Genomic DNA, 50,497 nt, shown 5'->3' with positions numbered 1-50,497 from the left:
GACCCGCTGACCGTGCCGTCAGGCGCCATGCCGCGCCGACCGCGACGCTCCACGCCATGCCACGCCGTGCCGTCGGCATTCGGCCCACCGCATCCGCTCGTCGGGTCCGCCCCGACCCGGCTGAGCAGACGAACCCGCATGCCGTACTCCGCCGAGTAGTCCGCGCCGGCTCCGGCCCAGCCATCCCGACGTGGCCTGACCAGGCCGTCCGGCACACCCCGTATCAACACGGCCTGACCCGGTACTTCGGCCAGTCTGGCCCGACGCGACCTTGCGCGCTCGCCCCGTCCGGTCGCTCCGCTCTACATCAGGCAGCCTGCCGTGGGGTCCCGGCCCAGGTGGCCTCTCCCGTCCAGGTCGTCGGTCTCCGGTCCGTCCGCTTTGTGGCGGGCGGTGTTGTGCGCTGGGCGGTACGGGTGGGCGCGCCCCGGGCGATCAGGGAGCGGGAACTCGGCCGGCCATTCGCGTGCCGGGCCTCGTGTTTTGCTCATCCGGGAGTGTCCCGTGTGGGGGACGGTGGGGCGGGAGAGGCGAGCAGCGGCGAATAGGGCGACATTCGGACCGCACGTCGTATGTGCCGTCGTGCCGCCGGATGTTCGCCGGATCGCTCTGTCGGTCCCGAGAGCCGCCGTACGTGCGCTCGCCGGATCGTGTGTGCCTACCGCCCGGAGATCCCGGCACAGGGCCGCCGAGAGACTGTCCCGGCCACGGATCCATCCGCCGTTGCGTTGCGTGTTGCGACCACATGCCGAGTCGTTGTCGGATCCGCACGCCCGCGCGTTCGTCCACGGAGCCTTCGTGCGTGCCGTGGTCTGAGCGTTCCGCAGCCTTGTCCGCCCGGTGCACCGTAGCCGGATCGTGTGTGGGAGTGTCGGAGCGCACCACAGGCAGACCGGCCCGAAGGCAGGCCCGCCCGGAGATTCGGCCGTCCACCGCGCGGTTCGTGGACAGACCGATCGGCCCACCCGCCGACACAGCCGATCGGCCACCCACCCACCGCTACACCGAGACGCCCATTGCTCCGGCCGCCCGCCCGTCGCTGCGAACGTAGAACGGTCCGCCCGCAGGACCACCCGTTCGTCCGACCGTCGAGCCATCGCTCCGTCCGAACGAACGCCTGCCCATCGTTCCGCACACAGGAACACCCAGCGTCCCGCACGCCGACCGGCCCGTCGCTCGTTCGCTCCGGCCGCCTGTCCGCCTACCCGTCCACCCCACCACCCCTCCACACGTACGTACGGCCGACCACCCGTACGCCCGTAGTTCGATCCATCCGCAGAGCCATCCAGCCATAGTTCCGGCCACAGATCCACCCGTACATCCATCCGCCCAGCGCAACGCCCGCCCGCACGTCCGTCGATAGATCTGCCCACCCACTCATACACCGCTCCATGCATCCGTACATAGAGCCGTTCACCCAGCGATAGATCCATCCGCACGCCCGTTGTTCGTTCTACACAGTCATCGTTTCGTTCGCACACCCAGAGATCCGCCCACCCATCTCGACACCCGCCCAGTCATCCGAACACAGCAACACCCACACCAACACCCGTTGCTATATCCATCCACTGATCCATCCGTACGTCCACACATCCGTAAACACAGCCGCACATTCACCGATCCATACGAACAAACACAGCTCCGTAGAGCCGTCCGCAGAGAGAGCCATCCATCCATCGATCCGCCCGTAGACCCGCCCACACAGAGGTACGCCCACCCATACGCCCACCCATACGCCCGAACATCCGCCGCAACAGACAGCCGCACACCCGCCCGCACAGCCGCCGTTTTAGTGTTGCAAGTCCGCGAACTTATTACGTCGTAGTGGAACGGACATATGGTGTTCTATCTCACCGAACATGTTGCCATGCAATTGAAGCAACAGTCTCTCGCACATCTCAAGGAATATTTGCCCGTGCGGATCGGCATGCATTAGGCGCTACATGATGCCGAACATGCTGCGTTGCATGAGTTGTGAACTTGTGAAACATGCAGGTCAGAAGGTGATATCCAGTACGTGCGAACGGCTCGCTGCCCTGCGGAGCACTCGTCGGAAAGTTGACTTCAAGGTTGCGAAGTCCATGGCCATCCTCCGCCTTCTCGGCTACTGGAGCGCCGAACCAGCGAAAGTTGGATCGTGTTGTCCGTGGTGATGATCTTGGAGTCAGGCCAGATGTTCATCTTGGCAGCAGGGCCCACTGACAGGAACGTTACTTGATGCTTGCAGCCGCGCGGACTGCGGGGCACGCGCCGATGGAGTGCCATGATTTCGTGCCCGGTTCAGGCGATACGAGCGGGGCATGACGACGGCCCGGAGGCCAAAGACGCTCCTTGAGTGGAGATGCAGGAGAGCGGTTGTGGCTCCCCAGGCTTGTTCCTGGCACTGGAGTGAGGTGATCTTCGGCCCAACGCTCGCTGCCGTCATGCGTGGTGGTGCCGAGTGCCGGAGCGCATGAAGCGGTGCCGGGTTAATCAATCGTCGTCTGGTGCTCTTCCTATGTCGAGCTGGTTGCCGACGAGATGGCTTCGGGGGGGGGTGCCGTGGGTGAGAGTGGTGAAGCACGTTTGCGTGCGATGTGCGCGACCAGTTGGGCTTTGGTGGCCGCGCCTCTGGGTGGTGGCGTGCCGAGAGTGGTCCGTTCGGAGGGTTCGGGATTGCTCTGGTGGTACGTGAGCTTGGTGTTGCTGGTCTTTGGTTGTCGTGCCATCCGGGGCTGTTGTGTTGATGCCGGGCAGTTCCATTCGCGTTCCGGCCTCCGCTCCCCCACCGGAATCTGTCCGCTTGAGCGCTGTTTGATCGGTCCAGATGAGTGGCTGCTGGGTCTGAACGAGCTGGGGTGCGGTTTTGGGAAGAGTCCGTCGGGATCAGGGAATCGCTCGGGGAAGGTGCCTGCGGTCCGGGAGTCCGACTTGGCGAGTCGTTGGACGCGTCGATGCGTTGTTCCCCGGGCGGCCCGGCGGTTACGTCTCTGTACGGGCCTGCCAGGGTGAGGACTTCTGCCGGCCAGGGATGGCCGAGCCTTCTGTGTGGACTTTGGCGGCGGCGTTGGGTGCTTCGTTGGGGACTCGGTGAGGTTGGCTGCGCCGATGGCCGGGTCACTTTGCGGATCCATGCGCGCGTTGGATGGGTCGCGCGTTGTGTGTGTTCGATGCAGGTTCCCCGGCATGTCGACGCTCCGAGTTCGGGCGCCGTAGCGGGGTGGTTCGTTGTTGGCTGCGGGGGCGTTGAGTGGGGATTTGGCCATCGTTGCTGCTGGCACCCCGTCTGACCTGCGCCTTTGCAGAAATTCCCTGGTGGGCCACGAAATCTCGCTGCCTGGCATGATTCGATGCGCATGATCTTTTTTGGCCCTTAGAACGCCGTCTGTGGCATCGTTGCAGGTCGGCGGCTTGTTCCGGCGGGGGTAAATGGCGTGCTGGGCCAGTATGGCTATGCGTCTCGGTGCGCCGGTCGGCTGGGTTGTGGGTCGGGTGGGCACGGGGTGCCTGTTGTGGGTTTTTGACCGGCTGATTGGTGATATGAGCATTTGAGTGTGATTCGTGCGCCGATTGCGGCTGTCCCCTGCCGACTGGCTTTTCACCGGGCGGCCGGATGATTTTGAAGTGCACCTCGAATGAGGAGAACCCACCGTGAGCAGTGCCCTCCCCCGCCCCGATCTCAGCGCGCGTCCGTATGGACTCACCGTCGAGCGTGTGATGCGGGCGGCGCCGGAGGTGGTGTATCCGGCGTGGACCGAGGGGTTCGATACCTGGTTCGCCGAGCCGGGCTTGATTCGCATGCGGGCCGTTGTCGGTGAGCCCTACGTGTTCGTGACTCGGCACGAGAGCGAACTGCACCCCCACTACGGTCGGTTCCTGGCTCTGGAGCCCTTTCGGCTTGTCGAATTGACCTGGGTTACCGGCGCCGCGGGCACCGCAGGAGCCGAAACCGTTGTCACCGTCGAGTTGGCGCCCGCTGCGGAGGGGGGTGGGACGCGGCTGCGTCTGGCGCATGCCGGTTTCTACGACCAGGGCGCGGCTGAGCGGCATGACGAGGCTTGGGCCCACCATGTTCTGCCCCATCTTGATGACGTTTTGGCAGGCCGGCAGGGGTAGTTGGGCCTGGCTGCCGTCTCCGTCCTGTGCGGGCATGGGCTCTGCGGTTGGTGATTGAGGATGTGATGTGGGGGCGGATTGTGTTGCTGAGGGCGACCGATCCGGGTCGTGGGGTGGGCTGTTCGGCTTGGGGTGGTGGCCAATGCCTGCGAGTTCGGCTTCCAGTTTTGATCAGGGGTCAGAGGAGGGTCTGGTCGAGGAATTCGCCCAGGACCCGGCCCGAGGAGCGGAGCATCGTGGTGTTGTCCGCCGGCGTCCCGATCTGCAGACGGTACAGGCCGCGCACGATGAAACCGTAGTGGCATAGCGCCGCGACGACATCGGTGCCGTAGCCCTTGCCGCGGGCGGCCGGGGGCAGTTCCGGTCCGATGTGCGCGGACCGGTTGTGGGTGTCGATGCCCCACAGCGTCGCCATGCCGACCAGCGTTGCGAACCGAGCGTTATCGGTCGCCATGGCCGGCCCTCCGCTCGCGAGTCGTTGACCACGTCGTATAGAGCTGCGGTTCGCAGGATTGGGATGTCGTCCTACGGGGCTGGGGATCGGGCGGGCGTGGTGGCGACCAGGTTGCTGCCGGCGGTTGTGCAGGTGTGGCGGGGGGACGGGGGGTGATCTGGGCGGCGAAGTCCCTGGTTTTCCAAGCCTGTTGGAACGTCCGGATCAGGCGCGTCGGGTGGGTCGCGTCACCGGGCTGGTCCAGCGTGACGAGATGGTCGGACCGGCGGTTGGCGGGGCTGCAGTGGGCGTGCATGGGCTGGCGCTGATTTGGGTGTTGGGGTCCTTTAGTGGCTCGGGATCCATTTGTTCACCGGGACTTGCGTCGGGTCTGGGTCGAGCCGGGCAGGTCAGGGCAGATGGGGCCGACGATCGTGTTCAACGGGGGGAGTCGGGGTGGTCGGGGTCCGGCCTTGAGTGGGAGGGGCGTGGTTTCGGGGGCTCGTTGGGACGGCTCTGCCCTTGTCGCTGTGCCGCAATGTCGGGCTGCGTTTGCCACCTGACATTTGGGCGGCTTGTTTTGTCATATCGGTTGGAACGTCGCATCATCCGCGAAGTCCGAAAGGGCCATGGAGGAGAACGATGAGGGACCTCGACCGGAAGCTTGAGAGCATCGCCGATCGGATCGAAATCGCCGCGCTGTGGGGTGAGTTCACCGATGCCGTGATGATGCGCGACTACGACCGCCTGGCGTCGTTGTTCGCGGACGACGGCGTGTGGCGGATTCCCGAGGCCCACGTGGAGTTCCGCGGTCGGCGGGAGATCCGGGCCGGGAGCGAGCGGTTGCAGGGCGCGTGGGAGTTCTTCGTACAGACCGTGCACCCCGGCGCGATCGAGTTGGACGGTGATACGGCGTCCGGCCGTGTGTACGTGCAGGAGCTTGGGCGTATGCGTGATGGCAGGTCCGGGTTGAACTACTCCCTCTATCGCGATTGCTACCGGCGTACCTCGGATGGGTGGAAGTTCGCGGAGCGGGTCTATGAGGTGCGGTATCTCGACACCGCGCCCTTGGCGGGCTCGGGCTGGTCGCCGGGTTCGGGTTCGGAGAGGGACGTGGTGGCTGCGCTGGAGGTCGAGGTGGAACTGGAGAGCGAGGGAGAGGGCGAGGGCGAGATGGAAGCGTCTTGACTGTGGTTTCGGCTGGTTCTGATGGCGCAGGGCTGCCGGTCTCGGTACACGGGCAATTTCCGGGCCTGGGCGAAGGTCGTTGCCGTGTTCGACGGGTGGTGGGGTGTGGTCTCGTACGGCGGCAGCGTGCGTGGTGCTGGGGTGGGTGCTTGTCTGCGTAGTGTGCCTGGGCCTTTGTGTGCCGCCGTCGCTCGTTTCCCGGTTGTCGGCGTGGAGAATTTCGGACACGCCGCTTGATACCGGTATCCGTACATCGGTGGGTTGGCCCGCCTCGGGCCATACCTGGGGCGGGCCGAGCTGCAGGTTTCCTACGCCGGCCGGTGGGCTGTAGAGCCCGTGGCCGCGCCGAACCACATGGGCAGGTGGCGGAGTAGTTCGCGCTGGTCGTCGCCGACCCACACCACGTGGCCATCGGGGCGCAGCAGGGCTGCCGGTACGTCGGGTTCCTTGCCTGGGTCGACGACGTGGTCGACCCGATCCGTCCAGCCCGTTACGGACAGCCGGCCGGTATGGTCGAGCAGCAGGCCGCGACCTCGGTGCATCCGTTCGTAGAGGCGGCCCTGTTCGAGTTCGACGTCCCGCAGTCGGCGGCCGAGTAGTTCGTGGCCCACCTCGCCGACGTCGTAGCGGATGTCGACGGCGGTGGTGATCCCGGTCAGGTAGCGGTTTGCCTCCTCGCAGTCCAACAGCCTCGAGAGCAGGTTCCGCAGCGCGGCGGCGCCCGGTTCGGTCCCGATGAGGGTCATCTGTGCGCGGGTGTTGTCCAGGACGCTCGCGCCGACCGGGTGGCGTTCGGCGTGGTAGGTGTCCAGCAGCCCTTGCGGTGCCCGGCCGTGGACCTCGGCGGCCAGCTTCCATCCGAGGTTGAACGCGTCCTGGATGCCGAGGTTGAGCCCCTGTCCGCCGGTCGGTGGGTGGACGTGCGCCGCGTCGCCGGCGAGCAGTACCCGGCCGACCCGGTAGTGCTCGGCCTGCCGTGTCGCGTCGCCGATCCGGGACAGGTGGCGGGGCGAGTGCACGCCGAAGTCGGTGCCCGCGATGTCGCGTAGCCGCTGCTTGAACTCCTCGAAGGTCGGGGCGCTGCGGTCCTCGGCCACCCCTTCGGCGGGTACCACGAAGCGATATACGCCCTTTTGGTGCTCTGTGTCGGGGATGGCGCCGAACCGCAACTGGAACTTGCGGACTTCCGTGACGACGGTGGCGATCGTCGCCGGGTCGTCGGTTGCCTCCATGTCCCCCAGCAGCGTTTCGATGGTGGAGGGTTCGCCGGGAAACGCGATCCCGAGTCGCTTGCGTACCGTGCTGCGACCGCCGTCGCATCCGACGACGTAGCGTGCGTGCAGAAACGTTCCGTCGGCTGTCTCGACGGATACTTGGTCGTTGTCCTGGCGTACGTCGACCACTGCGTGGCCGCGCCGGATCTCCGCGCCGAGTGCGAGGGCGTGTTCGGTGAGCAGGCGTTCGGTGACGGGTTGCGGGACGGTGAGGCCATACGGGTGCGCCGTGTCCAGCAGTTCCGGCCACTTCTTTTGGATGCCGCCGAAGAAGGCGCCGATCGAGAACTTGTCACCGGCCGCGAGGAATCGGTCCAGCAGGCCGCGCTGGTCCATGATCTCGACGCTCCGGGTGTGCAGTCCGCGTCCTCGGGAGCGGTCGGACGGCTCGGCCGACTGCTCCAGGACGACCGTGTGTACATCGTGCAGCCGCAGTTCGGCGGCCAGCATCAGACCGGTGGGTCCGCCGCCGACCACGATCACGTCAACCATCACAACGCCCATTTCACGAGATTGGATTCCGGCCGGGTGGGTCATTCTGCGGCGTGGCCGGGGCCTTGCCGCAAGGCCCCGGGGGCGCTATATGTTGAAGAGGGCAGGGAGAGCGATGGGATCTCTCCTCGCCCCTTTTTTATGCCTGGACCGAACGCGCCGTGGCCCGACATCGCAGGGTGTCGGGCCACGGCGCGTGTGGTGGGTGAGTCCAATTGGACTCGGCTCGGTTCGTCGGGCTTACCGGCGGCCCGCTACCGCGTCCACCTCGAAGAGCATGTCGGGGAGGGCGAGGGCGGCCACCCCGAGGAGGGTTTGGGTCGGCGGCTTGTCGCCCCAGATGCGGGTGATCACGGCGAGCAGGGCTTCGAGCCTGGCGTGGTCGTGGTCGACGATGTACGTGCCCAGTCGGACCACGTCGCGGAAGCCCAGGCCGGCCGCGGCCAGAGCGGTGCCCAGGTTGGCGAAGGACAGTTCGACCTGCGCTGAGAAGTCCGATGAGTCGACCGCACCGGTGGGGCCGGAGCCGTATTGGCCTGCGATGAAGACCAGGCCAGGGGCCGGGACGTCGACCACGTGGCTGTAGCCATAGGACACCGGGTTGTGCAGGTCGGACGGATTGGTGATGGTGAACGAGGTGTTGCTCATGGTCGAGGGCTCCTTGGTGCGGTGATGGTCGCGGTCGCGGTCGCGGTCGCGGTCGTGGTCACGGTCGTGGTCGTGGGCGCGGCGACGAGCAGGGACGTCGCTGCCTCGGCCGCCTGGGGCGCGGCGTCAGGGCGATCGCGATGGTGAGCAGGGTGCGGCGGGCGTCGTGGGAGGCTCGGTTGCCCGCCGTGAAGTTGCCGGCCACGCCCGCCAGTCCGTAGCCGCGGAGCAGGAGGCCGATCAGGTCGTCGTCGACGCCGGATACGTTGCGCAGGATGGGCCGGACGAAGGTGTACGCAACGAAGTGGCCGGTGATCAGCAGGAACGTGAGTGCCGGACGGGCGCGTATGCCCCTGTTGTCGCGGCCGAGCCGGGCCAGGTCGCGGAACGTCATCGGCCGGGCGGACGGTGTGCTCGGCAGCGGAGGCAGCAGGGCCACCAGAACCAGGGCTCGGGGTCGAGGCGAGTGTCGAAGTGAGTGATGGGGCGAGTGTGGGGCCGGGAGTCGGGGGCGAGGTGCTGCATATTCGCGATGTTCTATATCCAGAATCTGCCTCGTGTGTTGCCCCTCCCGAGGGTGGGGTGCGGGTGGCGCTCTCCTCCGAAGCCGGTGGTGCGGTTGAGGTGGTCGGGTGGGCCGTGGTTTTTATTCTGGATGTGATTTATCAAGAATGCAAGCTCTCGACGCTCCACCCCCGCCGCAACCGCCCTGCCCGCAGCCCGGTTTCGCCGGGTCGGTCAGCCCTCCTCCACCGCCTGGCCCAACCGGGCCAGGCCCCGGCGCAGTTCGCGCGTCGCGCCCACCGGCACGATGGCGGCGCGGCCGGGGACGCGTACGCCGCCGGTGAGGGCCACCCGGGTGCTCCCGTGCTCGGGGACGGCCGCCATGCCGATGATCACGAACCTGCTCTGCAGCCAGCACCACCCCGGGCGCAGCACGCCGTCGAAGCGGGCCCGCATCCCGTACCGGCTGCGTGCGTGCGCCTCTATGCGATCGCCGTCGCGTCGCAGTACCCGAACATGGCGCATGTCCGGCTGGAATCGGCCGAAGCCGTGTTCCAGATCCCCCATCACCGCCCAGACGTCGGCGAACGGCGCGTCGACGATCCCTTCGACGATGCGCGCGCCGGGGATCCCGGCGATCAGCACCCGGAGTCGGCCCACCGCGTCGATCGGCCCGGCGTCGATGTCGGTGGTGGCGTCGGCGTTGGTGTCGGCGTTGGTGTCGGGGGGTTCGATGTTGTCGGGTTCGGGTGGCTTGCTCATGCCGTCCACATCCTTCGGAATCCCGCCCGGGCGCGGTGCAGCCGGGACTTGACGGTGCCTTCGGGGACGCCGAGCAGGTCGGCGGCGGTCTGTTCGTCCAGGCCCTCGATGTCGCGCAGGACCAGTACGGCGCGGTGTTCGGGGGAGAGTCGGGCAAGTACGTCGTCGATGTCGGCGGCGAGTTGTGGGTCGCCGGGTGCGGGCGGGTCGGCCCACTCGGTGGGGACGTCGCGGATCGCCCGCCGCGCGATCCGCACCGCCTCGCGCGCCGCGATTGCCCGGACCCAGCCGTACAGCGCCTCGGGTTCGTCGAGGGTGCGCAGGGCGCGGAAGACCACGACGAGGGTTTCCTGGACCGCGTCCTGCCGGGCGTCCAGGGCGATCGGACCGCAGATGGTGGTGACGTAGGGGATCAGGTGGTCGAGCAGATCGCTCATCGCGAGGGTGTCGCCGCGGCGGGCGGCGCGGGCAAGGGCGACGCCGCGCGCACGGCGCTCGACGGCTCGGTCCTCGGTTCCACGCTTGGGCACGGTGGTGATCATCTCCCGGCGGCCCGCGTTCGGAGCAGCCGACTGGGCCGCCGGACGATGCCGTCCAGTGCGACGCGCGCGGCGGCGTATCCGAAGCCCACGCACACCGGGGTGTAGACGGCGAGGTTGAGCCGGTAGAACGTGCTGCCCGGATCGGCCCCGACGCCGAGGGCCCAGAGCACGCCCGCCCCGGCCCGCACGGTGAGCCCGGTGGCCACGGCCGCGCTCACGAGTGCGGCGAGCCTGCCGCCGCGGCCCCGGCTGTGCGCGTATATGCCGGCGGCGGCGGTGGTGAGCAGTGTGCACAGCGGGAGCAGGACGCGTGGGGTGAACGGGACGTCGGCGTTGAGCAGTCCCTGCGACAGAGCCTCGGTGCTGCCGGCCGGCCAGGTCGCGCCGGTCGCCCAGAACGCGTGGACGAGCGCGTCGCCGGCCAGCAGCGCGGCAACGGCGGTGCCCTTGCGCCGGCGTGCGGCGGCGGCCGAGGCGGCTGCGGCCACATCCAGGGCTGTGGTCACATCCAGAGCTGCGGCCATGTTGGTGGCGGTTCTCGTGCTGCCTGCGGCTTCGGCGGCGTTGTGCATGGCGCGATCCCCTTCCCGGGCCGACGAGTTGTCGGCCGATCGCCAGGAAGAGGACGCCCACGCGGGAAAGGTTCCATGTGACGGCAGACACATCCGGCTCCGCGACCCGGGCCCGAAACGCGACGACCGATTGCCGCCGGCACCGCCCCGCGCCGGACTTCACGATGGACCCGTGACCACCGAGAACACACACCCCGCGCCCCGGCCCACCGACGACGCCGACACCCTCGCCGTCCTCCAGCGGTTCTTCGCCGCGGAGGCCGCGTACGTCGCCGCCGGCGGCCGGGGCAAGGCGAGCTTCGCCGACCTCGCCGCGTGCCTCGACCCGGACGTCGTCATGTACCAGTCGCCCGGACTCCCTTACGGCGGCCCCCGCTACGGCCCGGAGGGCATCGAGGACTTCATGGCCGCGATGGGCGAGGCCTGGCGGGACATGGAATTCCTCGAACAACGTTTCGCCATCGACGGCGAGCGGGCCGCCATCCTCAATCACGGCCTGCTCACCGCCCGAGCCACCGGCCGCGTCCTCGACACGTGGGTGATGCAGATGATCACCATCCGGGACGGCCTGATCACCGAGATCCGGCCGTTCTACTGGGACACCAAGGCGGTCGACGAGGCCCTGATCCCGTAGATTTCCCGCGCACCGGCGCGAGGGGGTCCGGTAGCTTGCCGCCTATGGGGACGACAGGCGATGGATGGCGGCGCGGCCCGGGGCGGGATCGGGGCACCGGCGCGCACGGGTTCCGTTAGGTACGCCAGGTAGAGGACCTGGCGGTGTATCGACGGAGTTCCCATGTCCCGCACCGCACATCACCCGATTCCGCGTCGCCTCGAAGAGGCGGGCGAATCGGCTTTTTCCGGAGGGCCTTGGCGATCCGTCCGGAGCTTCGACCTGCGCTACAGCGCCCGAGTCCTGGCGGAAGCGGCGCGCGAGGGACGTCGTCCGCGTCCGCGGCGGATCGTCCGGCGGGTCGATGTGTACGCCTGGGGGCGGTACCTCGCGTCCGATGGGGAAATCGGCGCGGCGGCCGCTCTGGCCGAGGGGCGGGAGCGGATGCGACTGCGGGCGGGGGTCGTTCTGGTGCGGGCGGCGGTCAATGGCTCGGCTGCCGGTGGCCTCGACGTGACGGCGGCGGAATCGGTGGACATTCCGCCTGCGCGGCATCGGCGGGACGGGCTCTATCACGTCTGATGCGGGATCGTGCGCCCCGGGTCGTCTTGGCGTTCGTGCGCCCCGGGTCGTCTTGGCGCTCGTGTGGGACGAACTGCCCCGGAGTCTGCGTGAGTCGGTGTGCGGGGTGGTGGCCGGTGGCCCCCGGTGATGGCGCGAGCTTCGAGTGGCACGCTCGCCACGGGGGTTGCGGCGGCGCCGAGGGCTGCCGTAACGCCCCGTGGTGTCCGCGTGCGTGGTCAGGCGACCTCCGCCGCCTGCTCGTCGGTGTCCGTCGCCGGTGCGGGGAAGCGGTTGCGGAAGGTGAAGGCGTACGGGGTGGGGCCGTGTTCGCGCAGGTGGTCCAGGCGCGCTTTGCCCTCGGCGACGGTCGGGATGGTCCCCGCCGGGAGCCACCACACCACCTGGGTGATCTCGGCGAGGTGGTGGAACCAGTCCTGGCGCCGGCGCAGGTATTCCAGGTGACCGCTGCGGTAGACGAACTCCCAAAGCAGTTCCGGGGTTTCCCATACCGACATGGTCACGATGGAGTCGGGGTCGTAGGGGCGGATGTCGGTGGACGAGGGCACTCCCTCGTCCTCGCCCGTCAGGCGCCAGACGAAGCCGGGTGCGCCGTCGGCGAGTTCGTTGACCGGGTCGAGACCGGCGACGAAGTCGACCATGGTGGGCGTGTCCAGGGGAGCGAGCATTCGCGCGACGTTGAACTGGGCGATGTGGTGTGTCGTCGGCATGGCATCACCTCACCAGGTCGCCGAGAATATGTCAACGAGAATTGTTTTTAGAGATCGAGGGCTGCGAGGAAGTACGTCCCCGCGCCGCGGGTCGAGGTGCGTGCAGGTTGTGCGCGGGAGCGGTACGAGGATTCGGGCATGGGTGGCACCGCACCGGTCGGGCAGCGGACTTCCCGGCGTGGTTCGGGCGGCGACCCGGATCACTCCGTCGCCGCCACCGCTGCCGCTTCGGCGATGGCCGCCCCTACGGGGCGTGTTCGACCACCACGCAGCAGCGGCCCGGTACCGAGTCCAGGCGGGCCCGATGGCCGGGTGCGTCGACGCCGTCGAGCAGGCCCTCGAGCAGGGCCAGGTTCATTCCGCACACCAGTGGCGGGAAGTCCTCGGCCAGTTGGTGGAACGGGCAGTTCCGCAGCAGGATGCGGGACGCCTCCGGGACCGGCTCGTAGCCGCGCGCCGTCAGGGCCGCCAGTACCCGAGCATGCTCGTCGGCCTCCCCCGTTGCGGGCGGCCCACCCCCGAGGGCCCGGCCGGCCACCCGCCCGGCGTCGTACGCGGCCGCGTGTACCGCCCGGTCGGCGCCGGCCCGCTCGATCGCGTCCGCCAGGATCTGGCCGGCCGTGTCGTAGGCGCGCGGGGGCAGCGTCACGCTCGTCTCGACCGGGTTGCGGCGGTACAACTTCGCCGGCCGCCCCGCGCCGGGGCCGCCCTTGCCGGCGGGCCGGGCGTACTCCATGGTGAGCAGGTTCGCCTCGACCAGCTTGTCGAGGTGGAAGGCCGCGAGCGTGCGCTGGATGCCGACCGCGTCCGCCGCGGCCGCCCGGCCGACGGGGCCCTCGGCCGCGACGACGTGGCGATACAACGCCCGGCGCACCGGATCGACGAGCACCCCGACCGCGTCGAGCGCGTCGTCACCGGGCGGGGGAGAGGAGAGGTCGGACACAACCGGAGTGTAGGCGAGCGCGCCCGAACCCGACCCGTCCCGGGTGGTCCGGCCCGATACTCGGCACCCTTCGAGGCCCGACTGCGCACGGCGCCCGTCCGGCGCGCCCCCGGGCGGCGGCGAATCCGGACGCGTCACCGGACCCACCGAGCGACTCGGCCCGAAACGGCCGGCGGGGTCGGGACGGACACATCGGCACGGCAAGCACGGACCCGACGCCCTCGCGCCGGCCCGCCCGGCACCACCGCCGGCCACGACCGCCCGAAGGCCCGCCCCTCCCGAGCCCATCGGCGCGAGATCAGGATTCGGCCGCCGCCGACATGTCCTCGGCCGCCCGGGTGAAGGCCCGGGCGAGGGGGGAGAGGGCGGCGGTGCGGTGGATCAGGGCCCAGGACAACATGGGCGAGTCGTGGATGGGGACGTACGCGATGTCGCCGCGAGGGAAGTACTTGACCGCGTGCAGCGGCACCGGCGAGATGGCCAGGCCCGCCGCGATCGTGGTCAGCGTCTCGTGCGCCGTCGAGCTGACCGGGCCGCGCGGGATCGGCTTGCCGCTCGGTGTCTGCGCCGGGTTGATCGCCTCGGCCCAGTAGGCCGGTACCGAGTCGTCGAAGCCGAACACCGGCCCCACCGCCAGGTCTTCGAGCGACACGGACTCGCGCCTCGCGAACTCGTGCCGGGCGGACACCGCGAGCACCAGCGGCTCGGTCAGCACGATCGGACCCACCGTCAGATCGGGCTCCTCCACCGGCAGCCACACCAGTTGCAGGTCGACCTCGCCGGCCCGCAACAGCCCGAACGGATTCCCGATGTGCGCCTCGCGGATCCGCACCTCGCAGTCGGGGTGCCGGGTCCGGAACGCCTCCAGGATCTCCGGGATCTCCGCCAGCGTGGCATCCATCGTGCCCAGGCGCAGCGTCCCGGTCAGGCCGCGTGCCGAGGCGGCGGCGCGTTCGATCCCGTCCTGGATGCGCTGATAGCCCGCCGCCAGGTCCTCGCGCAGTTGGTCCCCGATCGGGGTCAGTGCCACACGTCTGCTGGTCCGCTCGAACAGCGGTGCGCCGATCCGGCGTTCCTGCTGCTTGATCGCCTGGCTGACCCGCGCCGAGGAGATCAGCAAACGATCAGCGGTGCGGCCGAAGTGCAACTCCTCGGCCAGCACGAGGAAGATCTCGATGTCCCGCAGCTCCATACGCCCCCGCCGTTCGTTGCCATATCGTCGTGCCGTATCGCCGTGCCTCGCTCGCGGCCGTGCCGCCGTGCCCCGTCGTCGAGCCGAGTCGAGTCGAGTCGAGCGCCGACCGATCCGCCGCAATGCCCCGCAACGCCCCGCATCGTTAACCCGAGGGTTAACGCTCATTGCCGGCATCGCCGTTGTTCCGACCCTCGCCTCGGCACGATCGTAGACACACGCCGGTCCGCCCGGTCGACTCCACCCGACTCGGCCGGCGACGACCCGCGCCACGTACGACGGCTCGACGGAATCGGGGAGTGCCATGTCCAAAACCGCCATCGTCACCGGGGGGACCGGGCGACTCGGACCGGCCGTGCTGCGCGGGTTGTGCCGCCGACTCGCCGCCGACGACGTCGTCTACCTCACCGCGCGCGACCCCGAACGCGGACAAGCCGCCGTCGACCGTCTGCGCCGCGAGGGGTTCGCGCCGCGCCTGGCCGCGCTCGACCTGTGCGATCCGGCCGGCGCCGAGGCGTTGGCCGACACCGTCGCCGCGCGGCACGGCGGCGTGGACATCCTGATCGGCGGCGCCGGCGCCCGGATCGATCTCGCGGCCCGCAACCAGGACCAGGTCGGGGCGTACGTCGACACCAACAACCACGGCACCCGCCGGCTGATCGAGGCGTTCGCGCCGCGACTGCGTGACGGGGCCCGGTTCGTGTGCGTGGTCGGCGATCTCGGCGGCCTGCGGCACCTGCCCCATCGGCTGCGCGCGCGCTTCGACGTGGACCGGGTGAGCCTGGCCGACCTGTCGCGGGTGATGGATGACTACGTACGGGCCGTCCAGGACGGGCGGTCGGCGGCGGAGGGGTGGCCGGCGTGGATCGGTGTCCCGTCCGCGATCGGCACGGTGGCCGCGGTGAAGGTGCTGGCCCGGGAGCTGGCCCAGGACCCGGCGCGGCGCGACATCGTGGTCAACGTCGCGTGCGTGGGCCGCCCGGATCCGGCCGCGCCGGGGGACGCGGCCGCGCGGGAGGAGGCGCTCGACCGGGCCGCCGCCGACGTGGTGTGGCTGGCCACACTTCCGGCCGGCACCCGTACGCCGCACGCCGAACTGGTCCGCGAGCGCACGGCGTTGCCCTTCCGGGCCTGACCGTGCGGCGTACCGAGCGCCGGGTGTCGGGGGTGGCGGACGCCACCGGATCCGACGGAGCTATCACCCACTGGCATCATCCGCGTTCGTCGTCACCGGGGACACACTCGCCCTGACCGGAATTCCCCCGGCGAGTCCCCGGCGTCCCACCGGTGACCGCCGATTCCCGGCATGAATGGAGTCCCCCAGATGAATCGACCGAATCGATCGACTCTCCCGAGCGACCCGAGTCACCCGAGTGCCCCGAGCCACCCGCGCCGTGCCGGCCGCCGCAGGACGGTGTTCTCGGCCGCGCTCGGTCTCGGCCTGGCCGCCGTGCTGACCGCGGTGCCGACGTCCGCCTCCGCCTCCGCCTCCCCGTCCGCGTCCCACCACCCGGTGCCGAGCCACCACACCGCCTCGGCCTATGCGGGCTCGGCCGCCGATCAGGCCGGCAACAAGGCGTTCTTCGACGCGGTGATGAGGTCGGTCAGGGCCAAGCAGGCCGCCAACCCGGGTCTGCTGAGCGTCACCATCACCTACGACGCGAGCCAGGCGCCGTCGTTCGCGTCCGAGATAGCGCAGAGCGCGCAGATCTGGAACAACGCGGTCGGTAACGTGCAGTTGAGCGAGGGCGGGGGCGGCGGTGCCGACTTCGCCTACTACGAGGGCAGCGACCCGCAGGGCTCCTACGCCGACACCGACGGCCACGGGCACGGGTACATCTTCCTCGACTACCAGCAGAACCAGGAGTACTACTCGGTCCGCGTCGCCGCGCACGAGACCGGCCACGTGCTCGGCCTGCCGGACAACTACTCCGGTCCGTGCAGCGAACTGATGTCCGGCGGCGGGCCCGGCCCGTCCTGCACGAACACGCAGCCGGACGCGCAGGAGCGCAGCGACGTCGAATACCTGTGGGAGAACGGCCTGGCGGCGAACTCCTCCGTGTTCAAGAGGGTCCACTGACCGTTCGCGGGATCGTCCGACCGACAGCCGACGCTGATCCAGCCCGTCACCCCGTCACCCCGTAACCCCGGCTCCGACCCCGAGCTTCGCTCCCGACCTCGGCCTCGACGACCCACCGATGGGTCGTGGCGACCGAGGTCGGCTCGCGTTCGGCCCCGCGCCCGCACCCCCTCGCACGTCCCGGCGCGGGGAAGTGCGCCGGGACGTACGGGGTCGTGCGGGCGCTGCCGCGGACCCGGCGTGGCCGGTGGGCCGCCCGGAGACGCCGCGCCGGTCTCCGGGCGACCCACGTCGCGAGTCGAGTCGGTCGCGGGTCAGCCGCTGACGCTCTCCCGACCGTTCTCGATGTGACCGGCCAGACGTCGGACGAAGCCGTCGGCGCCCTCGATGGTCACCGTGACGTCGTACCAGCCGTCGGCCGAGCCCGTCGACCAGTGCACCGTACGGTCGCGGCCGGGCTTGAGGGTGATCGTACGCTCGCGGTCGGAGCAGCCCTGCCCGTAGGCGTTGGGGGTGAGCTTGAAGGTCACCGACTGCTTGCCGTGGTTGACCAGTTCGAGGTCGAGCATGCGCCCGGTGGACCGCACCCGCGAGGTGACCTCGGCGCCGGCCCCGGGCGCGGTCGGCGCGCTCGCCCCGGCGAACTCGCGGCGGAAGCCGTTCGGGCCGATCAGCGTCAGGTCGTAGCGCTCGCCCTTGAGCGCGATCGTGTCCGAGCGCCGGCCGCGCACGTCGTAGTGCTTCGGCTTGGCCAGGTCCCCGGAGTACGGGAACAGTTGCAGGTGCACGCTGGACTGCCCGCCGTTGGCGAGGTCGAGCGTCAGCGTGCGCTTGGAGGCGTCCAGCCGCGCGGAGGCGTCGGGCTGGTACGGCAGCGGCCTGGCCGGGCGGCGACCGCGCTCCGGCTCGGGCAGCTTCTGGTTCGCCGGCGGCGCGGGCCGCCAGCGCGAGGTGAACACGGGGGCCGGCGCCGGGCGCGGCGGCACCTGCGAGCGGCGGGCCCGGTCGAAGTCGAACACGCCGGTCAGGTCGCCGGATACGGTCCGCCGCCAGGCGCTGATGTCGGGGGCGCGTACGCCGGTCCAGGTCTCCAGGAACCGGGTCACCGAGGTGTGGTCGAAGATCTCGGACGAGACGTAGCCGCCGACCGTCCACGGCGACACGATCATCATCGGCACGCGGGCGCCGAAGCCGATCGGCAGCCCGTTGTAGTACTCGTCGGTGACCTCCGCCGGCGGGCAGGGCGCCGGCACGTGGTCGAAGAAGCCGTCGTTCTCGTCGAACGTGAGCAGCACGACGGTCGAGTCCCAGATCTCCCGGTTGGACGCGATCGCGTCGAGCACCTGGTAGGTGAGCGTGGCGCTGGCGGCGGGCGAGGAGTCGCCGGGGTGCTCGGAGTCGACCGAGGAGGGCACCAGGTACGACACCTCGGGCAGGGCGCCGGCCGCGATGTCGGCGCGCAGCGAGTCGGCGAGCGAGTGCGGCCGGCCGCGGCGCAGGCCGCGCTCGTACAGGACCCGCTCGGCGGGCGACAGCGTGGCGACGCCTTGTTCCAGCTTGGCCAGCATGGCGTCCTGCTCGGCGGCGGGTACGCCGGCGAGCTTGCCGTAGAACGAGTCCAGGCTCTTGAAGTCGCCGGCGGCGGCGAGCGCCTTGCGGGCGACCTGCTTGAACGAGACGTAGAACTCCAGGTTGTTGTCCTGGTAGTTGTCCCACTCCTGGTAGACCTTCCAGGACCGGCCCGCGCGCTGCAGTTCCTCGGCGTAGGTGGTCCAGGAGTAGCCCGCGTGGGTGTCCTCGGAGTACGCGGCGTTGTCGATCGCCCGCCGGGTGGTGCTGCCCGGTTCGTAGCCGGTGTAGCCGCTGACCAGGTAGTTGCGGTTGGGCGAGGTCGACGAGGGCAGCGCGCAGTGGTACGCGTCGCAGATCGTGAAGGTGTCCGCCAGCTCGTAGTGGAACGGCAGGTCGGCGCGGTCGTAGAAGGCCATCGTGGCGGGCGACTTGGCGCCGATCCAGCCGTCGTTCCAGCCGTCGTTCCAGGCCCTGTGGCCGCCGTCCCAGCTGTGGTCGAGCGCGCCGATGTACTGGAGGTCCTTCGACGCGTCCTGGGCGGCCTTGCGCACCGGGAAGGGCAGGACGTGGCCGGCGGTGCCGCCGGGCTGCTCGAACACGCTGCCGCCGTCGCGCAGGCGGATCGCGTTGCGGTCGCCGAAGCCCCGCACGCCGCGCAACGTGCCGTAGTAGTGGTCGAAGGAGCGGTTTTCCTGGACCAGCACGACCACGTGCTTGATCGCCTTCAACCCGCCGCGCGGGGGCGGGGAGGCGAGGGCCTGCTGGACGGACGGCGGCAGGAGGGAGCCGGCGACGGCAAGACCCGCGCCGCCCGCGCCGAGCTGGAACAGGCGGCGGCGGGATACGCCGGAGGGAGGCTGGGGGGAGGCCGACACGAAATGCCCTTTCGAGGACGCGGAGAGCCGGACGCTCGCGCCTGTCGACGGGGGTCGGCGGTGCGGGCCCGGCGGGAGGGGCGGACGTACGCAGTTCATCGCTCCGCGCCCTACCGGGGAGCGGATCGCGGGTGACGGGCAGGCGAACATCGGCCGGCCTGAAGGCCGGTGACGTGCTTGGTAGCGGCCGGCCGTTACACCCGGAGGGCCTGCCCTGGCGCGGTTCGGCAGCATGCGGCGTACACCGGCCCGCTCGGACGCGGCGGGGGGGCGTGGTGGTGCGCGGGCGGGCGGGGATACCTGGGGCGTTGGCCGGCGGCTCGGGAGTGCCTGTGGCGGGGCCGCCGGGGCGTCGGGCCGGGGTGTGGTGGTGCGGACGGCGGAGCGGGCCGTGTCGGGCGTGGTGGTCGATGGGCTTACCGACATCCGGGCGGGGGTGGCGGTGCGCGAGCGGGCGGGGATGCCCGGGGGCGTCGGCCGGTGGCTCGGCAGTGCCCGCGGCGTGGGCGCCGGGGCGTCGGGCCGGGGCATGGTGATGCGGGATACGCCGGTCCGGGGTGTGGTGGTGCGGACGGCGGCGCGGGCCGTGTTGAGCGTGGTGGTCGATGGGCTCACCGCCGTCCGGGCCCGGGTGATTCCGGGCGAGCCGGGTCGGGCTTGCGCGGCTTACCCGGACCCCGGCCCGGACGTGGAACGGGCGGTGGTCGCGTGTGTGATGCGGGTCGGCGTGCTCAGGTCGTCGGGTCGGCCGGGGGCGTGGGCTGTTCCTGCGGCGCGGACTCCGCCTCCGCCGCTGCGGCGGCTGCCGCCTTCGCCGCCGCCTGGAGGGTCTGTACCGGGGTGTTCGTGCGCAGGGCCTCGACGAAGATCAGCTGATCCGGGCCGAGTTGGGCGTGCAGCGTGCCCTCCTCGACGTGGGCCTCGGTCAGCCAGCCCTCGGCCACCAGCACCTCGGCCGCCGCCACCGCCTCCTCCGGGGTACTCGCGGTGAGGCCGGCGAGGAAGTCGAGGTCGGCCCGGGCCGCACCGTGCGCGTCGCAGTGCGAGGTGATGCCGAGTGCGGCCAGCCGTACCCGCGCCGGTTGTTTGCGGAGCTTCTTGTGCGCGATCAGCCGGGCCACCCAGCCCGACGAGCGGGTCCGGGGCAGCTTGCCCAGGGTGAAACCCTCCGCGCCGGGGACGCCGCAACCGACCGGGTCCTCCTCGGTGGCCAGCAGGTCCTCGACGTCGACGCTGAGCCAGCCGGACGCGGTCAACTCGCCGACCGCCGACTCCGCCTCCTTGCCGCACACGCCGCGCAGATCGGGACCGGTCAGGTTGGCGACGCCGGTGCCCACCCCGCGCAACAGGCAGACCAGCGCGAGCAGTCGGGCCACGGGCGAGGTGCCGGGGGCGGTGCGGCCGATGTACGTCAGCGCGCCGCGCACCGGCTCGCCCAGTCCGCTCACCGCCCAGTGCCCACCGGGCTCCGCGCCGGGGCGGGCGCTCTCCCACGGGATGCCCCGCTGCTGGGCCAACTGCTGCAACGTCGTCTCGTGCGCCCGGCGGGCCCGCTCCGCCTCGGCCCGGACCAGCCCCGTGCCCAGCGGATACGGCACCTCGGCCCACACCGCGAGCGCGGCGGCCTTGCGCTTGGTCAACTCGGCGACCACGGTCAGATCGGCCACCCCGGAGGCCTGATGCGCCCGGAAACCCTCGACGATCGAGGTCAGTTCGGCGAGCAGCGCGTCCGGCAGCCCCGGCGGCACGGTCAACACGCCGAAACGCCGCAGCCCGGTCTGCTCGCCGTCCCTGGCGCCCTTCTGCTCACGCGGCCGGCGGGCCTCCTTCGACAGCCGAGGCTCCGGCACGGGCCGCGCGCCGCGGGCCTGTTCCGGCACGGCTCCGGGCCCGACCGGCTCGCGCAGCTCCGGCATGGTCGGCGACATCGGGCGCGGCAGCACCGGTTTGGCGGCGCCCTCCGTCGTGCTCCGGCCGGCCACGGACACCTCGATCGGCCCGTCGAGCCCGACCGAGGCCAACGGCGGGGACAGGGCGAGCAGACCGCTGTCGACCAGATCGCCGGCGATGCTCATCGCACTGCGCGAGCCGATCGTGCGCCCGTTGGGCCCGGCCAGTCCGGCCACCTCGCGGATGGTGACGGTCTGGCCGGCCGCGGCTGCCGCGGCGAACAGGGCGAACACCCGCAACTCCACCGGGGCCATACGATTCACATCCATCGAGCCGACCCTGGCGGCACGCGTCTTCAGAGGCATGCCCCCTTGTCTACCGCACCGAGCCCGGGCCCGAAGCCCCATTCGAGCCCAATACCCGAAAGGACTAACCGAACACCCCGCAAACAATCCGAGAACTCCGCGACCGCCCCCGCCCCGATTGCCACCCCGAACAGCCGGAACACCCGATTCGCCTGCCACGGCCGCCCGTTGACGGGTCGTCTTCGGTCGCCCCGGTTTTGCGGGCGCCGTCGGCGCCGTCGGCGCCGATGAGCGCGGCCACGATGCCCGCCTCGGTCGAGCCGTAATCGCGGACGGCCTACCGATCCTTCAGTTCGACGATGATCTCGTGATAGCGCTGCTCGCCGACGTTGACCGCGGTCTCCACCCCGCCGCGCCGCATCGGCACGACCACGCCGGGGACCACGTCGGCGGCGAAGTATTCGCGATACTCGCCCGCGCTGTCCGGCTCGGGCTCGACCGCGATGCGATCGCCCGCGATCTGGACCAGGTAGTAGTCGAGTTCGTGGCGGTGTACGTCGCTGCGGGCGCCGGGGGACAGTTCCAGCTCCCAGATCCGGACCCGGTCGTCCTCGAACAGGATCCGGGTGCCGATGCCGCCGAGTGTGCGTTCGGTGGCCGACTCGTGCGTGTCGGGCACGGTTTCCTCGCTCATTTGATCCGTCCTCGGGTCGATGGGGTTTCCCGCCGTGGGTGCGGGTTCCGGTGTCGCCGCGTGCCGCGTGCCGCGTGCCGCGTGCCGCGTGTCGCGAGTCGCGTGTTCAGCAGCCCGCGTCCGGGTCGATCGTGTTGCGCAGTTCTTCGCCCGTCAGATAGCGGCCGAGGTTGTCCCGGAACAAGCGGAACACCTCGGTGAAGTGTTCGAGGGCCGCGCTGGAGCAGTGCGCGGACAGGTACAGGTTCGGCGCCGTCCACAACGGATCGTCGGCCGGCAGCGGCTCGCGGGCGACCACGTCCAGCGCCGCGCCGCCGAGCCGGCCGCCGCGCAACGCCGCGATCAGGTCCGCTTCGACCACGAACGAACCCCGCCCGACGTTGCAGTAGAACGCGCCCTCGCGCATCGCGGCGAACGCGGCGGCGTTCATCGTGCCCACCGTGTCCGCCGTCTCCGGCGCCGCCGATACCACCGCGTCGCAGCCGGCCAACATCTCGTGCAGGTCGTCCGGGTGGTAGAGCCGATCCACATGCTCGGCGGGCAACTCCACCCGACGCCGCGTCGCGTGCACCCGCATCCCGAACGCCTGTGCTCGGCGGGCGATTTGGGTACCGATCCCGCCCACGCCGATCAGGCCGAGAGTGCGGCCCTGGAGGAGCCCGCCGAACGCCGGCCGCCACCGCCGGGCCCGCTGCGCCGCGTCCAAGTCGCGGTGGCGTTTGACGAAGGCGAGCAGCCGGGCGAGTACGAACTCCGCGATCGGCGCGCCGTTGACCCCGGCGGCGGTGGTCAGCCGGATGCGCTCGGTGGGCAGGCCCGCCGAGAGCAGTTGGCCGTTGCCCGCCGCGCAGCTCTGTACCCAGCGCAGGTTCGGCGCCAGCGCCGCCACGTCGAACGGCAGATCGGCAACCAGGGCGATCTCGACCCGGGCCAGGAGGGCCCGTTGCTCGGCGGACAACTCCGGGGCAAGCGACCGTAGTTCGGGTCGGCTCGCGGCGCCCGGTCGGCCACGGGCGGTGCGCAGGTTCTCGGGTTCGAGATAGCGGCAGTCCACGATCTCGATGCGCGGATCGAGCGCGCGCACGGCGTCCAGGTCGGCGGCGAGCGCGTGTGCGGGGCGGATGTCCCAGGCCGGGGGGTACATGATGCCGACCACGATGGGCGCCGAGGGGTTCAGGTCGGCCATGCGGAGGTTCCTTCCGGGGCGGCGTGCGGGCCCGATGTGCGTGTGGTGTCCTTCGATACGCCGAGGGTGTGCGTCGCGGCGTGCGTGTTCGCGAGTTGCCGGTCCGGCATGTGCGTGTCCCATCCGCAGCGCGGCGCGGATGCCCTCGGCGTGGTGTTGCCGGTATGGGCAGTACGTCGGGGTCGTCGCCATGAGGGTGTCCGGGCCGGCCACGGCGGTGGCGGTCACGTATGCGCCGAGCGCGATCATCGTCACCGCCGCCGGGTTTGCCGGTACTCGCGGCCGATTCCGAGGCGGGCACGGGCACCAGGCGGCCGACGGTGGGCGTTGCGCCCGGATCGCACCGGCTGGTGTCGAGTACGAGCAGACCGTCGTTGCGCAACCGCGCGTACACGCCGGCCGCGTGCGCGGGGTGCAGCACCCGGGCCGACCAGGCCGAGCCGATCGTCGGCGGACTCTGTACGGGGGCGTCGCCCAGGACGAGCGTGATGTCGGAGTTGCCGCCGCGCATCACGCCGCCGTACGCCCCGAAGTACAGCGCGTGCCGGGCCTCGACCACCGCCGCCGCGGCCGGCGGTGCGGTGGCGAGTTGGATGCCCCGGCCGCCGATCCCGGTCGGTGGAACCTCGCGTTGCATGCGGTGCCCCTTCGGGTCGGGGTGGCCGATGGAACAGTGACCGCAGGCATGAGAACGTTGTTCCGGATCGTAGGATGCGGCGTTTTGACAGACAAGAGCGTCGGGGATTTCGAAGATCTGTGGGCTCTGTGGGCCCCCCTCGGGGATCGAAGATGGGGTGCCGCCGATGGACGGGATCGAACCGGCGGTGGATTCCCGCGGGTTGGTGGCGGCGAAAGGCGGTCCGCCGTCCGCTGGAGGCGCGGTGGGCGGTGTACGCGCAGGAGGTGCGTCGGCTGGTCGACGCGACCTATCAGGTGGTCGAGCGCACCGGCAGCCTCGATCCCACGATGCGCGACATCCTGCGCGAGTCGGGGTTGTCGAACCAGGCGTCCTGTCGGCACTTCCGGTCCAAGGACGAACCGCTCGTCGCGCTGCTCGACGACGGGCGCCGGCGGATGGCCGCGTATCTGGACCACCGGATGTCGGCGGCCGACGACGTCGCGGGCAAGGTGGTGGCCTGGATCGAGGGCGTGCCGGCGCAGGCCGGCGATCCGGTGGCGGCGGCGCGTGCCCGTCCGTTCATGGCCCATCAGCACCGGTTGGCCGAGCTGTTCCCGGCCGAGCAACGGGAGTCGGTGGAGGCGATGATCCGGCCCCTGCGCGAGGCGCCGGCGGGGGCGAGGAGGCGGCGACGGTCGGCGACGTGGAGGCCGACACACTCGCGGTGTACCGGCTGACGCCGGCAACCCTGCACGACCACCTGCGCGCGGGCGCCCCGGTCGCACGGCAACACACGGTGCACACGGTGCGGTTCGCGCCGGCGGGGCTGGGACCGGGGGCAGGGTCGGGGCCGGAGTCGTTGTCGGAGTGACCGGTTGGAGGAAGGGGCCCGCTTCGTCGAACTTTCGGCGGCGCGCCCCCGGGATCGTGATCCGGCAGCCGCAACAGCAGCGCGACCCGGCCGGCAGGCGGATCACGCAACGACCAAACGCCCGCCGACGGCCCGCCGCCCGCAGGTCCGCGTACGCCCGCCCACCCTCGACCGGATGCCGCACGAGCATGCCCGCGACCGCCTCGCCCGCGAGACGCCCGCGCGGCCGAGCACGCGGCTCGGCATCGAGCAGAGCAATCAACCACGCTTACCACTCGCGGCGTTTCACCCCGAGCGGCAACGCCCCAGCGCCCCAACCAGACGCGCGGCGGCGACTAGCGCAACCAGAACCCACGGCAGCCACCACCACACCGACCCAGCAGCCCTCGCCTCGCGCGGACAGCCGAGCACGTCGTGGACCACCTCGCCAACCACGCGACCTCACACACATCGCGCCCTCACCATTGGAGCGGCCACAGGAAACGGCCGCCCCGATCGCCGCGCGGCGCAACGCTCGAACGCACGTACGGCTGGACTCACCGGAAGGTGCACCAGGCGGCGAACTCCGCCCTCGGGCGTGGCCTCCGCGCTTGGCGTAGTCCTCACCGCGAGAGCAGCGCCGGCCGGCCCGACGTCCGCCCTTCGGGCGGGTGAAGCGTCCCTGGCGGGGTGCACAAGCCCTCGAACTTCGACCTGGAAGTGGTCGGACGACACCCCGATGCCGCGCCGCCCGGCGGGACCACGAGCGTCCGTACCATCGTCGCCAATCGCGACCCGGACACCACCGCCTCCCGTCCACGGCCGTGGTCACCCTGCCCGACGCCCGCCCCGCCCCCGCCATCGTCGCGGTCCATCTTAAGAAAATCGCGACCGCGATCCCCCTCCCAGCGCACGAGTTCCCCCACCCGCACCGAGCAGCCGCTCTTTCGCTGCATGCACGTCTACCGTGTCGCGTCATGACAGTCCTGATCATCGGCGGTAGCGGGTTCCTGGGTACCGAATTGGTCCGTCAGGCGGCGGCATCGTCAGAACATGCGACGGCTGCAACCTTCTCCACCCGGCCCGGCAACACCCCAAAAGTGCCGTGGCACGCCCTTGACCTGCGAGATTCCGCCCGCATCGAAGCGCTCATGGCGGAGGTACAACCGCGCGTCGTCATCAACGCAACGAGCGGGGGACCCGATTGGCCAATCACGGCCGAGGGCCCGATCCGCTTGGCGATGGCCACGGCAAAATACGGCAGCCGCCTGGTCCACGTATCCAGTGACGCGGTGTTCTCCGGCGCCCGCGTGCACTACGACGAGTCCTGTCTCCCCGACCCGCTCACCCCCTACGGCGCGGCGAAAGCCGCGGCGGAGACGGGTATCCGTCTCGTGAACCCGAACGCCGTCATCGCCCGCACCTCGCTGATCATCGGAGACCGGCGGTCGGAACACGTACGCGCGGTGCACGACCTCGCAGCCGGCACTCGAACAGGCGTCCTGTTCACCGACGACATCCGCTGCCCGATCCACGTCACCGACCTGGCCGCCGCCCTCCTGGAACTCGCACACGGCAACCGCTCCGGCATCCACCACCTGGCCGGCCCCGAGGCGATTAGCCGCTACGAACTCGGCACCCTGATCGCCAAACGCGACAACCTCGACCCCACCCGCCTCGCCACAGGCCGCCGAGCCGCCACCACGCTCCCGGGCCCCCTCGACGTCCGCCTCAACAGCCAATCCACCCAAGCAACCCTTCAAACCCACCTACGAGGCGTCTACCAGTTCCTCACAACCCACCCGTAACCACCCCGCAAGCCCTCACACAAACCCCCACCAAGACAGCCAGGCAGCCAACCAACCGACCTCTTCCCGCCATCCCACCCTCGCGCCTCGTCGCACCCACACCAGTGCGTAGAGACTTCCGGGGTTCACATGGCGCAGCGCAGCCGTGTCTCAGCTCCCCCACCCACGGGGGAGCACCCTAGGATCAGGGCCAGTTCGGTTCACCCCCACCCGCGCGGGGACTTCCCGAGCGACGCCGGCCCGCTCCACAAGGTCGTCGGTTCACGCCCCCCACCTGCGTGGGGACTTCATAGACCCTGGTGGCCTCCCGGCCGGCCTCCCCGGCCCGCCCGCCGGTTCACCTCCACCCGTGCGGGGCCGGTGCCGGGCGACTCGAACTTCTACGCGTGGGTGGCGGGATCGTTCGGTTGCATCCCGCCGCTCGTTCGCCATTTCCTCCCCTGGTTCGCTGGGACTTGCGCGTGTTCGGTGGGGCGGACCGCTCCGGTGGGCGTGGAGTGGGCCCGTCGCCACCATGTGCCGTCCCTCTGCAGGTCGTCGAGAGCTTGAAGCCGTTGTTCGATGTGCTCGAAAAATTCGGCGGGAAGTCTGACGGCGTGGTCGAGGACGTAGTGGGACAGGCCCTCGGGCCACAGATAGGAGCCGTCGGACAGGTCCCGGGATCCGTTGGGCCGCGAGCACAGCCTGCACCTGGAGGCGCCCATCCACGACGCGGCAACCTGCCCGTGATCGAGGTAGTCCGCGACCCACGCCCGCTCGGACACGTCCCATTCCGTGTCGACGAGATCGGCGGGATCCGGCAACGAATCATCCTCCGGCGTCCCCCAGAACCCCAGCAACATGACCGAACCCGAAGGATGTTCCCGCAACACCGACATCCCCCAAGACTTCCACAACACGCACCGACGAACCGAAGACATCCCGCCTCCGCGGCGCCGACGCTCGCTGCTGCGGGCGCACGAGGCGATGAATCATCCCGCGCCGGCGGGACCGACGCCGAGACCTTCGGCACCACGACTGGTGCCTTCGGAACATCCCCGCGCTCGCGAGGCCGACTCGCCGCCGCCTTCCACCTGCACCCGCTCGCCGGGAACATCCCCGCGCTCGCGAGGCCGACACTGGACGAGCTGGGGTTTTACCAGCCGGGAACAGGGTTTTCACTCGGTTGCATCTTGCTACCCATGCGGCGCCTCCAGTGAGGCGATCTTCCGCGACACAACGGTAGTTCAGCCGCCGGCCGCGTCGGAGCTCCGACGGGCGACCGATCCGGGCCCACCGCAGATCACGACGATCGGCCCGACTCCGCCCTCGACGCCGGCGCAAGCATCCCGCGCCGCGAACCGAGTTCAACGACAACGCGGTTCGCACACACACCGTCTTCGAGGCGTTCCCTTCGACATGGACCCGCCGCTGAGGTGGATACGTGCACCCAGCGCCGGCCACCCACACCCCGCGCTCACGGGGCCACCTGCCGCACGAGCGCCGCGCGCCCATTCCCGCGTTCGCAGCCGCGACGCGTTGCGGTACGTGGCGGATACCTACGAAGCGGAGCCTCTCCACGTTCGCGGGGCCGACGTCGTCCGCGGCGGCGTTGAGGCATGGGCCGCAGGAACATCCCCACGCGCGGGTCCGACAAAGGATCTGGCTCGGGGGAGAGTACGAGCAGGGAGTAATCCCGTTATGGCGGTGTCGAGTTCGGTTCGGATTCGGAGGGGTCGGTCCGGACTGTTGGGCCTTCGGGTTTGTTCAGGCGGTGTGAAGGATTCGGAAGCGGTTGGGTTCGGCCGGGTTTCGATCGACGACCTGGGTCGGTGGCCATGCCCATTGCCACACGCTGATGCCGGGAGTGCGGGAGAACCGGATTTGGCCACGGGTGCCTTCGACCGCGACGCGCCGCCAGGACTCGGCGATGCGCGGCCGGTCGGTGCCGTGGGAGCGCAGCATGTCGGCGAGTACGGCGATCGTGTCGTAGCCCTCGAAGGCGACGAAGGACGGCGCCTTGCCCAGCTGTCGGCGGAGATCCGCCTCGACCCTCGCGCCGAGGTGGCTCAGGCGCTCGGGCAGGTAGCGCAGGAACGCGATCGATGCGCCGTCGTTGCCCAGTAGCGAGGCCCATTCGGCGAACTCCGGTTGCCCGGCCGGAGCGCCGATCACGACCTCGGCGAGGCGCTGGTCGCGGCGGACGGACTTGACGATCGACGCTGCCGGTTCCGGGTGGCCGACCAGAAGCAGGAGGGCTGTCGCGCGATGGTCGACGAGTGCTTCGCACACGTCCGTGGGGGTGAGCGCGCGCATGTCGAGTTCCATGACGGTGCCGCCGCGGGCAGTGAGGTGGTCCCGCAGGATGGCCGTCCCGGATGCCCAGTAGACACTCGGTTGGGCTGCCAGGGCGATTCGACTGTGGCCCGCCGCGAGGAGGAAGTCCGCGTAGACGCGCCAGCCGTGGGACTGCGCCGGGGCGAGCCGCGCGACCCATTCGGTCGGCCGATCGGTGAGCGCGTCGAGGACCGCCGACGAGCAGAGGAACGGCAGTTCGAGGGCATCGGCCCTGATGGCGGCGGCTCGGGCGACGACGCTGTGATACTCCCCGGCAACGGCGGCCACGCCCAGGGCGGCCAATTCGTCCATGGCCGCCGCGGCCGTTTGCGGATCGGCGGCGGTGTTTCGGATCGCGAGTTCGAGGGGCCTTCCGTTGATCCCGCCGTCGTCGTTGACGTCGCGAACGGCCAGTTCGAGCCCGGTGAGCAGGTGCTGCCCGGCCTCGACCCAGCCTGGCGGGCTCAGCGGGACGAGAGCGCCGATCCGGATGGGTGATCCGCCGGTCGGGCGACCGCCGTTGGTTGTGTCGGCCGGTTCCTGGATGGGCTCGAGACCGTCGGTCGCGTTCATGGACACGGGAGTGTAGGGGGAGCCGTGGAGCGGGGTTCTGCCGGCCGTACGTTGCTTGCGTGGGGGGCTGGCTGTGTGGATCAGGTCGAGCTGCGCGGTGTGGTTCGAGCAGGGCTGTCTGCCGTAGAAGGATCAGCCGCTTCTTTTGGTGTTGGGGTGGTGGGTGGCTCTTTGTTTCGGCGTCGGGTCAAGCCGGGCTCGGGAGGGCGGAGAGAAGGGCCGCGGCGGCGCTGTCGAACGGCGCGATGTCACCCGCTGCGCGACAGAGGATGTGGGCGCCTTCGAGTGTGACGATCATGAGGATGGCCAGGTCGGTTGCCTTGGATGGACTCATTCCGGCGTGGGTGAGTTTTTCGGTGAGCTCGCCGATCCAGCCGGCGAATCCTTCGGCCGCGACAGTGCGCAGGCTGCCCTGGTCGGCAATGGCCGCACCGCCGTCGATGGTGACGGCCGCGACTGCGCAGCCGCCGCCTTCGGCGGACGCCTGTACCACGGGGCGGACGTTGCCGAGGAACGCCTCCACGACTTCGCGTGGCGTGGTGGCCGGCAGTTCGTGCAGGTGACCGCGGACGTCCTCCGCGTTGCGGCGGGCGGCTTCAAGCGCGAGTTGCTGTTTGCCGCCCGGGAAATGGTGATAGATCGCCCCGCGCGCTGCCCCGCTCTCGGCCAGGACGTCGGTGAAGGACATCGCGGCCAAGCCGTGGCGCTGCAGCAGCGCGATCGCTGCGCCGATCATGCGGGACTTCGTGTCTGCGGCCATCGCGACCCCCTTGACTAGTACGCCCATCCTAGTGCATCTTCACTCACTAGTACGCACGTACTAGTCGTATGGGTGGGGCGGCTCCCCACAATTGGAGGTTCGTGATGGGCAGGACATTTCTCTACACCGAGATCCAGGCGGCAGTGCCGTTCGAGCAGTTCGACTGGCACTCGATCAACGCGGCGCTGAAGACCACGCCGGGCCTGATCCGCAAGACGTGGCTGTCCGGCATCGGTACGCACACGGTCGGAGGCTTCTACGAGTTCGACAGCGCCGAGAACGCCCTGGCCTTCGCTCAGGGCCCGTTCGCCGAAGAGGCCCGTCGAGCCGGAGCCGCGGCAACGACACGACTGTTCGACGGCGACGTCGTCGAAGACGCCAGTGTCGACATGCGCTCGCCGTATTACGCCTGACGCCGCAGGCAGGTCGCCGCCGAGTCGGCTTCGGACACTGCTTTGCTTCCGGTGCTGGGCGGCGGTGCCAACGGAGAGGCATCTCGATGGACATCACGCGGCACCCCGAGAACAGCGTGAGCTGGATCGACCTCGGTACCCCCGACCTGGAGACGACGGCGGCGTTCTATACCGCGCTGTTCGGTTGGCACGTCGCCCCACCGGACTCCGGCGGTTACAGGCTCTGCACACTGCGCGGACGTCTCGTCGCCGCCTTGGGGCCGGCCGAGGATGCCGGCGCGCCCTACTGGACGATCAACGTCACCGTGTCGGACATCCAAGCCGTCGCCACCCGCTTTGCGAACCTGGGTGCCCGAATCGTCGTGACACCCACGCCGGTCGGGACGCTCGGCTACGCCGCCGTCACGCTCGATACCGTCGGCGCACCAGTGTCACTGTGGCAGCCCGGCACTCATGACGGCATGCAACTGGCCCGCGAACCAGGCACTTTCGCGGGCATCAGCCTGCTCACCGACCACACCGCGCACGCCGCGGCCTTCTACCGACCGGCCCTGGACTGGAACTTCGACCCTGAGCACTCCGGGTTCCGGTTGCCGGACGACTCCATCGCCGCCACCGGGCCGCCGCCGGGGAAGGCAACGGCGCAGCGATCACTGTGGCTGGTCCGTTTCGCCGGCGACAGCCCTGTTGGCGGCGCGGAGCAGGCCCGACGGCTAGGTGCGACCGTGGTTCGCCGGGAGCCCGACGGAGATGTGGTCTTGCGCGATCCCACCGGCGCTTTGTTCGGCCTTGGAGGTCCTAACAAATGATGAGTGTGGTGTGACTATCTGCTTGTCGATCGTTGTGTGTGGTGTGCGTGGAGGTGAGTCTCGTCCGTGGGTGGTTTCGGGCGAACTGTGGTTGCTGATCCAGGTGTTGCTACCCGATCCGGCGCCGAAGGCGGTGCCGGGTCGGCCTCGGCCTCGTGTGCCTGATCGGCGGGCGTTGTGCGGGATTCTGTTCGTGCTGCACACCGGGATCCTGGGAGGTTCTGCCGCAGGAGTTGGGTTTCGGGTCGGGGATGACGTGTTGGCGTCGTCTCGCGGCCTGGAACGAGGGAACGAGGCCGGGGTGTGGGATCGGCTGCATGCGATCCTGCTCGCGAGGCTGCATGCGGCGAAACGGCTCGACTGGTCGCGGGTGGTGATCGACTCCAGTTACGTCCGGGCCGTCCGAAGGGGCCCGCAAGCGGTCCGAATCCGGTCGATCGCGCACGACCGGGCAGTAGGCACCATGTTCTGGTCGAGGGGTGGGGCATCCCACTCGCGGTGTCCTTGACCGGCGGAAATCGCAACGACGTCATGCAGGTTCCGCCCCTGCTCACCACGGTGCCCCACGTCGGTGGGCGCGTCGGCCTCGCCATCGGTCCGGCCCGACTCCCTGTACGGCGATCGGGGTTACGGCCACGACGAATACCGCCGCCTTGTGTGAGCGTGGGGTACCGAACCCATGATCGCCCGGCGGGGGCAACTCCGCGGATCCACCCTCGGAAGCGTGCGCGTGCGTTGGGTCGTTGAGTGCACCATTTCGTGGCTGCACGGCTTTCGTCGCCTTCGCATCCGTTGGGAAAGATGCGACGACATCCGCGAAGCTCTTCTCGCCATCGCCGTCTTCCTCATCGCCCACCGCCACGTGAAACGCCTTTGTCAGGGTCTCCAAGGACGCCGTAGGAATCACGGCCCCGGTCAACTCCCGTACCGGGGTGGCGCAGCGGGGCGACGAGGGCTTTCGCGCCGGCTACTTGCCGCCGTCGCGAATCAGGAGCATTCCCAGGTCCCGGGAGCGGGCGCCGCGTACCCACTCGGGGAGGTTGTCGGCGAGCAGCCACTCGACATCGTGGGCGTCGTCCTCGTCCGGGAAGAGGTCGTTGTCGGTGTGGATCCTGTCGGTGTCGAAGGCCGCGAGTTCGAGGTGGATCCGCTCCGACTCGGTTTTCGACGCGAACATGGGGAACGGCCATGGATCCGGGTCCGGGGCCATGCAGGATCCCGACGGGAACGTCCAAGGATGCGCCCACACATCGGCGAGGGTGGTCAAGTCCCAGCCACGGAAGACGCCTTCGAGGCGATCCCAGCCACGTCCCGGGAGTACCACCGATCCCAGCGGTGCGCCGAAGGTTGGGCCGAGGAGTTCCAGAAGCCATCCATAACCGCCCGCACGCCCCGGATCGAGACGGCCGTCGACGATCTCGCGCAGCGCCGTTTCGACTTCGTCGGAGTCGGTGGCACGAAGCAGCCGGTTCCCGGTGTTCAGATCCTCGAACGTTTCCAGGGTCTTCTGCACCGCGACCTCGTCGTTCGAGCCAACCAAGCCGAAGATCACGGCGGCTTCGATTGCGAAAGCGGACACATACTGTTCGGCCACGCCGCCATTGTGCCAGCGCCGACCGTCACGGCGTCCGTTGCGTCGCCCGTCACGTCGTCTGTCGGGGCATGGCGCACTCGTGGGGCGACGCCGTGGGTGTGCGATGCGAACGTGCCGCGTTCGTCCGTAGGCTTCGGCGGTGTTCAGGTGCCTGCCTCGCCGTCTTGGGCGTGGCCACCTGGCCGGGGCGCCGGTGATCGCGGGCAGCGCGTCCGCGTCGTCGCGGGACGGCACCACGACGCGGACGATGTCGCGTCCGCGGCGGTCACCTCGGCGATCTGCCGGAGTGTGGCGTCGACGTCGGCGGTCGAGGTGGTGGTCATCGTCTGCACGCTGATCGGCGCGCCGTCGCCGACCGGGACGCGGCCGAGGTCGATGGCGGTCATGCGGGCGCCTCCTGTGCGAATGGGTGCGCCCCTCGCGGTCGCGTGGCACCGCTGTGCGCGACGCGTCGGCCGAGGTGGGATTCGCCGCAGCCTCGCCCGACGGCCGGTACGGCGGCCAATCGAGGCGTGGTCCCTGGTGGCCGGCCGAGTGCTGAAGGTAGGTGCATGTCCCTCCCGGGTTCGAAGTGCGGTACGCCGGGGGCGAGTCGCGGCGCCGTGTGGTGCGGCTTGCCACGTTGTGCCGCGTCGTGCCGTGCTACGCCGTGCCGTGCCGGTCGGCGCCGTGTCGTGGCGATGCCGGGACGCGGGGTCGGCCGGAGTACCGACGGCCGGTCGGGCCTGGTGCGGCTCGATCCGATCCGGGCCTGGTCCCACCCAGTCCGGCCCGGCTCGCCCCGCCCCACTTCGCGCCGGCAATGGCGTATTTGTCGACGTTTTCCGACCATCACACGATCCATAAGGCGTGAACCCAGCCCCGGTGACGCATCGATGATCACGCCCGCACGCCGGGTGGGATACCGACCACGGCGCGATGGAATGCGCCCCGGCGGACACCCTGAGCGCCGGCGGCGCCGATCCCGCGCCTCGCCGACACAGCCGAATCACCTCGACGGTGCCACTTCCCAGAAGCCTTCCCACAGCGAACTCCAACGGCCGACCAGCGGACGCGAATACGCACATGACGAACCTCGAAGACATCCCCGCCACCCGGTATCCGAGTCGCCGAGGCCGCCGCCACCCGGGCCCGGATGCTGGCGGCTACGCACGAACCGTTCACCCCGCGCGACTACGCCGCCACCATGATGGCTGCCGTCGCGGCCGAGGCAGGGTCCCCGTACAGACGCTCTACTTCACCTTCGCGACCAAGCACACGATCCCGACCGCATTGCTCGACGTGCCGGTGGCCGGCGCCACCGAGCCTGGGTGGCCGAGCCGCCGTCACCGGGGCCGCCCCCAAGGTGCCGCCGCCGCAGGAGGCTTGGCCCTGGGCGGACCGATCCGCGAGGTGGTCCGATCGGCGGCTGCGGTGGATCGGGGGCGGGCCGGGTTGCGGCGGGCCAACGTGGCCCAGCGGCACGCCATACAACTGCGCCTGGCCGAGCCGCCGGCCGACGGTCTGCGTGGGATCTTCAAACCCGGCTCGCCCTTGAGTTCCGGCTAGCAGCGCCGTATACACGGCCACCCTCGGTGACAGTGGGACAGTCCCCGGTTGATCCAGTGGACACGGATCGGAATGAGGAAGGAGCCTTGCCGTAATCAAGCCATTTCTATCACGAAACGATAACGGCCGCAGAAACATGCAGGTCAACAAGGGAAGTCTCCGCGCAGGCGGAGGTGAACCGCCGTCCCGATCCAGGACCCGACTGCGCCCCAGGAAGTCTCCGCGCAGGCGGAGGTGAACCGCCGCCGCGCGGCCCGGTCGCGGGCCGAGCAGTGAAGTCTCCGCGCAGGCGGAGGTGAACCGGTGTACGAGCCCAATCCGAGGGTCGCTGCGACGAAGTCTCCGCGCAGGCGGAGGTGAACCGTACGTGTCGAAGATTGCGCTGGCCAAGGCGACGAAGTCTCCGCGCAGGCGGAGGTGAACCGGAGTAGGGCGGGAGAATGAGGACGGAGTATTCGAAGTCTCCGCGCAGGCGGAGGTGAACCGACCGACGACAACGCGGGCGATTTCCTCTGGATGAAGTCTCCGCGCAGGCGGAGGTGAACCGTTGTCGGTCCGCTCCATCCGCCCGGATCCGTCGAAGTCTCCGCGCAGGCAGAGGTGAACCGTCCCAGACTCGGCCGGAGCGTGATGGACGGCCGAAGTCTCCGCGCAGGCGGAGGTGAACCGGGTGGGGCCGTCCAACAGGGCGTTCTCGTTGTGAAGTCTCCGCGCAGGCGGAGGTGAACCGTACGTGGCCGACCTCGCCGCCCGCTGGCCTTCGAAGTCTCCGCGCAGGCGGAGGTGAACCGTACGTGGCCGACCTCGCCGCCCGCTGGCCTTCGAAGTCTCCGCGCAGGCGGAGGTGAACCGGCCCGGACGGGGAACCCTCGTGGCCGTGGCGTGAACCTTCCGTGCAGGCGGAGGTGAACCGTTCTACTTCGTCGGTCGGCGCGACCGGGACGCGAAGTCTCTGCGTGGGCGGAGGTGAAACGCTGACGGCACCAAACGGGTGCATCGGCGCGGCCGAAGTCTTCATGTGAGTGGGGGTGAACCGGATGTTGGCAAGGTTTGGAGAGGATTCCGGCTGAGTCTTCGCGTAGACGGCGATGGGCCGATTGCCGGGATTGGGGTGTTACTGACGTCCCGCGGTTTTCGCGTAGTTGGGGGCCGTTGGCTGGGTGGTGTTGGGGGTTGGCCGGCAGGGTTGGGGTTATGGGTGATGGGGATTTTGGTGGGTTGGCTGATGTTGAGCTTGCTGCCTATGTGGATGCGGAGCGGCTTGGTTGTGGGCCCTCGGTTCGGGAATTGGGTGTGGTTGAGGTTCGGCGGCGGCAGGGGGTGCGGGTTGCCGGGCGGGTGGGTGGGCCTGAGCTTGCTGAGGTTCGGGATGTTGAGGTTGGCCGCCGGAGTGTGAGTGGGGTGGCGCTGGGTGGGTTGACTGGCGTTGATGTGGTGGCGGGTGATGCATCGTTGGTTGCTTCCACAGGGGTTGGGGCTTCGGGCGATGTGGCTGGGGGTGGGTTGGGTTCGGCTGAGGGTTTTGCGGGCTGCGCCGAGGGGGTGGCTTCTGTTCGGGGTCGGCTTTATCGGCCGACTCTTGATGCGGTTCCGCTGGTGGTTTATTTGCATGGCGGGATGTGGAGCATCGGTGGTCTGGAGTCGCATGATCGGCTGTGTCGGCGGCTTGCTGTTGCCGCGCGGGTTGCTGTGTTGGCTGTTGACTATCGGTTGGCGCCCGAACATCCCTGGCCTGCCGGGATCGATGATGCTGTTGCGGCGTTTCGGTGGGCTGCGGAGCATGCGGGTGAGTTGTGCGGTGCGGTTGGGATGCCGGCGATTGCGGGGGACAGTTCCGGTGGGCACTTGGCTGCGCTTGTGTGTTTGCGGATGCGTGCTGCGGGTGGGCCGATGCCGGCTTCGCAGTTTCTTGCGTTTCCCAATACCGATTTGACGTTGTCTCGGCCGAGTACGCGGGAGAAGGCGACCGGCTGGGGGCTGACGACGGATGCCGTGGCGTGGGGAGTTGAGAACCTTGTGCCCGATCCTGTTCGGCGTGCCGATCCGGGGGTCAGTCCACTTTTTGCCGACGATCTGGCCGGGTTGCCGCCGGCGGTGGTTGTTACCGCCGAGCATGATCCGCTGCGGGATGAGGGGGATGAGTACGCGGATCGCCTGCGTGGTGCTGGGGTTCGGGTTCGGCATCGGCGTGAACTCGGGATGGTTCATGGGTTTTTGACCATGGAGCTTGTTTCGCCGGCGGCGGATGCGGCCGGTGGTCGGTTTTTTGCGGACGTGGCGGATTTTATGTTGGGCTGAGGAGGGCGGGAGAGCGAGTGGGAGGGAGGGCGTGAGCGTGGTGGGGGCTACGGCGGCGATTGGTTGGTCTTGGTGGTTTGGGGTTGTGGTTGCTCCGCACCATCGATCGGGCTGATGTGGGAGGTTGCGCCGGTTCGGGCTTTGGGTGACGCGGGCGTCCGGGTTTTGACTGGGGCTCCGGTGGGGGTATGGCTGGTTTGTTCGGGCTTGCGGAGTGTCGTTCGTCCCGAATGGGGGTTGCTCCGTGGGGGTCTGGCATGCTGGGTGATGTCCGAGTACCCGTTATGGGGAAGCCAACGGAGGTCCCAGATGAGCCCTGCCCGCCGGTCGGCGGCGCCGCCGTCGAAAGCCAGAGTCGTGGTCGTCATCAACCGCAAGGGTGGTGTCGGCAAGAGCACGATCGCGGTGAATCTGGCCGCTGTTCAGGGTCAGAACTTCACCCCCACCGGGCCGATCGATCCGGATGCCGACGCGCCCGTGGTTGCGTGCGGGATCGACCCCCAGGGGTCGATGGAGGACTGGGCGGACCGGGTTCCCGAGGAACTGCTGCCGTTCGATTACATGTCCACCAAGGGCAAGCCCGGCATGCTGGCCGAGTTGAAGGCCGACCCGAGCGTTGCCCGGATCGTGGTCGACAGCCCCGGCTTCATGGATACCGACCCCGAGGCCGAACTCGCCACCGACCCGCTGGGCCACGGCGCGGCGGCGGACGCGCTGCGCGACATGCTCGAAGTGGCGGACCTGGCCGTGGTACCGATTACGCCGGAGTTCATGAGCTGGTCGCCCAGCGAGTACACGATCGAGCGGGTGCTCAAGCCGCGCGGGATCCCGTACATCGCGGTGGTCAACCTGTGGGACCCGCGCGACGGCGAGACCGACCGGGCGCGGGTCGAGGCGTGGATAGACGAACGCGGGTATCCGCGGGCGCGGGAACCGATTCGCAAGTACAAGATCCACGCCCATGCGGCGGAGGGCGGGCTCGTGGTCACCCAATACAAGGAGAGCGGTACCGCGTTGCGTGCCCGAGAGGACTTCTACAAGCTCGCCCTCGCGATCGAGCAGGCGCTCTGATGGGCCGGCAGCGTACTCCCCGGACGGCTGCCGAGCCGCGTCGGCTGCGTACCGCCGCCGACATGGCCAAGGAACTGCCCACGCCGTTCCGGCCGTTGTCGGACAGCCCGGTGCTGATCGACGACGAGCAGCGGCAACTGGCCGCGTGCGAGGCGGCGATCGAGACGTTGCGGGTTGCGTTCTGGGCGGCGGGCAAGGCGCTCCAGATCGTTCGCGACGCGCGGTTGTACCGCACGCGTTACGAGAGCTTCGAGGAGTACTGCCTCGATCGCTGGGACATGCAGCGTAGGTATGCGGACCGGCTGATCCAGGCGTGGCCGATCGCCGAGGCGTTGAGTCCAATTGGACTCAAGGCGGTGAACGAGGCCCAGGTGCGCGAATTGGTCCCGCTGGCGGGGCGGTACGGGAACGAGGCCGCGGTGACGGTGTATCGCACCGTCGCGGAGGCCGAGTTCGTGCCGCTCACCGCGTCGGTGCTGCGGGGTGCGGTCGCCGCCATCGGGGATGCCTTTTCGCCTGCCGCCGCGGTGGAGCAGGTGCGGCGCTATCTCGATTCGCTCGGCATCGAACCCGCGGAGCCCGAGGGCGAGCGGGTGGTCGACTACACGGCCAAGGCCGCGGACACCATCCCGCGCCGCTGGCTGAGCACGCTCGCCCGGCAGGATCGCGCGGCGGCGGTGGCGTACCTCGACGAATTGGAGCGGCAGGTTGCGCAGGCTCGACGGGAGCTTGCGGAGGCGGATGGGGACGTCGGCGACGGGTCGCGGGGCGGGCGGGGCGCGGATGAGGATGCCTTGAGCGCGTAGGGCGGGTGGTTGGCGGTGGGTCGTTGACGGCTGACGGCTGACGTTTGGCTGCCGCGTGGTTGCCGGGCAGTGGCAGTGGGCTGCCCGGTAATGGTTGTTGGGTGGTGGCTGCCGGCGGCGGTGCTTTGGTGAGTCCAATTGGACTCGGTTGGGTTCGCTTGGACTCGCCGGGATTCGGTTGGCCGTCGTTGGGCTTGCTTTGCTTTGGCTGGACTCGTCTGGACTCGTCTGGACTCGTTTGGACTCGCTGGGATTCGGTCGGCTGCGGTTGGGCCGCTGTGGGCGGCCCGGACGATACGTGCTTCCTGCGTGGCCGGAGTTCCTGTGTCCGGAGCGTTGCGGCGGTCGGGATGTCTGTGGCGTCTGATCGGATCGCCCCGGGAACGGGCTTGGTTCGGTAGCCGAATCGCACGTTGCGTCGACCTTCGATCGGATCATCCGCCGGTGATTCGGGCCCTTTCCTGCGGTCGTATCACCCACGGACACGAGCACTTCCCGAATCGGACCCGTGCCTCGCGCGGGACGAAGGAGTTGTCGTACAGATGCTGGACCTCGCGCGCTGGGACTGGTCCCGGGACTGGCCCTACCTGGCCGGAGCCCTCGTCGTGCTCGCGTCGGCCGTCCTGATCGAACGGGCACGCCGCCGGGCCGTCGCCGAGCGGGCCAGGGTCGCCGCGTTGCCCGAAGAGGCCCGGAAGGCGCTGGAGAGCGACCGGGCCGCGACCCGGGATCGGCGCGGCCGGCGGGTCGAGGACCTGCTGACGGCGGGCGTCGCGGCCGCTGCGGCGGGCCTGTCGGCGGCGCAGCTGGGCAAGTTCGGTCGGGACGTCATGGGCCTGACCGGGCCGTGGGCGTATCTGCCCTTCGTCGCGTTGGACTTCGCCGCGGTGGTCTGCGCGTTGCGGGCTCGGCGGCGGGCCTCGCGGGGCGCGGCGGCGGGGCTGTCCGGGGCGTTGGTGTGGGTACTGGCGCTGTTGTCGGCGTCGATGTCGGCCAGTGAGGGGGCCGGCCTCGGGGAGATGTTCGCGTTGGGCATCTGGGCGCCGATCGCGGCGGTGTTGTGGGAGTTGGGCCTGGCCGAGGAGCGCCACGCCCGGACCGCGCGGGCCGACCGTCGGGTGGGCTGGATCCGCTGGTTGCACCCGATCGAGCGGGTCCTGGTCCTGGCGGAACTGGCGAGCGACGAACACCTCGGCGCGGCCGACGCGACCGAGCGGGTCCGGGAGCGGCGTGCCGCGCGAGCGCTGTACCGGCTGCGCCAGGCCACGGAGGCCAGGGACGCGCGTGCCGGGACGGGTGGGGCGTCGGCGCGGTCGGTACGCGGGATCGACCGCCGGTATCGCCGCGCCGAGGCCTTTGCCCAACGCACCGCGTCCCGGGTGCGGTTGGCCGACGCGGAGGTGGAGGCCGCAGTGCTTCCCCAGCTCCGAGTCCTGGTCGACGTCGGCCGCTTGGCCACGATGACGTGGCCTGCGCCGGGGGCCGCCGACCCGAGAGTGGGTGAAGCCGCGCCGACGCCGAGGATGCCACGGCCGCGTGTGGGTGACACGGACGCGGGCGCGGGCGCGGGCGCCGCGGCGCCGAACGGTGACGGCCGACACGACGATCTCGGCCACGGATCGGCGGTGGTGTCCGCAGGCGGGCCCTTTCGTCACGAGGTAGGCGACGATCGGGGGCGCTTCGGGGCGGTGACGGGCCCGGGCCGGCTGCGTCCGGAGGGCGGGATGTACGCCGCGTCCGACACCGAACACCCGGACGCCGGCGCATCGACGGGCGTGCCTGTGTCCGGTGTCGCGCGTGGCTCGGACGCGCTTGGCGTGACGTCGCGAGGCATCGCGCATGCACCTCGCGAAGTGCCTGCGGGCGGGTCGGCCGCCTCGGACATCCACGGGCGGTCGGCGGGTCGGCCGGGGGAGATGGATGGCCGGATGCCTCTGTCCGGTGTCGCGGTGTCCGGTGGTGTGTCCGATGAGGTGTCCGCCGGTCGGGTGGCCGCTGCGGACATGCGCCGGCGGCCGATGGACGTCGCCGATGTCGTGGCGCCGGGTGCCGAGGGCGGGGGCATCGGCCATGACGCGCCCGCCGGCCGAGCGACCTCGTCGGACATCCGCCGGCAGTCGGCCGACCCCGACGACTCGGCGGTGCGCGATGCCCCGAGGGCCGAGCGGCCGGTGGGGGATGTCGCCGTGGCGGGTGGTGCGGTGCCGGGTGACGTCGTGTCCGGTGGCCCCGTGTCCGGTGCGGCCGATACGCGTCGCGATGTGGTGACCGGATGGCCGACGGAGGCGGACGGCCGCCACGGAGTGTCCGGAACGCCGTATGGCGCGTCGGACACTCGCCGACGGCCGGCCGATGGCGTGGCCGGCTCGGTGTGGCCGGAGGAGACGGGTGGTCAGGTGTCGGTGTCCGGTGTGGTCGATGCCGGTGTCGTTGCCGTGGCGCCCGGGGGTGTCGGGGGGCGGCGCCACGTGGCGGCGGATTGGCCGGAGGGTACGGAAGTTCGCCGAGGCCGCTCGGGCGCCGGCGGGCGGCGGGACGTGACGGTCGCGTGGCCGGACTCGGCGGACGGTGGCCGGGACGAGGGTGCCGTGTCGTCGGACCCGGGGCCGGTCGGCGCCACCAAGGGCGCCGGGGCGCGGGGGGCTTCGCGCGCGCCTGCCGAGGGCGACTTGCATCACCATACGTCGGCCGCCATCGCGGCCGACGTCACGGATTTGCGTCACCGGGCCGCGGCCAAGTCACCGGGTGAGGCGCATGTTCCCCACGACGGCGACGCGGGCGCGGATCGGGGACGGCGCGCCGACGGCCCGGCCCCGCGTTCCGACGCGCGCCATGGGTCGACTCGCGCCGACGTGGCCCGGAACGCCGAGGCCGACACCGCGCGCCGCCGGGCCGTGACGCGGCCGACGGTGTCGGACGTACTCCCGGCCGACGCGCCGTCGCCCAACACGATCCCCGAGCAACGAGCAATCGAGGGCGCGGGGGCCAAGCGCGGGAGCGCCGGCGCCGACGCCGACGCCGCGACCTCGGACACGGCATCCCCCGCCGTCGAGGCGACGCCCGGATACGACTTCCCGCGCCAAGGCCACGCCGTCGACGGCACCCCGCTCACCAGCGCCGCACGTCGCGACCCCCGGATCCTCGGACTGGTCGCCCTCCTCGCCGCCGAAGCCGACGTCACCGGCGCCGAGGTCGGCCGCCGCCTCGGCGTCAGCAGCCGAACCGGCCAACGCCTCCTCGGCCTGGCCCAGGACGAACTCGACGCCCGCCGCAACCACGCCGACGACCCCGAACTCAGCGACGCCGGCATCTGACACGCATCCAACGTCGAGGTGATGACGGTCCGTTGTCGGCCGTTCGCCGAGGCCCTACCTCGAGGCGCGGAGCGGTGCGCGTTTGTCGCGGTGATCGGCGCCTGATGCCCAGCGGAGCGGCGTGGCATGCCAGGGTCGCGCGTTGTGGGGCGAGGTTCGGGTGGCGGTGAAGGGGGGTGGCTTGCCAGGCACGGTGATGCCCGAGTCGTCGGGATGGGGGCTCACCAGGGTGGCGCGCTGTGGGGCGAGCCCTGAGCCGGGTGGCCTGCTGGGGTTGGACGTTGAGGGCCTGCGTCTCGGCGGAGCGGGGCGACTTGCCACCGGTGCGCGTTGTGGGGTGGGTCCGGGTCGTTGCGGAGCAGGGCGGCCTGCCAGGGTCGCGCGTTGTCGTGGGATGGGCCCGAGGCGCGTGGGGAGCGGGCGGCTGCCGGAGCCGGGCGCTGTGGTCGCGGGGGCCTGAAGGGTAGGTAGGGCGGCTCGGAGTGCCCGGAGTCGTGTTCGCGGCGTTGCTCCTTGTTGGGCGCTTCGCGCCGGCTCGCGAGGGACCGCTTTTCTGTTCCCCCGCTTCGCTCCTCCGCAGAAAAGCAGCCCCTCGCTCGGGGTCGGGTGTCCCTCCGCTTCGCTCCGGGCCACCCGACCCAAACTTCGCGGCTCCGCCGCTCTCCGCGCTGCGCGCGTCGATCCCGGGGTCAGCCCGAGTCGTGGGCGCTGACGCGCCTGGAGAGGGCAGCCTGGAAGGTTCTATTGCGTGGCGGTCGGCTCCCGGTCGGTGTGCGCGGGCCGGGCCGGTGCGGTAGTCACCGTGGGTGGCCCGACGCGTGGGTGTTGACCTGGTCGGGGCGGCCGGGCAGTTCGTACGGGCCGGGTCTGCGGGTGATGAGCCGGGTGGCGCGCACGAACTACGCACCAGGTCGGATGTATCGACCGTGGTCTCGATGCCAGACTCGGGTGTCGGTTCGGTGCCGAGGTCGGGGGACGAGCGCATGGACGAGGCCGGATGAGGAATACGGCGCGAAGGGTCGTCGTGGGGCTCACGGCGGCGGCCGGAATGCTGGTCGGCGCGTGCGGCCTCGGAGACGGTGACGACAAGGACGAAAAGGCGGCGCACCGCTGTGAACCGACGAGTTCCGTCACGGCCGACCTGTTGGCGGTGTTCCCGCAGTTGGGCTCCGTGACCTCCGCCAAGTGGTGCGTCCGGGCCATGGGTACGCCCGATACGGCGCGTGTGACGGTGCCCGGGCCGCACGACTGGGGCTACTACGGCGTCGTTCATCTCGCGGATACCGTCGCCGCAAAAGGGTGGGGGCAGTGGCAGGCGAGCGCCGGGCCGCCGATGGAGGAGATGCCGAGCGCCTTGCGTTCGCTCGTACCCGAACATGGCCGGTGGTCGTACAACGGGGCGGGTGCCTACTTGGATCGTTCCTCCGCGACGATCGTGCTCAGCGGGGCATCCGGATGACGCGCGCGGAGGGATGACGCGTGCGGAGGGATGACGCGCGCGGAGGACCGTGGCGTGGGGGACTTTCGCGTTGGGCGGTTACGGGCCTGCTTGCCGCCCCGTGCCCGCACGAGGCCGCGTCCCGCCAGGTAGCGAAGGTGGGAGCCCCGGCGAGTGAGCAGCGGTGGAGTTCGGTCCCGAGGGGCGGGCCTCGGCGCGGTCGGGTGTCCATCGCTTCGGTAGGGAGGGCACTCGGCCGACGGGGCCGCGCCGTTCGCGAAGTCCTGCGGTTCGTACAGGTAGGTGTGGCCGCGGGCCGCCGTTTGGCTACCGGGCTTCGATGACGGGGCGGACGTTCGCATCCACCGTTGCTGCTTTTCGTGCGGCGGCGCATGCCGTCACACCGCCGGTCGGTTGTCGGTGACGGGTGGGGAAGTGGGTCTGGTTTCCCCAACTTGGCTGTGGCACGATCCGTCACCTCTGGTCGTGGGTGCGTTGTCGTGCCCTCTCGATCCGTCTTCCGAATCCTCGTCCGATGGAGTGAACGCATGTCGATAGCCCATGTGTCCGGCCGGTTCGACGGTAAGACCGCGGTGGTTACCGGAGCCGGGTCGGGGGTCGGGCGGGCCACCACGTTGCGGTTGGCGGCGGAGGGGGCCAACGTGTTCGCGCTGGACATCGCGGCGGCGTCGTTGGCCGAGACCGCCGAGGCGGCGGTCGGGCTTGCGGGCAAGGTGGCCACTCGGGTCACCGACGTGGCGGTACGGGACGAGTGTTTCGCCGCGGTGGCGGCGGCCGTGGCGGAGTTCGGTGGGATCGACGTGCTGGGCAACGTGGCCGGCATCGCGCGGGCCGAGCACGTGCTGGAGGTCACCGAGGCGGACTACCGGCGGATGATGGGCGTCAACATCGACGGCTACTTCTTCATGTGCCAGGCGGCCATCCCGCACCTGCTCGAACGGTCCGGCAACGTGGTCAACATCGCGTCCAACGCCGGTGTGATGGGCCTGGCGTACGGCGTCGTCTACACCATGAGCAAGGGCGCCGTGGTCCAGCTGACCCGGTCGCTGGCCTGGGAGTTCGCCAAGCAGCCGCTGCGGGTGAACGCGATCGCGCCGGGCGGTATCGACACCAACCTGGTGGCCAACTACCAGATGCCCGCGGACGTGGACTGGGACCTGGTCGGCCGCGCCATGACGCCGCGCCCGATGGCGCAGCCGGAGGACATCGCGGCGATGTTCTCGTACGTCGCCTCCGAGGAGGCCCGGAACGTACACGGCGCGATCCTGCACAACGACAGCGGCCTGACCGCCGGCTGAGCCGGCGAGACGACGCGGGGGTGACAAGGGGGACACGGGTCGACGCAGGACGACACGGGACGACGCAGGACGGTTCGACTCGGCATCGGGCGACTCAAGACGACACGACGTGATACGACACGACTTGATGCGACTCGACACCGGACGGCATCACCCCGATCCCGGAGCGCGTCCCGGGGGCGGGTGGAGGGTGGTCCGTCCCGGCGTCGGCAACGTGTCCCCCGGAGCCATCGCCGCAACCAGGGGTTCGTCGACCACGATCCGGAACGTCACCCGGCCGGAGGCTCCGGATCCAGCACGCCGACCATTGCGATGTCCGGCTCGCCCCGGAGCAGCGCGGTGGGCATCCGCTCCGAGGTGTCCTCGGGCAGGGCCGTCTCGACCCCGGGACGGTCGTCGTGTCGCGCGGCGGTGCGGATGAAGTCGGGCTCCTCGACGGCGGCGGCGAAGTATTGCCGCGCTTGCAGCGACCCCCGCGGTGCTCGCGGCCCCCACCACCGCTGAACGTCGCGAACCGGCCGCCGTGTTCGACGGACTCTCCGTCGAGCACACTGGAACTCCCGGTCCCTGTACGCAGGTTGGCGCGTACGCCGAAGTGGTCGCGCACATGTCGGTCGGCTTCCGGTGCTCGTTGGCCCGGCTCGGCCCGGAGGTGGTCAAAGCACGCGGCAGCCTTCACCGCATGACCGACCGCCGCGCTCGCGCCGACGTGGCCGCGCTGTCCACCGACGAGCCCGTCGCGGCGTTGCGGGACAACGTCGAGCACCCGAGGAAGCCGCCGGGCCGCCCCACGCCGGCCCTGGGTCACGACATGGTGCACGGCGGCGCCATCGCCCTGAGCCTCGACCGGCGAGTCCCGAGGGAGTGGCCGCGCTCGCTGCCGGCTGCGATCGGCCCCCGAGGTCTCCGGTTCTCACGGCGGACCCGGCCGGTGTGCCCGGCGCCGGCCGGGAACTCCCCCTTGTCGCCTTCGGCCGCGGGCTTTGGCCGGGCCGACGTCACAACGAGCACCGGGACCGCTTCACCACCACCCGAGACCCGCCGCCTACACACCGTTCGCGCCCGCCACCCCCGCGCACCCCTGGTCTCCGCACGGCGGCGTGGGTCGGAGTTGCGACGGGCGGGGGAGGGGCGAAGAGTTGTTCTTGTCGATCCATGTGCACTGTTCGATACACGTGCACTGTCACGCGTGCACCGTTCGATACATGTGCACCGTCACATGCGCACCGTCGAGGCTCAGGTCTCCGGTGCTTGCAGGCAGCCGCATCGGCGATCGAGCCGACAGCGGCCGAGCCGACAACGGCACAGCAGCAACGTCCCCACTCGACTGGATTCGTCATGTCCAAAACTGCCCGGCGACAGATATCCCGCATCGTAGGCACGTCCTGTCTGGCTGCCGCACTGGCGTTGCCGACCGCCGCCGCGGCCGCCGCACCCCAGGTCGCCTCGCCCGGCCAGGCCACGAGCCGCGTGCCGGCCGACACCCCCGAACCCCCGAACACCCCGCAGGCGCCGGCGTACACACCGCCCCCGCCCAACACCCCGAACACACCCAACGCGCCGAAGACCCCGAATACGCCGAACTCGCCCAACGGGCCGAACCAGCAGAACACGCCGGGGACGGGGACGCCGAGCGCCCCGGGCGCCCCCTCGTCGGGGCCGCCGAGCACACCCGGTCCGGGCGGATCGTCGCATCCGCCCAATGAGCTGCAACAGGTCGCGCCGCCGGATCCGACGAAGGACCCGGACGGCGCGAAGCGGGAGGTGGAGGCCGAGATCGACAAACTGAACGTCCCGCCGGATGTGAAGCAGAAGCTGAAGGAGGGGCTGAACACGGCGGTGAACGCGATCAAGAATCCGTCCACGTCCCCCGATGACCGGAAGAAGTACGCCGAGGCCGTCTCGGCGATCAATCAAACGCTGAAGCACATCCAGGACCCGACGACATCGGCGCCGGACCGGGCGCTGTACACGAAGGTCGTGCAGGGCGTGAACGAGGCGCTGCGGCGGAGCCAGGACCCGAAGTTGGCCGTGGGGGAGCGAGCCGATTATCTGAGGACCGCGCAGGGTGTGGCCCAGATCATGGTAAGCCTCCAAAGTCCGACCTTCCCGGCGGCCGACCGAGGGTTCACCATCCAGGTCGTGACGCTGATCAGTGACGCGTTGCTCGCCTCCAAAAACCCGACGACGGCGCCGAAGAAGGCGGTGGACCAGCAGCAGATCCAAAAGGTCATCCACACGACCGCGACGGCGGCCACGCAGGCGACCGCGACGCTGCAGGACCCGAACGCGTCGCCGCAGGCCAAGGACGCGGCCCGGCAGACCCTGGCCACGCAGGCCAACGTGCTCCAGAACCCCAAGTATCTGGAGTTCATCAACGAGGTGAAACGCTACAACCCGAGTGCGGAATGCCTCACGACGATCGAAACGCGCACTCGTCAGGCCGGTTGGCCGGACGGATCCCTCTGGGGTCTTGCCGACGACACGTGCCGCGACACGCTGACCGCGGCCGTCGCCGACAGCAGCAGCAAGTGGAACGCGCTGTTCACCTGCGTGCAGCAGAACGCGTTCTCGACCTGTCCGACCTACATTCCCAAGGACTGACCGACTCCCGAGAATCGACCGAAGCGGCTTTCCACGGCCCTGCCGGCTCCAGGCCGGCGGGGCCGTGCCGGCGTTGCGGTGCCGGCTCGGTGCCGGGCGTCGTGGAGCCCGACGGGGGTTCGAAGGCACGCGCTAGGCTCGACGAAATGACCCGAGACTTCCTGCCGGCCGAGCAGTGGTACGAGCAACTGCCCTCCCTCTACGCTGCCGCCTCCGCGCTGATCACCGACGCCGACGACCGGGTCCTGGTGGTCAAACCCAACTATCGGGACTACTGGAACCTGCCCGGCGGCTTCGTCGACCGCAACGAATCACCCCACGACGCCTGCGCGCGCGAACTGCGCGAGGAACTCGGGCTCGATGTCGCCGTCGGCGAGCTGCTGGTGATCGACTGGGTACCCGAACTCGAGCCCCGGCCCCGCCCGTTGACCGGTTGGATGTTCGACGGCGGTACGTTCACCCCCGACCGGATCGCGGCCATCCGGATCCAGGAGGACGAACTCGACGACCACGCGTTCGTCACGGTCGAGCGGGCCGCGGAGCTGCTGCCGAGTACGGTCGCCCCGCGCGTGCCCGCCGCGTTGCGCGCCCGCGCCCAGGGCCGGACGGTATACCTGCCCAGGGACTGAGCGGACCGCCTTCGATCCCCGCCCCAGCACCCTCGCCCCAATGCCCCCCACCCCGAAGCCTGTACACCAACTCCCGCCCCCATGAGGCGATTTCGCCGTTAAGGCCGCATCACCGCCCGCCGACCCGGTACGTTTCGGGCGATGCACCGACGAATCGCGGTCCGTGATTCGCGGCCGTCCGGCACCACGGCTCGGCACCGTTGCCGGGCGTGGCGCCGGATTCGGGTGGGGGCCCGAGTGCTGCACTGCGGGGTGGGGATCGGTGTGCCCCGATGGAGCCGGCCGGGTGCGCTCCATCGTCAGGGAGGGGATCCCGATGTCACACGATCTCGCAGAACTCGCCGACCGGTTACGGCACCCGCGCCGCCCGGCCCGGCTCCACCGTCCGACCCGGCCCCACCGTCCGCCGACGCGCCCCGCGCTGCCCGGCCGGCTGATCGCCCTCGTCGCCGCCGCGGCCCTCGTGCTTGCCGGCCTGATCGCCCAGGCCGTACCCGCCGCCGCGGCCCACCCGGGCGTGGCCGTCTACGTGGCCAACTCCGGCTCGAACACGGTCTCGGTCATCGACGCCGCGAACAACACCACCACGGCCACCGTCCCGGTGGGCCGGGGCCCGTACGGCCTCACCGCGAACCACGCCGGCACCCGGGTGTACGTCGCGAACTTCGACTCCGGCGGCATCTCGGTGATCGACACCGCCACCGACGCCGTCGTCGCCACGATCGCCACCGGCGGCGCGCCGTTCGCGATGGCGATCGACCCGACCGACACCCGGCTGTACGTGGCCCAGGGCAACTCCGTCCTCGCCGTCGACACGGCGACCGACACCGTCGCCGCCACGATCGCGGTGGGCACCAGCCCGATCGCGGTACTGGTCGCGCCGGACGGGGCACACGTGTACGCGGTCAACAACGCCGGACGCAGCGTCTCGGTGATCACCGCCGCGACCGGCGTCGTCGGCACGACCATCACGCTGCCCGGTACGCCCGACGGGGCCGCGCTCAGCCCCGACGGGCGTCGGCTGTACGCGGTCGACAACCAGTCCGGACTGTGGACGCTCGACCTGACCGCCGGCGGCCTGCTCGTCGCGACCGTGCCGATCACCGAGGCCAGCAACGTCGCGGTGGACCCGACCGGAAGCCGGGCGTACGTCTCCGCCTTCCCGGCCGAGGTCAAGGTGGTCGACCTGGCCACGAACACGGTGGTCGACAGCGTGGCGGTAGGCGCGTACCCGGCCAACCTGACCCTGCACGTCGCGGGCCGATACGTGTACACCACCAACACCCAGTCCGGCGACGTGTCCGTGATCGACGGCACGACCGACACCGTGGTGGCCACCGTCCCGGTCGGCTCCACCCCCTACGGCATCGTCGTCGTCGGCGTCCCGCAACCGCGCACCGTCACGTCGGTGCGCCCCAACTCCGGCCCCACGGCCGGTGGTACCTCCGTGACCGTCACCGGCACCCACCTGACCGGCACCACCGCCGTCGTGTTCGGTACGACCCCGGCCGCCGCGTTCACCGTCGTCGACGACACCACCCTCACCGCAACCGCGCCCCCCGGCGCACCCGGCACCGTCGACATCACCGTGTCCGGCCCCGGCGGGACCAGCCCGACCTCGGCCGCCGACCGCTACACCTACCTGCCCGCCCCCACCGTCACCGCGGTGAGCCCGAACTCCGGCCCCGACACCGGCGGCACGGTGGTCACCGTCACCGGCACCGACCTCGCGGGCGCGACCGGCATCACCTTCGGCCCGGGCCGCCCCGCCACCGCCGTGACCTGCACCGCCACCACCTGCACCGCGACCGCGCCGCCCGGTTCGGCCGGCCAGGTCGACGTCCGGGTGAGCACCGCCGGCGGCACCAGCGCGACCGTGCCGGTCGACCGCTACACCTACATCGCGAGCGCGGCCGACGTGTCGGTGGTCCTTGAGGCCAACGGCGTCGGCGGCCTGTTCGGCGCACACATCGACTACACCGTCACCGTCACCAACCGCGGCCCGAACGCACTCGCCTCGGCGACCGTCGTCGCGCCGCTGCCGTCCCCGATGACCGCGACCTCACCGGACTGCGCGGTGGCCAACCGCACGGTCACCTGCACGGTCGGCCCGCTGGCCAAGGGCGCGGCAACCATCCGCCACTTCACCGCCCCGGTCGACCTGCTCAACCTGGGCCTCGGCTACGAGGTCACCGCGACCCGCACGGCGAGCACACCCAACGACCCCAACCCGGGCAACAACTCCTCGTCGGCATCGTGCACGGTGGTCACATCGCTACTCATCCTGTGCTCGTAACCTGAGCCCAGGCGCCCAGGCGCCCAGGCGCCCAGGCGCCCAGGCGCCCAAGCGCCCAAGCGCAAGCGCCCAAGCGCCCAAGCGCGCAAGCGCGCGGACTCGCCTACTCGCGTACCCGCCTACGCACGTACGCACATACGCACATACGCGTGCGCCCCCACCCCCGGGGGGGGGGGGGGGGGCCGGGGGGCGCGCCCCCCCCCCCCCCCCCCCCCCCCCGCCGCGGCGCGCCCCCCCCCCCCCCGCGGCGCCCCCCCCCCCGGCCCCCCCCCCCCCCGGG

At 70.5% G+C, this 50,497-nt stretch carries 38 protein-coding genes, 4 pseudogenes and 1 CRISPR repeat array; of the genes and pseudogenes, 21 read left to right on the top strand and 21 right to left on the bottom strand.

The genetic code is table 11. From position 1 onward, the window contains the following. On the bottom strand, positions 1-230 hold a 230-nt coding region (locus ACFXKZ_RS29090), incomplete at its 3' end, for a hypothetical protein (protein WP_380004026.1). Positions 231-3,630: 3,400 nt separating this feature from the next. On the opposite strand from ACFXKZ_RS29090, the gene ACFXKZ_RS29085 reads away from it, so the two are divergent. After that, positions 3,631-4,095: an SRPBCC domain-containing protein gene (locus ACFXKZ_RS29085; protein WP_380004025.1), complete on the top strand. Its 465-nt coding sequence runs from the start codon at positions 3,631-3,633 to the stop codon at positions 4,093-4,095. A gap of 181 nt (positions 4,096-4,276) precedes the next feature. Here ACFXKZ_RS29085 and ACFXKZ_RS29080 read toward each other — a convergent pair. Then, positions 4,277-4,614: pseudogene (locus ACFXKZ_RS29080) on the bottom strand (GNAT family N-acetyltransferase); the annotation flags it as partial. 556 nt (positions 4,615-5,170) lie between these two features. On the opposite strand from ACFXKZ_RS29080, the gene ACFXKZ_RS29075 reads away from it, so the two are divergent. Beyond that, entirely contained in the window at positions 5,171-5,716 is a 546-nt protein-coding gene (locus tag ACFXKZ_RS29075) for a nuclear transport factor 2 family protein (protein ID WP_380004024.1), read from the top strand. 308 nt (positions 5,717-6,024) lie between these two features. On the opposite strand, the gene rox is transcribed toward ACFXKZ_RS29075, so the two are convergent. From rox to ACFXKZ_RS29045, 6 genes are all read right to left on the bottom strand, one after another. Next, entirely contained in the window at positions 6,025-7,482 is a 1,458-nt protein-coding gene (rox, locus tag ACFXKZ_RS29070; protein ID WP_380004394.1) for a rifampin monooxygenase, read from the bottom strand. Positions 7,483-7,722: 240 nt separating this feature from the next. Continuing rightward, a complete protein-coding gene (locus ACFXKZ_RS29065) occupies positions 7,723-8,130 on the bottom strand; it encodes a RidA family protein (RefSeq protein WP_380004023.1) in 408 nt (135 codons plus the stop codon). A gap of 58 nt (positions 8,131-8,188) precedes the next feature. Further along, entirely contained in the window at positions 8,189-8,569 is a 381-nt protein-coding gene (locus ACFXKZ_RS29060) for a hypothetical protein (protein ID WP_380004022.1), read from the bottom strand. Between the two features lie 299 nt (positions 8,570-8,868). Further along, positions 8,869-9,396, bottom strand: a complete 528-nt coding sequence (locus ACFXKZ_RS29055) for a hypothetical protein (RefSeq protein WP_380004021.1) — start codon at positions 9,394-9,396, stop codon at positions 8,869-8,871. After that, positions 9,393-9,926: an RNA polymerase sigma factor gene (locus ACFXKZ_RS29050; protein ID WP_380004020.1), complete on the bottom strand. Its 534-nt coding sequence runs from the start codon at positions 9,924-9,926 to the stop codon at positions 9,393-9,395. Before ACFXKZ_RS29050 ends, ACFXKZ_RS29055 begins: the two co-directional genes overlap by 4 nt. An 8-nt stretch (positions 9,927-9,934) precedes the next feature. Further along, positions 9,935-10,510 (bottom strand): DUF3995 domain-containing protein, encoded by a 576-nt coding sequence (locus ACFXKZ_RS29045; RefSeq protein ID WP_380004019.1) that lies wholly within the window; start codon positions 10,508-10,510, stop codon positions 9,935-9,937. Between the two features lie 172 nt (positions 10,511-10,682). Here ACFXKZ_RS29045 and ACFXKZ_RS29040 point away from each other — a divergent pair, with 172 nt between their 5' ends. After that, positions 10,683-11,144, top strand: coding sequence for a nuclear transport factor 2 family protein (locus tag ACFXKZ_RS29040; protein ID WP_380004018.1), 462 nt, complete (start codon positions 10,683-10,685; stop codon positions 11,142-11,144). Positions 11,145-11,306: 162 nt separating this feature from the next. Next, a complete protein-coding gene (locus tag ACFXKZ_RS29035; RefSeq protein WP_380004017.1) occupies positions 11,307-11,705 on the top strand; it encodes a hypothetical protein in 399 nt (132 codons plus the stop codon). 218 nt (positions 11,706-11,923) lie between these two features. On the opposite strand, the gene ACFXKZ_RS29030 is transcribed toward ACFXKZ_RS29035, so the two are convergent. From ACFXKZ_RS29030 to ACFXKZ_RS29020, 3 genes are all read right to left on the bottom strand, one after another. After that, complete coding sequence (locus ACFXKZ_RS29030) at positions 11,924-12,415, bottom strand: DUF3291 domain-containing protein (protein ID WP_380004016.1); 492 nt, start codon at positions 12,413-12,415, stop codon at positions 11,924-11,926. A gap of 244 nt (positions 12,416-12,659) precedes the next feature. Further along, positions 12,660-13,358: a helix-turn-helix transcriptional regulator gene (locus tag ACFXKZ_RS29025; RefSeq protein ID WP_380004014.1), complete on the bottom strand. Its 699-nt coding sequence runs from the start codon at positions 13,356-13,358 to the stop codon at positions 12,660-12,662. A 298-nt stretch (positions 13,359-13,656) separates the two neighbouring features. Then, positions 13,657-14,550, bottom strand: a complete 894-nt coding sequence (locus ACFXKZ_RS29020) for a LysR family transcriptional regulator (RefSeq protein ID WP_380004013.1) — start codon at positions 14,548-14,550, stop codon at positions 13,657-13,659. A gap of 304 nt (positions 14,551-14,854) precedes the next feature. Here ACFXKZ_RS29020 and ACFXKZ_RS29015 point away from each other — a divergent pair, with 304 nt between their 5' ends. After that, positions 14,855-15,685, top strand: a complete 831-nt coding sequence (locus ACFXKZ_RS29015) for an SDR family NAD(P)-dependent oxidoreductase (RefSeq protein WP_380004012.1) — start codon at positions 14,855-14,857, stop codon at positions 15,683-15,685. A 189-nt stretch (positions 15,686-15,874) separates the two neighbouring features. After that, positions 15,875-16,630 carry a snapalysin gene (gene snpA / locus ACFXKZ_RS29010; protein WP_380004011.1) on the top strand — a complete coding sequence of 252 codons (756 nt, stop codon included), beginning with the start codon at positions 15,875-15,877 and terminating at the stop codon, positions 16,628-16,630. Positions 16,631-16,944: 314 nt separating this feature from the next. Here snpA and ACFXKZ_RS29005 read toward each other — a convergent pair whose 3' ends face one another. From ACFXKZ_RS29005 to ACFXKZ_RS28985, 5 genes and pseudogenes are all read right to left on the bottom strand, one after another. Beyond that, on the bottom strand, positions 16,945-19,077 hold the full coding sequence (locus ACFXKZ_RS29005) for a phosphocholine-specific phospholipase C (RefSeq protein ID WP_380004010.1): 2,133 nt from the start codon (positions 19,075-19,077) through the stop codon (positions 16,945-16,947). 731 nt (positions 19,078-19,808) lie between these two features. Further along, a complete protein-coding gene (locus tag ACFXKZ_RS29000; RefSeq protein WP_380004009.1) occupies positions 19,809-21,332 on the bottom strand; it encodes a hypothetical protein in 1,524 nt (507 codons plus the stop codon). Between the two features lie 277 nt (positions 21,333-21,609). After that, positions 21,610-21,966: a hypothetical protein gene (locus ACFXKZ_RS28995; protein WP_380004008.1), complete on the bottom strand. Its 357-nt coding sequence runs from the start codon at positions 21,964-21,966 to the stop codon at positions 21,610-21,612. Between the two features lie 106 nt (positions 21,967-22,072). Next, the gene (locus ACFXKZ_RS28990; RefSeq protein WP_380004006.1) at positions 22,073-23,152 is read right to left on the bottom strand and encodes a D-2-hydroxyacid dehydrogenase; all 1,080 of its coding nucleotides are present in this window, start codon (positions 23,150-23,152) and stop codon (positions 22,073-22,075) included. Positions 23,153-23,435: 283 nt separating this feature from the next. After that, positions 23,436-23,789 (bottom strand): annotated as a pseudogene (locus ACFXKZ_RS28985) (2-oxoacid:acceptor oxidoreductase family protein); the annotation flags it as partial. Positions 23,790-24,040: 251 nt separating this feature from the next. On the opposite strand from ACFXKZ_RS28985, the gene ACFXKZ_RS28980 reads away from it, so the two are divergent. Continuing rightward, positions 24,041-24,508 (top strand): hypothetical protein, encoded by a 468-nt coding sequence (locus ACFXKZ_RS28980; protein WP_380004004.1) that lies wholly within the window; start codon positions 24,041-24,043, stop codon positions 24,506-24,508. A 1,090-nt stretch (positions 24,509-25,598) separates the two neighbouring features. Beyond that, positions 25,599-26,429: an SDR family oxidoreductase gene (locus ACFXKZ_RS28975; RefSeq protein WP_380004391.1), complete on the top strand. Its 831-nt coding sequence runs from the start codon at positions 25,599-25,601 to the stop codon at positions 26,427-26,429. A gap of 380 nt (positions 26,430-26,809) precedes the next feature. Here ACFXKZ_RS28975 and ACFXKZ_RS28970 read toward each other — a convergent pair whose 3' ends face one another. The 3 genes from ACFXKZ_RS28970 to ACFXKZ_RS28960 form a co-directional block, all read right to left on the bottom strand. Continuing rightward, positions 26,810-27,232, bottom strand: a complete 423-nt coding sequence (locus ACFXKZ_RS28970; RefSeq protein WP_380004003.1) for a hypothetical protein — start codon at positions 27,230-27,232, stop codon at positions 26,810-26,812. Positions 27,233-28,175: 943 nt separating this feature from the next. Further along, positions 28,176-29,318: an ABC transporter substrate-binding protein gene (locus ACFXKZ_RS28965; RefSeq protein WP_380004002.1), complete on the bottom strand. Its 1,143-nt coding sequence runs from the start codon at positions 29,316-29,318 to the stop codon at positions 28,176-28,178. 187 nt (positions 29,319-29,505) lie between these two features. Further along, on the bottom strand, positions 29,506-30,078 hold the full coding sequence (locus ACFXKZ_RS28960) for a TetR/AcrR family transcriptional regulator (protein ID WP_380004001.1): 573 nt from the start codon (positions 30,076-30,078) through the stop codon (positions 29,506-29,508). A 104-nt stretch (positions 30,079-30,182) separates the two neighbouring features. Between ACFXKZ_RS28960 and ACFXKZ_RS28955 the strand changes: the two genes are divergently transcribed. The 3 genes and pseudogenes from ACFXKZ_RS28955 to ACFXKZ_RS28945 all read left to right on the top strand — a co-directional run. Next, the gene (locus ACFXKZ_RS28955; protein WP_380004000.1) at positions 30,183-30,491 is read left to right on the top strand and encodes a hypothetical protein; all 309 of its coding nucleotides are present in this window, start codon (positions 30,183-30,185) and stop codon (positions 30,489-30,491) included. Between the two features lie 86 nt (positions 30,492-30,577). Continuing rightward, the gene (locus ACFXKZ_RS28950; RefSeq protein ID WP_380003999.1) at positions 30,578-31,300 is read left to right on the top strand and encodes a VOC family protein; all 723 of its coding nucleotides are present in this window, start codon (positions 30,578-30,580) and stop codon (positions 31,298-31,300) included. A 43-nt stretch (positions 31,301-31,343) separates the two neighbouring features. Then, positions 31,344-32,171: pseudogene (locus ACFXKZ_RS28945) on the top strand (IS5 family transposase); the annotation flags it as partial. 96 nt (positions 32,172-32,267) lie between these two features. Here the strand turns inward: ACFXKZ_RS28945 and ACFXKZ_RS28940 are convergent. Both ACFXKZ_RS28940 and ACFXKZ_RS28935 read right to left on the bottom strand, forming a co-directional pair. Then, complete coding sequence (locus tag ACFXKZ_RS28940; RefSeq protein ID WP_380004417.1) at positions 32,268-32,894, bottom strand: hypothetical protein; 627 nt, start codon at positions 32,892-32,894, stop codon at positions 32,268-32,270. Between the two features lie 195 nt (positions 32,895-33,089). After that, positions 33,090-33,280, bottom strand: a pseudogene (locus ACFXKZ_RS28935) (flavodoxin-dependent (E)-4-hydroxy-3-methylbut-2-enyl-diphosphate synthase); the annotation flags it as partial. A gap of 679 nt (positions 33,281-33,959) precedes the next feature. On the opposite strand from ACFXKZ_RS28935, the gene ACFXKZ_RS28930 reads away from it, so the two are divergent. The 10 genes from ACFXKZ_RS28930 (at position 33,960) to ACFXKZ_RS28885 (ending at position 50,217) form a co-directional block, all read left to right on the top strand. After that, positions 33,960-34,442, top strand: a complete 483-nt coding sequence (locus ACFXKZ_RS28930) for a hypothetical protein (protein ID WP_380003997.1) — start codon at positions 33,960-33,962, stop codon at positions 34,440-34,442. 152 nt (positions 34,443-34,594) lie between these two features. Next, positions 34,595-35,478: a CRISPR direct-repeat array (repeat unit 29 nt; unit sequence GAAGTCTCCGCGCAGGCGGAGGTGAACCG). A gap of 158 nt (positions 35,479-35,636) precedes the next feature. Continuing rightward, a complete protein-coding gene (locus ACFXKZ_RS28925) occupies positions 35,637-36,740 on the top strand; it encodes an alpha/beta hydrolase (RefSeq protein WP_380003995.1) in 1,104 nt (367 codons plus the stop codon). A 309-nt stretch (positions 36,741-37,049) separates the two neighbouring features. Continuing rightward, positions 37,050-37,811, top strand: coding sequence for a ParA family protein (locus tag ACFXKZ_RS28920; protein ID WP_380003994.1), 762 nt, complete (start codon positions 37,050-37,052; stop codon positions 37,809-37,811). Beyond that, a complete protein-coding gene (locus ACFXKZ_RS28915; protein WP_380003992.1) occupies positions 37,811-38,617 on the top strand; it encodes a hypothetical protein in 807 nt (268 codons plus the stop codon). The genes ACFXKZ_RS28920 and ACFXKZ_RS28915 overlap by 1 nt, the downstream gene beginning before the upstream one ends. A gap of 542 nt (positions 38,618-39,159) precedes the next feature. Continuing rightward, on the top strand, positions 39,160-41,931 hold the full coding sequence (locus ACFXKZ_RS28910; protein WP_380003991.1) for a hypothetical protein: 2,772 nt from the start codon (positions 39,160-39,162) through the stop codon (positions 41,929-41,931). Between the two features lie 1,024 nt (positions 41,932-42,955). Beyond that, positions 42,956-43,390 carry a hypothetical protein gene (locus ACFXKZ_RS28905; RefSeq protein ID WP_380003990.1) on the top strand — a complete coding sequence of 145 codons (435 nt, stop codon included), beginning with the start codon at positions 42,956-42,958 and terminating at the stop codon, positions 43,388-43,390. Positions 43,391-43,917: 527 nt separating this feature from the next. Next, a complete protein-coding gene (locus ACFXKZ_RS28900; protein ID WP_380003988.1) occupies positions 43,918-44,688 on the top strand; it encodes an SDR family NAD(P)-dependent oxidoreductase in 771 nt (256 codons plus the stop codon). 1,764 nt (positions 44,689-46,452) lie between these two features. After that, positions 46,453-47,292 carry a hypothetical protein gene (locus tag ACFXKZ_RS28895; protein WP_380003986.1) on the top strand — a complete coding sequence of 280 codons (840 nt, stop codon included), beginning with the start codon at positions 46,453-46,455 and terminating at the stop codon, positions 47,290-47,292. Positions 47,293-47,438: 146 nt separating this feature from the next. Continuing rightward, complete coding sequence (locus ACFXKZ_RS28890; protein ID WP_380003985.1) at positions 47,439-47,921, top strand: NUDIX domain-containing protein; 483 nt, start codon at positions 47,439-47,441, stop codon at positions 47,919-47,921. A gap of 316 nt (positions 47,922-48,237) precedes the next feature. Beyond that, complete coding sequence (locus ACFXKZ_RS28885) at positions 48,238-50,217, top strand: IPT/TIG domain-containing protein (RefSeq protein ID WP_380003984.1); 1,980 nt, start codon at positions 48,238-48,240, stop codon at positions 50,215-50,217. The last annotated feature ends 280 nt before the right edge of the window (positions 50,218-50,497 follow it).

This window comes from Embleya sp. NPDC059237 (genome assembly GCF_042754105.1).
GTDB lineage: Bacteria > Actinomycetota > Actinomycetes > Streptomycetales > Streptomycetaceae > Embleya.
This window is presented reverse-complemented; position numbering and strand designations above follow the sequence as displayed.

Coding starts and splice junctions, on each gene's coding strand:
- ACFXKZ_RS29075 (WP_380004024.1), top strand. CDS start 5,171: ATGAGGGACCTCGACCGGAAGCTTGAGAGCATCGCCGATCGGATCGAA.
- rox (WP_380004394.1), bottom strand. CDS start 7,482: ATGGTTGACGTGATCGTGGTCGGCGGCGGACCCACCGGTCTGATGCTG.
- ACFXKZ_RS29065 (WP_380004023.1), bottom strand. CDS start 8,130: ATGAGCAACACCTCGTTCACCATCACCAATCCGTCCGACCTGCACAAC.
- ACFXKZ_RS29055 (WP_380004021.1), bottom strand. CDS start 9,396: ATGAGCAAGCCACCCGAACCCGACAACATCGAACCCCCCGACACCAAC.
- ACFXKZ_RS29045 (WP_380004019.1), bottom strand. CDS start 10,510: ATGCACAACGCCGCCGAAGCCGCAGGCAGCACGAGAACCGCCACCAAC.
- ACFXKZ_RS29035 (WP_380004017.1), top strand. CDS start 11,307: ATGTCCCGCACCGCACATCACCCGATTCCGCGTCGCCTCGAAGAGGCG.
- ACFXKZ_RS29030 (WP_380004016.1), bottom strand. CDS start 12,415: ATGCCGACGACACACCACATCGCCCAGTTCAACGTCGCGCGAATGCTC.
- ACFXKZ_RS29020 (WP_380004013.1), bottom strand. CDS start 14,550: ATGGAGCTGCGGGACATCGAGATCTTCCTCGTGCTGGCCGAGGAGTTG.
- ACFXKZ_RS29015 (WP_380004012.1), top strand. CDS start 14,855: ATGTCCAAAACCGCCATCGTCACCGGGGGGACCGGGCGACTCGGACCG.
- snpA (WP_380004011.1), top strand. CDS start 15,875: ATGAATCGACCGAATCGATCGACTCTCCCGAGCGACCCGAGTCACCCG.
- ACFXKZ_RS29000 (WP_380004009.1), bottom strand. CDS start 21,332: ATGCCTCTGAAGACGCGTGCCGCCAGGGTCGGCTCGATGGATGTGAAT.
- ACFXKZ_RS28995 (WP_380004008.1), bottom strand. CDS start 21,966: ATGAGCGAGGAAACCGTGCCCGACACGCACGAGTCGGCCACCGAACGC.
- ACFXKZ_RS28990 (WP_380004006.1), bottom strand. CDS start 23,152: ATGGCCGACCTGAACCCCTCGGCGCCCATCGTGGTCGGCATCATGTAC.
- ACFXKZ_RS28975 (WP_380004391.1), top strand. CDS start 25,599: ATGACAGTCCTGATCATCGGCGGTAGCGGGTTCCTGGGTACCGAATTG.
- ACFXKZ_RS28965 (WP_380004002.1), bottom strand. CDS start 29,318: ATGAACGCGACCGACGGTCTCGAGCCCATCCAGGAACCGGCCGACACA.
- ACFXKZ_RS28960 (WP_380004001.1), bottom strand. CDS start 30,078: ATGGCCGCAGACACGAAGTCCCGCATGATCGGCGCAGCGATCGCGCTG.
- ACFXKZ_RS28955 (WP_380004000.1), top strand. CDS start 30,183: ATGGGCAGGACATTTCTCTACACCGAGATCCAGGCGGCAGTGCCGTTC.
- ACFXKZ_RS28950 (WP_380003999.1), top strand. CDS start 30,578: ATGGACATCACGCGGCACCCCGAGAACAGCGTGAGCTGGATCGACCTC.
- ACFXKZ_RS28930 (WP_380003997.1), top strand. CDS start 33,960: ATGACGAACCTCGAAGACATCCCCGCCACCCGGTATCCGAGTCGCCGA.
- ACFXKZ_RS28925 (WP_380003995.1), top strand. CDS start 35,637: ATGGGTGATGGGGATTTTGGTGGGTTGGCTGATGTTGAGCTTGCTGCC.
- ACFXKZ_RS28920 (WP_380003994.1), top strand. CDS start 37,050: ATGAGCCCTGCCCGCCGGTCGGCGGCGCCGCCGTCGAAAGCCAGAGTC.
- ACFXKZ_RS28915 (WP_380003992.1), top strand. CDS start 37,811: ATGGGCCGGCAGCGTACTCCCCGGACGGCTGCCGAGCCGCGTCGGCTG.
- ACFXKZ_RS28910 (WP_380003991.1), top strand. CDS start 39,160: ATGCTGGACCTCGCGCGCTGGGACTGGTCCCGGGACTGGCCCTACCTG.
- ACFXKZ_RS28900 (WP_380003988.1), top strand. CDS start 43,918: ATGTCGATAGCCCATGTGTCCGGCCGGTTCGACGGTAAGACCGCGGTG.
- ACFXKZ_RS28890 (WP_380003985.1), top strand. CDS start 47,439: ATGACCCGAGACTTCCTGCCGGCCGAGCAGTGGTACGAGCAACTGCCC.
- ACFXKZ_RS28885 (WP_380003984.1), top strand. CDS start 48,238: ATGTCACACGATCTCGCAGAACTCGCCGACCGGTTACGGCACCCGCGC.